The sequence below is a fragment of the Cryobacterium tepidiphilum genome, assembly GCF_003716325.1.
Lineage (GTDB): Bacteria > Actinomycetota > Actinomycetes > Actinomycetales > Microbacteriaceae > Cryobacterium > Cryobacterium tepidiphilum.
In genome coordinates, this window is the sequence record NZ_RDSR01000004.1 from 1 (window position 1) to 54,634 (window position 54,634).

At 69.5% G+C, this 54,634-nt stretch carries 54 protein-coding genes and 1 pseudogene (1 of these 55 cut by a window edge); 24 read left to right on the forward strand and 31 right to left on the reverse strand.

Annotated elements, in window-relative coordinates; all coding sequences use genetic code 11:
* The 3 genes from EEJ31_RS13825 to EEJ31_RS03325 all read right to left on the reverse strand — a co-directional run.
* On the reverse strand, positions 1–1,290 hold a 1,290-nt coding region (locus EEJ31_RS13825), incomplete at its 3' end, for an IniB N-terminal domain-containing protein (protein ID WP_158603890.1).
* Between the two features lie 168 nt (positions 1,291–1,458).
* Positions 1,459–3,549: a helix-turn-helix domain-containing protein gene (locus tag EEJ31_RS03320; RefSeq protein WP_233563709.1), complete on the reverse strand. Its 2,091-nt coding sequence runs from the start codon at positions 3,547–3,549 to the stop codon at positions 1,459–1,461.
* A gap of 4 nt (positions 3,550–3,553) precedes the next feature.
* A complete protein-coding gene (locus EEJ31_RS03325) occupies positions 3,554–5,530 on the reverse strand; it encodes an Hsp70 family protein (protein ID WP_123044883.1) in 1,977 nt (658 codons plus the stop codon).
* Between the two features lie 214 nt (positions 5,531–5,744).
* Between EEJ31_RS03325 and EEJ31_RS03330 the strand changes: the two genes are divergently transcribed.
* Positions 5,745–6,530 (forward strand): alpha/beta fold hydrolase, encoded by a 786-nt coding sequence (locus tag EEJ31_RS03330; RefSeq protein WP_123044884.1) that lies wholly within the window; start codon positions 5,745–5,747, stop codon positions 6,528–6,530.
* 3 nt (positions 6,531–6,533) lie between these two features.
* Here EEJ31_RS03330 and EEJ31_RS03335 read toward each other — a convergent pair whose 3' ends face one another.
* The 5 genes from EEJ31_RS03335 to EEJ31_RS03355 all read right to left on the reverse strand — a co-directional run bounded on the left by EEJ31_RS03335 (position 6,534) and on the right by EEJ31_RS03355 (position 12,378).
* Positions 6,534–7,376, reverse strand: coding sequence for a hypothetical protein (locus tag EEJ31_RS03335; protein ID WP_123044885.1), 843 nt, complete (start codon positions 7,374–7,376; stop codon positions 6,534–6,536).
* Between the two features lie 124 nt (positions 7,377–7,500).
* Positions 7,501–8,625 carry a CapA family protein gene (locus tag EEJ31_RS03340; protein WP_123044886.1) on the reverse strand — a complete coding sequence of 375 codons (1,125 nt, stop codon included), beginning with the start codon at positions 8,623–8,625 and terminating at the stop codon, positions 7,501–7,503.
* On the reverse strand, positions 8,622–9,404 hold the full coding sequence (locus EEJ31_RS03345) for an alpha/beta fold hydrolase (protein ID WP_123044887.1): 783 nt from the start codon (positions 9,402–9,404) through the stop codon (positions 8,622–8,624). The genes EEJ31_RS03340 and EEJ31_RS03345 overlap by 4 nt, the downstream gene beginning before the upstream one ends.
* 29 nt (positions 9,405–9,433) lie before the next feature.
* Entirely contained in the window at positions 9,434–11,155 is a 1,722-nt protein-coding gene (locus EEJ31_RS03350; protein WP_123044888.1) for an ABC transporter ATP-binding protein, read from the reverse strand.
* On the reverse strand, positions 11,155–12,378 hold the full coding sequence (locus tag EEJ31_RS03355; protein ID WP_199727259.1) for a P-loop NTPase family protein: 1,224 nt from the start codon (positions 12,376–12,378) through the stop codon (positions 11,155–11,157). Before EEJ31_RS03355 ends, EEJ31_RS03350 begins: the two co-directional genes overlap by 1 nt.
* 221 nt (positions 12,379–12,599) lie before the next feature.
* Here EEJ31_RS03355 and EEJ31_RS03360 point away from each other — a divergent pair.
* From EEJ31_RS03360 to EEJ31_RS03370, 3 genes and pseudogenes are all read left to right on the forward strand, one after another.
* Positions 12,600–12,800 (forward strand): annotated as a pseudogene (locus tag EEJ31_RS03360) (VOC family protein); the annotation flags it as partial.
* Between the two features lie 17 nt (positions 12,801–12,817).
* Positions 12,818–13,429 (forward strand): hypothetical protein, encoded by a 612-nt coding sequence (locus tag EEJ31_RS03365; protein ID WP_123044889.1) that lies wholly within the window; start codon positions 12,818–12,820, stop codon positions 13,427–13,429.
* Between the two features lie 73 nt (positions 13,430–13,502).
* On the forward strand, positions 13,503–14,969 hold the full coding sequence (locus EEJ31_RS03370) for a sugar porter family MFS transporter (RefSeq protein WP_407643193.1): 1,467 nt from the start codon (positions 13,503–13,505) through the stop codon (positions 14,967–14,969).
* A gap of 70 nt (positions 14,970–15,039) precedes the next feature.
* On the opposite strand, the gene EEJ31_RS03375 is transcribed toward EEJ31_RS03370, so the two are convergent.
* The gene (locus EEJ31_RS03375; protein WP_123045044.1) at positions 15,040–15,405 is read right to left on the reverse strand and encodes a hypothetical protein; all 366 of its coding nucleotides are present in this window, start codon (positions 15,403–15,405) and stop codon (positions 15,040–15,042) included.
* 101 nt (positions 15,406–15,506) lie between these two features.
* Here EEJ31_RS03375 and EEJ31_RS03380 point away from each other — a divergent pair, with 101 nt between their 5' ends.
* Positions 15,507–16,379 (forward strand): hypothetical protein, encoded by an 873-nt coding sequence (locus tag EEJ31_RS03380; RefSeq protein ID WP_123044890.1) that lies wholly within the window; start codon positions 15,507–15,509, stop codon positions 16,377–16,379.
* Positions 16,380–16,384: 5 nt separating this feature from the next.
* Here the strand turns inward: EEJ31_RS03380 and EEJ31_RS03385 are convergent, their stop codons facing one another.
* A complete protein-coding gene (locus tag EEJ31_RS03385; protein WP_123044891.1) occupies positions 16,385–17,350 on the reverse strand; it encodes a J domain-containing protein in 966 nt (321 codons plus the stop codon).
* Between the two features lie 132 nt (positions 17,351–17,482).
* Here EEJ31_RS03385 and EEJ31_RS03390 point away from each other — a divergent pair, with 132 nt between their 5' ends.
* Positions 17,483–18,295: an alpha/beta fold hydrolase gene (locus tag EEJ31_RS03390; RefSeq protein WP_158603892.1), complete on the forward strand. Its 813-nt coding sequence runs from the start codon at positions 17,483–17,485 to the stop codon at positions 18,293–18,295.
* Positions 18,292–18,960 carry an esterase/lipase family protein gene (locus EEJ31_RS03395; RefSeq protein WP_123044892.1) on the forward strand — a complete coding sequence of 223 codons (669 nt, stop codon included), beginning with the start codon at positions 18,292–18,294 and terminating at the stop codon, positions 18,958–18,960. The genes EEJ31_RS03390 and EEJ31_RS03395 overlap by 4 nt, the downstream gene beginning before the upstream one ends.
* 27 nt (positions 18,961–18,987) lie before the next feature.
* Here EEJ31_RS03395 and EEJ31_RS03400 read toward each other — a convergent pair whose 3' ends face one another.
* From EEJ31_RS03400 to EEJ31_RS03420, 6 genes are all read right to left on the reverse strand, one after another.
* On the reverse strand, positions 18,988–19,959 hold the full coding sequence (locus EEJ31_RS03400) for a DNA topoisomerase IB (RefSeq protein WP_123044893.1): 972 nt from the start codon (positions 19,957–19,959) through the stop codon (positions 18,988–18,990).
* 12 nt (positions 19,960–19,971) lie between these two features.
* A complete protein-coding gene (locus EEJ31_RS03405; RefSeq protein WP_123044894.1) occupies positions 19,972–20,820 on the reverse strand; it encodes an SMP-30/gluconolactonase/LRE family protein in 849 nt (282 codons plus the stop codon).
* Between the two features lie 36 nt (positions 20,821–20,856).
* Entirely contained in the window at positions 20,857–21,531 is a 675-nt protein-coding gene (locus EEJ31_RS03410) for a DUF6766 family protein (protein WP_123044895.1), read from the reverse strand.
* Between the two features lie 100 nt (positions 21,532–21,631).
* Positions 21,632–22,072, reverse strand: a complete 441-nt coding sequence (locus EEJ31_RS03415) for a hypothetical protein (RefSeq protein WP_148040122.1) — start codon at positions 22,070–22,072, stop codon at positions 21,632–21,634.
* 92 nt (positions 22,073–22,164) lie between these two features.
* Positions 22,165–22,329, reverse strand: a complete 165-nt coding sequence (locus EEJ31_RS13830; RefSeq protein ID WP_158603893.1) for a hypothetical protein — start codon at positions 22,327–22,329, stop codon at positions 22,165–22,167.
* Between the two features lie 57 nt (positions 22,330–22,386).
* Complete coding sequence (locus tag EEJ31_RS03420; protein WP_123044897.1) at positions 22,387–22,893, reverse strand: DUF6328 family protein; 507 nt, start codon at positions 22,891–22,893, stop codon at positions 22,387–22,389.
* Positions 22,894–23,050: 157 nt separating this feature from the next.
* Between EEJ31_RS03420 and EEJ31_RS03425 the strand changes: the two genes are divergently transcribed.
* The 5 genes from EEJ31_RS03425 (at position 23,051) to EEJ31_RS03445 (ending at position 30,266) form a co-directional block, all read left to right on the forward strand.
* Positions 23,051–23,761, forward strand: coding sequence for a hypothetical protein (locus EEJ31_RS03425; RefSeq protein WP_123045046.1), 711 nt, complete (start codon positions 23,051–23,053; stop codon positions 23,759–23,761).
* A gap of 1 nt (position 23,762) precedes the next feature.
* Entirely contained in the window at positions 23,763–25,322 is a 1,560-nt protein-coding gene (locus EEJ31_RS03430) for a DNA polymerase Y family protein (RefSeq protein WP_123044898.1), read from the forward strand.
* Positions 25,323–25,336: 14 nt separating this feature from the next.
* Positions 25,337–28,717: an error-prone DNA polymerase gene (locus tag EEJ31_RS03435; RefSeq protein WP_123044899.1), complete on the forward strand. Its 3,381-nt coding sequence runs from the start codon at positions 25,337–25,339 to the stop codon at positions 28,715–28,717.
* A gap of 139 nt (positions 28,718–28,856) precedes the next feature.
* The gene (locus EEJ31_RS03440) at positions 28,857–29,699 is read left to right on the forward strand and encodes a DUF3097 domain-containing protein (protein ID WP_123044900.1); all 843 of its coding nucleotides are present in this window, start codon (positions 28,857–28,859) and stop codon (positions 29,697–29,699) included.
* A gap of 363 nt (positions 29,700–30,062) precedes the next feature.
* Positions 30,063–30,266, forward strand: coding sequence for a cold-shock protein (locus tag EEJ31_RS03445; RefSeq protein ID WP_123044901.1), 204 nt, complete (start codon positions 30,063–30,065; stop codon positions 30,264–30,266).
* Positions 30,267–30,346: 80 nt separating this feature from the next.
* On the opposite strand, the gene EEJ31_RS03450 is transcribed toward EEJ31_RS03445, so the two are convergent.
* Complete coding sequence (locus EEJ31_RS03450; protein WP_199727260.1) at positions 30,347–31,207, reverse strand: DUF72 domain-containing protein; 861 nt, start codon at positions 31,205–31,207, stop codon at positions 30,347–30,349.
* Between the two features lie 36 nt (positions 31,208–31,243).
* On the opposite strand from EEJ31_RS03450, the gene EEJ31_RS03455 reads away from it, so the two are divergent.
* Entirely contained in the window at positions 31,244–31,681 is a 438-nt protein-coding gene (locus tag EEJ31_RS03455) for a VOC family protein (protein WP_123044902.1), read from the forward strand.
* 135 nt (positions 31,682–31,816) lie between these two features.
* Here EEJ31_RS03455 and EEJ31_RS03460 read toward each other — a convergent pair whose 3' ends face one another.
* Both EEJ31_RS03460 and EEJ31_RS03465 read right to left on the reverse strand, forming a co-directional pair.
* Complete coding sequence (locus EEJ31_RS03460) at positions 31,817–32,296, reverse strand: Lrp/AsnC family transcriptional regulator (protein ID WP_123044903.1); 480 nt, start codon at positions 32,294–32,296, stop codon at positions 31,817–31,819.
* Positions 32,297–32,332: 36 nt separating this feature from the next.
* On the reverse strand, positions 32,333–34,141 hold the full coding sequence (locus tag EEJ31_RS03465) for a DEAD/DEAH box helicase (protein WP_123044904.1): 1,809 nt from the start codon (positions 34,139–34,141) through the stop codon (positions 32,333–32,335).
* A gap of 62 nt (positions 34,142–34,203) precedes the next feature.
* On the opposite strand from EEJ31_RS03465, the gene EEJ31_RS03470 reads away from it, so the two are divergent.
* Positions 34,204–34,980, forward strand: a complete 777-nt coding sequence (locus tag EEJ31_RS03470) for an SGNH/GDSL hydrolase family protein (protein WP_123044905.1) — start codon at positions 34,204–34,206, stop codon at positions 34,978–34,980.
* A gap of 27 nt (positions 34,981–35,007) precedes the next feature.
* Here the strand turns inward: EEJ31_RS03470 and EEJ31_RS03475 are convergent, their stop codons facing one another.
* The 3 genes from EEJ31_RS03475 to EEJ31_RS03485 are packed head-to-tail and all read right to left on the reverse strand — an operon-like array spanning position 35,008 to position 38,212.
* On the reverse strand, positions 35,008–36,117 hold the full coding sequence (locus EEJ31_RS03475) for a glutathione S-transferase family protein (RefSeq protein ID WP_123044906.1): 1,110 nt from the start codon (positions 36,115–36,117) through the stop codon (positions 35,008–35,010).
* Between the two features lie 18 nt (positions 36,118–36,135).
* On the reverse strand, positions 36,136–37,356 hold the full coding sequence (locus tag EEJ31_RS03480) for a D-alanyl-D-alanine carboxypeptidase family protein (RefSeq protein ID WP_123044907.1): 1,221 nt from the start codon (positions 37,354–37,356) through the stop codon (positions 36,136–36,138).
* 52 nt (positions 37,357–37,408) lie between these two features.
* Positions 37,409–38,212 (reverse strand): TrmH family RNA methyltransferase, encoded by an 804-nt coding sequence (locus EEJ31_RS03485; protein ID WP_123044908.1) that lies wholly within the window; start codon positions 38,210–38,212, stop codon positions 37,409–37,411.
* A 107-nt stretch (positions 38,213–38,319) separates the two neighbouring features.
* Between EEJ31_RS03485 and EEJ31_RS03490 the strand changes: the two genes are divergently transcribed.
* Positions 38,320–39,177 carry an NAD-dependent protein deacetylase gene (locus EEJ31_RS03490; RefSeq protein WP_123044909.1) on the forward strand — a complete coding sequence of 286 codons (858 nt, stop codon included), beginning with the start codon at positions 38,320–38,322 and terminating at the stop codon, positions 39,175–39,177.
* Positions 39,174–39,767, forward strand: coding sequence for a histidine phosphatase family protein (locus tag EEJ31_RS03495; RefSeq protein WP_123044910.1), 594 nt, complete (start codon positions 39,174–39,176; stop codon positions 39,765–39,767). The genes EEJ31_RS03490 and EEJ31_RS03495 overlap by 4 nt, the downstream gene beginning before the upstream one ends.
* A 12-nt stretch (positions 39,768–39,779) precedes the next feature.
* On the opposite strand, the gene EEJ31_RS03500 is transcribed toward EEJ31_RS03495, so the two are convergent.
* The 3 genes from EEJ31_RS03500 to EEJ31_RS03510 are packed head-to-tail and all read right to left on the reverse strand — an operon-like array spanning position 39,780 to position 42,477.
* Positions 39,780–40,757, reverse strand: coding sequence for a diacylglycerol/lipid kinase family protein (locus EEJ31_RS03500; RefSeq protein ID WP_123044911.1), 978 nt, complete (start codon positions 40,755–40,757; stop codon positions 39,780–39,782).
* A 32-nt stretch (positions 40,758–40,789) separates the two neighbouring features.
* On the reverse strand, positions 40,790–41,533 hold the full coding sequence (locus EEJ31_RS03505) for a dienelactone hydrolase family protein (RefSeq protein WP_123044912.1): 744 nt from the start codon (positions 41,531–41,533) through the stop codon (positions 40,790–40,792).
* A 32-nt stretch (positions 41,534–41,565) separates the two neighbouring features.
* Positions 41,566–42,477 carry an alkaline phosphatase family protein gene (locus tag EEJ31_RS03510; protein ID WP_123044913.1) on the reverse strand — a complete coding sequence of 304 codons (912 nt, stop codon included), beginning with the start codon at positions 42,475–42,477 and terminating at the stop codon, positions 41,566–41,568.
* Between the two features lie 56 nt (positions 42,478–42,533).
* Here EEJ31_RS03510 and EEJ31_RS03515 point away from each other — a divergent pair, with 56 nt between their 5' ends.
* The 3 genes from EEJ31_RS03515 (at position 42,534) to EEJ31_RS03525 (ending at position 44,395) form a co-directional block, all read left to right on the forward strand.
* Positions 42,534–43,277, forward strand: coding sequence for a MarR family winged helix-turn-helix transcriptional regulator (locus EEJ31_RS03515; protein WP_233563710.1), 744 nt, complete (start codon positions 42,534–42,536; stop codon positions 43,275–43,277).
* A gap of 95 nt (positions 43,278–43,372) precedes the next feature.
* Positions 43,373–44,128 (forward strand): DUF4232 domain-containing protein, encoded by a 756-nt coding sequence (locus EEJ31_RS03520; RefSeq protein WP_123044914.1) that lies wholly within the window; start codon positions 43,373–43,375, stop codon positions 44,126–44,128.
* Positions 44,129–44,194: 66 nt separating this feature from the next.
* Positions 44,195–44,395 carry a DUF2188 domain-containing protein gene (locus EEJ31_RS03525; RefSeq protein WP_123044915.1) on the forward strand — a complete coding sequence of 67 codons (201 nt, stop codon included), beginning with the start codon at positions 44,195–44,197 and terminating at the stop codon, positions 44,393–44,395.
* On the opposite strand, the gene EEJ31_RS03530 is transcribed toward EEJ31_RS03525, so the two are convergent.
* Both EEJ31_RS03530 and EEJ31_RS03535 read right to left on the reverse strand, forming a co-directional pair.
* Positions 44,376–45,458, reverse strand: coding sequence for a glycosyltransferase family 4 protein (locus EEJ31_RS03530; RefSeq protein WP_123044916.1), 1,083 nt, complete (start codon positions 45,456–45,458; stop codon positions 44,376–44,378). The genes EEJ31_RS03525 and EEJ31_RS03530 overlap by 20 nt on opposite strands.
* A complete protein-coding gene (locus EEJ31_RS03535; RefSeq protein ID WP_123044917.1) occupies positions 45,455–46,351 on the reverse strand; it encodes an alpha/beta fold hydrolase in 897 nt (298 codons plus the stop codon). The genes EEJ31_RS03530 and EEJ31_RS03535 overlap by 4 nt, the downstream gene beginning before the upstream one ends.
* A gap of 120 nt (positions 46,352–46,471) precedes the next feature.
* Between EEJ31_RS03535 and treS the strand changes: the two genes are divergently transcribed.
* Together treS and EEJ31_RS03545 are read left to right on the forward strand one after the other, a co-directional pair.
* Positions 46,472–48,178, forward strand: a complete 1,707-nt coding sequence (gene treS / locus EEJ31_RS03540; protein ID WP_123044918.1) for a maltose alpha-D-glucosyltransferase — start codon at positions 46,472–46,474, stop codon at positions 48,176–48,178.
* A 65-nt stretch (positions 48,179–48,243) separates the two neighbouring features.
* Complete coding sequence (locus tag EEJ31_RS03545) at positions 48,244–48,930, forward strand: 3'-5' exonuclease (protein ID WP_123044919.1); 687 nt, start codon at positions 48,244–48,246, stop codon at positions 48,928–48,930.
* Positions 48,931–49,276: 346 nt separating this feature from the next.
* Here EEJ31_RS03545 and EEJ31_RS03550 read toward each other — a convergent pair whose 3' ends face one another.
* From EEJ31_RS03550 to glgA, 3 genes are all read right to left on the reverse strand, one after another.
* Positions 49,277–49,528, reverse strand: a complete 252-nt coding sequence (locus EEJ31_RS03550) for a type B 50S ribosomal protein L31 (RefSeq protein WP_123044920.1) — start codon at positions 49,526–49,528, stop codon at positions 49,277–49,279.
* Positions 49,529–49,657: 129 nt separating this feature from the next.
* Complete coding sequence (locus EEJ31_RS03555; protein ID WP_123044921.1) at positions 49,658–50,440, reverse strand: ABC transporter ATP-binding protein; 783 nt, start codon at positions 50,438–50,440, stop codon at positions 49,658–49,660.
* 13 nt (positions 50,441–50,453) lie between these two features.
* Entirely contained in the window at positions 50,454–51,662 is a 1,209-nt protein-coding gene (gene glgA / locus EEJ31_RS03560; protein WP_123044922.1) for a glycogen synthase, read from the reverse strand.
* Positions 51,663–51,762: 100 nt separating this feature from the next.
* Between glgA and EEJ31_RS14070 the strand changes: the two genes are divergently transcribed.
* Both EEJ31_RS14070 and serB read left to right on the forward strand, forming a co-directional pair.
* On the forward strand, positions 51,763–53,004 hold the full coding sequence (locus EEJ31_RS14070; RefSeq protein WP_123044923.1) for a glucose-1-phosphate adenylyltransferase: 1,242 nt from the start codon (positions 51,763–51,765) through the stop codon (positions 53,002–53,004).
* The gene (serB, locus tag EEJ31_RS14075) at positions 53,001–53,648 is read left to right on the forward strand and encodes a phosphoserine phosphatase SerB (RefSeq protein WP_233563711.1); all 648 of its coding nucleotides are present in this window, start codon (positions 53,001–53,003) and stop codon (positions 53,646–53,648) included. The genes EEJ31_RS14070 and serB overlap by 4 nt, the downstream gene beginning before the upstream one ends.
* Positions 53,649–53,656: 8 nt before the next feature.
* Here the strand turns inward: serB and EEJ31_RS03575 are convergent, their stop codons facing one another.
* Positions 53,657–54,367 carry a beta-ketoacyl-ACP reductase gene (locus EEJ31_RS03575; RefSeq protein ID WP_123044925.1) on the reverse strand — a complete coding sequence of 237 codons (711 nt, stop codon included), beginning with the start codon at positions 54,365–54,367 and terminating at the stop codon, positions 53,657–53,659.
* A gap of 89 nt (positions 54,368–54,456) precedes the next feature.
* Between EEJ31_RS03575 and EEJ31_RS03580 the strand changes: the two genes are divergently transcribed.
* Positions 54,457–54,634, forward strand: partial view of a DUF3099 domain-containing protein gene (locus tag EEJ31_RS03580; protein ID WP_123044926.1) — the 5' portion only. Its footprint extends 167 nt past the window's final position; the window shows 178 of its 345 coding nt (coding positions 1–178); the start codon lies at positions 54,457–54,459; its stop codon lies off the right edge, out of view.

Sequence of the window (54,634 nt, forward strand, 5' to 3'; positions counted from 1 at the left end):
GACTTCGTTGTCTTCGATGTTGGTGTTCGTCGAGTCGTCGTGGTTGAAGGAGTCCTCGTTGAAGGAGTCGTCCAGGGCCACGTCGACATCGGAGTCCACGTCCGTCGAGTTGTCGGAGTTGTCCGAGTTGTCGGAGTTGTCCGAGTTGTCGGAGTTGTCCGAGCTGTCGTTGAGCGAGTCGTCGACGTCCACATCCACCGAGTTGTCGGAGTTGTCGGAGTTGTCCGAGTTGTCCGAGCTGTCGTTGAAGGAGTCCTCCACGTCCGCGTCCAGCGAGTTGTCGACCGAGTTGTCCGAGTTGTCCGAGTTGTCGGAGTTGTCCGAGTTGTCGGAGTTGTCGTTCAAGGAGTCGTCAAGCTCGACGTTGGTCGAGTTGTCCGAGTTGTCCGAGTTGTCGGAGTTGTCCGAGTTGTCGGAGTTGTCGGAGTTGTCCGAGTTGTCGTTCAGCGAGTCTTCCAGTTCGACGTTCGTCGAGTTGTCGGAGTTGTCGTTCAGCGAGTCGTCCAGATCGATGTTCGTCGAGTTGTCGGAGTTGTCGTTGTTCGAGTCGTTCGTCGAGTTGTCGGAACTGTCGTTGAACGAGTCGGCCAGGTCGATGTTCACGTCGCTCACCGTGCCGCCGACCGCGATGTTCGCGTCGTCGCCGGCGCTGACATTGGTCGAGTTGTCGGTCGAGTTGTCGACATCCGCGTCGTCGCCGGCTGCCACGGCGTGGTCACCGCTCGCAATCACCGCTTCGTTGTCGAACAGCTGCGACACGTCTCCGTCGGCCCAGATGTTCTGGTTGACGGACTGGTCGGTGATCGTGTCGCGGTCGTCGACCGTCGACGTGTAGGAGTAGTTGTTGACGATGTGCATCAACTGCTGCACCGCGTGGCCGTGGTCACTGTCGGATCCGCCGCCGGAGCCGCCGCCGTCCGAGCCGGAGTCATCGCTGCCGGAGTCCGAGCCGCCGCCGGAGCCGCCGGAACCCCAGTCGCCACCGGAGTCACCGCCGGAGTCGCCACCGGAGTCACCGCCGCCGGAGTCGCCACCCATCATTCCGAGCGAAGCGTTGTTGCCACCGGTGTGGTACTCGCGGTCGAAGGAGGAGTCGATGTCGGCGTCGACGTCGACGGGGGCGTAGTCGAGGACCACAGGCATGACGGCGTCGATGTCGTCGGCACTGATGTCGCCGAGGCCGGCGTGGTCGAGAGCCTTGGCCGGGTCTTCGCGGAACGCGTCAGCGGCTTCCGGATCCCTGAGCAGATTCATGATGAAGTCGAGGAGCATGGAGGTGAGTGTGGGCATGATCGGGTTCCCTCAATCTGTGTTGACATCCACCGGGCGACCTGCCCGGCTTGCGATAAACGTACGGCCGGTGTGCAGCGTGCGGCATCCGGGATTGTCCCCCTAATGGCGGACCCCCAATGGGGGGGTTCCGTCCAGCGGGATTGGGGAGATGGGACGGTGGACCGATCAGTCCTGATTGTCGCCGTCCAGCACGACGCGCAGCCGGGTCATGAGGTCGGATCGGGTCGTGGCACCCACGCGGCGACGAATGCGCGCGATGTGGTGCTCCGCGGTGCGGGGGGAGATGAAGATCGTCTCCCCGATCTCGCGGTAGGTCTTGCCCTCGAGCACAAGGCGCGCCACTTCCCGCTCACGCGGGCTGAGACCGGTGGCATCCGCTGGTCGGGGCGCCGGCGGCGCGCTCGACGTGGTCGGTGCGTCGTGCGGCCCGTCCATCCGTACCAGCGCCGTCGCGGGGTGCAGGTCCCGGGCACAGGACAGGAGTCGGGCCATGTCGCGGCGGTCTTCGGCATGGGCGGCCGCGTGCCCCGCGAGGCGGGAGCCGTCCCAGGTCAGACCGACCGACGCCAATTCCCGCGCCGCGGACTCGACGGCCGCGGCATCGACGGTGCCGGCGAGCACCGACATCCAGCACCGCCCGGCGGCGGAGAAGGCCGAGGCCATGCGACTGCCGGCAGCGGCATGGACGAGAGCGGTCGCGTGCGGTGCGATCTCACGCGGGCGATCGGTGAGGATGGCCGCCTGGACCGCACACCACCGGAGGGGAACCGACCACAGGGGCGGCTCCCCGAGTCGCGTGAGCAGCGACCAGGCCTCGGCAAGGTGGGGTGCCAGACGGCTCGACTCCCTCAGCCTCGCAGAGGTCACCAGTAGCTCTCCGAGCGGAAGGAGGCAGTACAGGTCGACCGAGACGTGCAGCAGCCGCTCCCGGGCTTGTTTCCACGCGCGCACCAAGGCCGGACGGTCGTCGGTTCGCCGCGCCAGCCCGGCGTCGAGGGCGTGCAGCAGCAGTTCATCGCGCGGGGCAAGGGGCACTCCGGCTTCGAGTGCGTGGCTGCGAGCGTCACGTGCGGGCTCGGGTTGGTCCAACTGCATCAGGGTCCACCCGCGTAGCAGGGAGAGTCGCGGGAGCGCCGCCGGACCGCCCTGGTTCGCCGCGATCGCCGCGTCGAGCACGGAGAGGCTGACGTCGAGCTCCCCGCTGTGCAGGGCGACGAGCGCCGCAAGGGCAGCCGGCGTGTCGGGCAGCGGGGCGGTGGTGACACCAGATGCCGTGAGAGCGTCGGACGCGCGGATGAGAGCAGGCAGCGCGTGAAATGGCCGCGCCTCAAGGGAGTGCGTGATCCCCTGCCCCATCAGGTCGGCGGCGGCGGCGAGGAGCGATGGGCAATCGCCGGTGGTCGCCGAGGCGGACATCTCCGCGGCACCTGCGCGGTCACCGATACCGATCATGGCGACGGTGGCGAGAGGGGCCGACAAGCCCGCGGCGCCGGAACCCGGCCACCGGTAGGCCTCGACGCCCCGGTGGAGCATGCCGCGCCTGGCCCAGACGGATGCTGCCACGTTCGTGGCCCGCCGGAGGTCGGGTGCGTTCTCCTGCGCGAAGAGGTCGTCCAGGATGCGGGCGGCGGCGTCGAGATCGCCCGTCGCGGCGGCTGCCTGCGCGCGGCGGGCCGCCAGATTCCACTCGTCGGCGCCCGCGCCCTGCGCCTCGTCATACAGCGCGCGTGCGAGCGCAGGACGGTCGGCCAGTGCCTTGTCGCCGGCGCGCTCGAGCGCATGCGCCACCCGGGCATCCCTGAATCCGCTCCGGGCCAGTTGACGGGCAACCGCATCCAGCGGATGGCCGCCCTCCTGCAATCCGTCGACGAGCTTGCGCTGAAGAGCACGGATGCGGTGCGCGGGCGTTGCCGCCAGGAGCGACTGGGCCACCGAGGCGGGGATGTTGCCGTCTGCGTCCAAGTAGCCGCCCTCCTCGGCTTCGCTGATGAGGTCGTCGATGTCCCACCCGGGCGGGAGTGGCGGCGAAAGCGGACCCGCGAAGTCGAAGCCCACGGCGTAAGCGAGGAGGAACGCCCGCAGCTCCTGACCGATCTGGCCGAGCTGCCGGTCGGGCGATCCGTCGCGGGCACCCGGGTGCAGGTCGGGAGTGGCGGCGAGGAACCGGGCGTCGGGAGCCGCGGTGATGTCGGTCACCCGGCCGCGGAGCCCGGCGCCAGGACGCGGCGCATCTTCGCTCCGTATCGGCTCGCGCACCGGACTACCCTTCCGCTGCCGGTTGCATTGCCGCTGCCGGTTGCATTGCCGGGTCCGCCGGGTCGGCGGCACCGGGTTCGGCAGGTTCGGCGGGAGGGTCGGTTTCGGCCGGGCCGGGGTCGACCGGGTCGGCCGTCGGGGTCGGCGTCGGAGTCGGCGTCTCAGTCTCTGTCGGCGTCGGAGTTGGGGTGGGTGTCGGCGTCTCAGTCGGCGTCTCAGTCGGCGTCGGTGTCGGCGTCGGAGTGGGGGTTGGCGTCGGGGTTGGTGTTGGTGTCGGTGTTGGTGTCGAAGTGGGAGTCGGGGGCGGTGTGTGGGTCGGGGTTGGCGTGGGCGTAGCACTCGGACGCGTTGTCGGCTCGGGCGTTTCCGGCGGACGGGAGGTCGGACGAGGCGATCCGGTACTAGGCCGGGGCTGGGCGTCGGATCCGCTGCGTGGGCTGACGTCTGACACGTTCTCGACCGACAGCGGCGGACTCACGTACTCGTCGTCCTGGGTACCGGGTGCGGCATACAGGTCCGGGCTCGGCGACGGCACCGGTTCCTCGGGTGCCGGGGCGGGAGCCGGCTTCGGCTTGGCGGTCGATGTGCCGGGAGCCGCGGCGAGGGCGGCACCCGGGTCCGACACGCTGTGGTCGGGTGACGGGCCGGCGGGGGCATCCGTTGTCTGCGGCGAACTCTGTTTCGTGCCCGCGCTCGCGTCGGCACTCAGCAGGGTGATGCCGGCGAAATGGGAGGCGGTGCCGGTGGCCACCATCAACGACGCAACGACGGCGGCGACTGTCGCGACCCGCACCGCCGTGCGGTGGCCGGGTCGCACGACCCTGGCCGGCTTCAGCGCCGACTCCCCGGCTGCCGGGACGCCGGCGAGCGCCGCCGGCTCGGGCACGGGATGCTGTTCCGCGAAAGCCGCAGCAGCGGCGAAGGCGGCTCCGAGACAGATCGAGGCTTTGGGGTCGGTGTCGATCGCGATGGGCCGGGCCAACTCGCCGGAGAGCATCTGGGCGATCAGAGGTACGCGGGACGACCCGCCCACCAGGAGGATGGCGTCCAGGTCGTCGATGTCGCAGCCTGCCGTGTGCACCGAGTGCCGGAGCGCGGTGATGGTCTCGCCGACGGGCCCCTCGATCATGCCCTCGAACTCGGAGCGCACCAGGCGCACCTGGGATTGCGCGCCGGGCAGGAGCACGGGAATGGAGGCTTCGGAGTCGTAGGAGAGTGCTTCTTTCGCCTCCACGCACTCCCGGCGCACTCGTGCGAGGGCGGCGAGAACGTCGGGATCGGTGAGGTCGAGGTTGCGGAGGGGCTCGCCGACGCTGGCCACGACATGTTCGAACACCGCCTGGTCGAAGTCGGCGCCGCCCAGCCGCTCGATGCCCTCTGGCTCCCCGAGCACGGTGAAGCTCTCTGACGACTGCTTACGGACGATCGCGACATCGAATGTTCCGCCGCCGAAGTCGTAGACGGCGATCGTGCTGCCGACCTCAAGCCGTTCCTGCGAGGCGTACTGAAGGGCCGCCGCCTCGGGTTCGCTGAGGAGTGTGGCGTCGGCGAGCCCCTCCTGGCCGAGCGCCTCGCGAACGAGCCTGATCTTGTATTCGCCCCAGCTCGCCGGCCGGGTGAGAATGACGGCATCGGGCTCCGCGCCCTCCCGTTCGGCCGCACGATCCGCCACCCATCGGGCCATGCGCGCGTACAGCGTCTCAGGCGCGAGGGCGCGGTCCCCCACGATTATCGGCACGCTGTCGCCGATGCGGCGCTTGAACTCACGCACCACGAGATCGGGTCGATCGAGCCCGCGCCTCTCCGCCGCCTCGCCGACCAGCACCTGTCCGTCCTCGCCGAAGTAGAGGACGGAGGGCACAGCGGCGTTCCGCGACCCGAGGGTCAGTGCCTGCGACCTGGACTGCCCGGGGTCGCCGACGTGGCCCACGGCCGCTGCCGTGAAACTCGTTCCGATGTCAATGCCAAGGACGTACGCCATTGTTTCCTTCAAATGAGCAATCATCAGGATTGCCCACTCAGGCTAACACCGGAGTGCCCGCATGTGCCACCTCTTCGGGGGCCGTGATGACCAGAATTGCAGATCGTGCGCTCCACGTCGACCCATCGCCCGTCGCCCGCAGCCGCAACCCGTCAACTAACGTCTTCTGTGGGGCTATGACACCAGCGAGCAGAGTCCCAGGAAAGGCTGGCGGATGCTGCTCTCCCCCGCACCCGACCCCCGCGTCATCCACGCCGCAGACGGTGTCGACCTCGCCACCTACGAGTTCGGTAACGCCGGCGCCCCGCCCGTGCTCGCCGTTCACGGATTCGCGTCAAGCGCATCCGCCAATTGGCTCGACACCGGATGGGTCCGGGATGTGACACGTGCGGGCTTCCGCGTGATCGGCTACGACCAGCGCGGGCACGGCGCCAGCGGCAAGCCGCATTCACCCTCGGCATACTCCGTCGAGATCCTCGCAGCGGATGTCGACGCGGTGCTGCACGCGTATTGTGTGGACCGCGTCGCCTACCTCGGTTACTCGCTCGGCGCCCGCGTGGGCTGGCAGGCGGCGCACATCTGGCCGCGGCGCATCACTCGGGCGGTTCTCGGTGGCATCCCCAGTGGCGACCCACTTCGCCGGTTCCGGCTCGACTCGGCCCGCGACTTCATCGCCCACGGCGCCGTGGTCTCCGACCGGCTCACGTCGACATATCTCGACATGGCAGGGCGGATCCCCGGGAACGACCTCGAAGCGCTCGTCGCCCTGGTCGAGGGCATGCGCGGCGGCACGGAGCCGAGCGCACTGAACGCACCGGCACAGCCGGTGCTCTTCGCCACCGGCAGCGAGGATCGGATCTTGCCGGCCTCTCAGGAACTCGCAGGGATCGCACCGCGCGGCAGGTTCTTCGAGATTCCCGGGCGCAACCATTTCAACGCGCCGACGGCCCGCCCGTTCCGCTCTGCGGCGATCGCATTCTTGGCTGAGCAGAACGCGTAGTCGCTACTCCGGGAGGAGTATCGGCAGGGCCGCTCGCGCCATGTCGCCATGCGAGTGGGCGATGCCTGGAACGACGATGAGCCTCCAGTTGAAGGTGGCCGATTCTCCCGCGTACTCGCGCGCCGTGCGGTAGAAGTTGAGGCCGCGCGCGAGGCGATCCGTTCCCTGCTGGTCGGTGTGCCGATCACGTTGCAGCGAGGAATCGTGGGGATCGATGTCGTCGGCACCGAGCAGGATCACGAGCTGTCGTTTGAACGCCTCCTTCATGTCGTCCGCCCGCACCGGTGCCCCCTTCATCCCATAGGGAAACCGGACCGACTCGTCGAGGACGGTGTACCAGCCGGCGTTGGCGGCGACCGCGATCGTCGCCTTGGTTTCAGGCATGAACTCCATGAACCGGTGCACGAACTGCGCGCCGGCGGAGTGCCCGAAGAGCTCGTAACCGGTGGCACTGCTGTGGGTTTCGGCCACAACGGAGGCGAACAACGACTCGATCATGTTGAAGCTCCACTCCGCCTGCGGCTGCAGATGGCCGTCCTCGTCGATGATGCTTCCGAGGTTGTAGGAGGAGACACCCGGGTAGTCGTCCTCGGAGAACTCCGGAACGAGAAGCAGTGTGTTCCGGTTCTTGAGCAGCGGCACCCAATCGGCGCGATAGTCCTCGCCGTCGCGCTGGGTTCCCGTCATCACGATCAGAATGCGCGCGTTCGCCAGGTCGGCCGGGGCGTTGTACCAAACGTGAAGAGGACGCCCGGCCAGCTTCCCCGCGCCTTCAAACGTGAAGTCGCCGTTCCCGGTCCGCGTGATCGACTTCTGCGCGATGTGTGTCGGTGGTGATGCGGACATGGCGGGACTTCTTCCGTTGTCAGTGCCTGCAGAACGTGGTGGGGAGCCGACGGTGCACCCCGAGAGGGCGAGGGCCGCTGCAGTGATCGCGATGGTCGCGGGGACGAGGAGCCGCCTGCGCACGTCAACCGTCGCGTTTCGTGAAACAGTCGCACGGCATCCGCGCCTTGTCGCCCTGGACGAAGAACCCTTGGTTGATGGTCGGCGCGACCACGCGGAGTTTGTCGGGGCTGCAGGGCACGGGGACATAGTTGGTGATCAGATTGTCGGTGAGAATGCACTGGAGGGTGAGTTGCGTCGGCCCCCGCCGATGGAGCTCCACGCTGAATACCAGCCCGATTCCCTCCCGGCCGAAGCCCTTGAACCGCCCCGGAGCGCCGAAGACGAAGTTGCCGAGGCTGTAGACCACGGGGACGCCATCGATGACGTCCATCGGTCCGTCGATGTGCGGCCCGGTGCCGATGATGAGGTCGTAGCCGGCGTCGACCAGCAGCCTTGCCCAGTAGCGCTGTTGCAGGTTCGTGTCCGTGTAGTTGTCGCCCCAGTGCACGTAGGCCACGACCCAGTCGGCGCCGGCCGCGCGTGCCAGGTCGTATCCGCGTTGCACGGATTCGGGGCTGAAGACCACGGTGCCGGCATGGTCGTCCGCTGCCCTGCTGAGCTGTCCGAAGTTCTCGCCGAGCGCCACGATTCCCACCGTGCCGAGGTCGGAGTGAAGGATCAGCGGCCTCTCGGCTTCGGCCAGGGTCGCACCCGCGCCGAAGGTGACGACGCCGTTCGCTCGGGCGAATCGCTCGGTGTCCCGCAGGCCGGCCACGCCCATGTCCATGGCGTGGTTGTTCCCCAGCCCGAAGGCGTCCACTCCCGCCTTCTTCAGCGCGGCGGCTGCGACGGGCTTGGAATTGTACGAGTACGACTTGCCGGGATCGGCGGGGATAGTCTGCTCGCCGATGGGCGCTTCCGCGTTGGCGACGGTGAAGTCGCCGTCGAGCATGGGAGCCACCTTCGACAGCGTCCAGCCGTATCCGTACGCGTTCAGTAACGGCTGTGCACCGTCACCGAGCATGGTGTCGCCGACGAACTGGATACTCCAGGTGTCGTTGGCCCCGATGTCGACGGCGTGGTCGATGGATTCGACGGCCAAGGTGCTGTGTGCACTGAAATCGATGACCATGGTGGCGACGATCGCCGCCGCCGCGAGTGTGCAGATCGCGATCAGGATGCGGTCGCGAAGGCGTGCCCTTTTCATGAGTGCATCCTGTTCTGACTGATGGCGGCACCGGACAGCGCCTGGGATCGATGAACGAAATCGACCACCCGTGACACCAGGTCGCCTCGGTGGACGGCGCTCGTGAACGAATGGGCGGTACCGGGCAGCAGGTCGAATGACACCCTGGACGGCCGGTGCCGGACGGATGCGACGGACTCCAGATGATCGACCCAGCGGAGCGCGCGCGCGAGACGGTTATCGCCTTGCGCTTGGTCCAATCCGCCTCCGGTGGCGAGGGTGCCCGTGCGTTCCACGTCCAGTTCCCCGACGAGCACGTGAATGGGCAACCGCAAGAACGCCTCAACATCCGGGCGCTCGCCGGCGCTGAGGATGCTGGGGCGAATGCCGTAGGGGAATGGACGGTTGTCGTCGAGGTACGTGTAGTAGCCCGCGGAGGCGGCGACGACGCGACGAACCCGCCCGGGCGCATACAGCGCGAAGCGGTGGGCGAACTGGGCGCCCCCGGAGAATCCGCAGAGGGCCACGCGATCGGTGCTGAGTCCCAGCACGTTGTCGGCGTCGGCCAGCGTGCTCTCGAGTGCGCGCAGTGCGGACAGCGGACCGGCCGCGCCCGCCAGCCGCTGGTAGCCGGGAAAGGCGTCGACGGGAAAGGTGGGAACGATCAGGGGCATGCCCAGGGTGGTGGCATGTGGAAGGAAAGCGCGGAACATCCGGCCCGTGTTCCGCCGGCTGCCGTGGATCAGCACCAGGGGGGACACCAGGCGCCGGGAGCGTGGGACGAACGCCCAGTAGGTCAACGGTGGCTCTCCGGATGATTCGTGAACGGTTAGGAAACCAGCGCCGGTTTCCATGGTGCTCCCTTCCGCTCCGCCAGCCACAACTGATCGCGGTACTCATCACCGCTGAGCACCTGCGTGACGCGGCCTCCTGCCATCACCACCACCGCGTCGGCGAGTGCGATCTCCTGCGGATCATGCGTCGCCAGGACGGCGGTGCCCGCATGCCGGCGGAGGAGTGCGATGAAGGCATCCTTCCCCGATCGGTCCAGACCATCTGTGGGTTCGTCCAGGACCAGAATCGGCGGATTGCCCATGAGCGCGCGCGCCAGTGCGATACGTTGCCGTTGGCTCACGGACAGGTTGCGGCCGCCCTCCGTCACCCAGGTGTTGATACCGTCGGGAAGTTCGGCCAGGACGTCATCGAGTCCGCTGGCGCGTACGACGCGCTCCACTTCATCGTCGTCGGCGTCGGGCAGCGCGTAGGTGATGTTCCGGCGCACCGTGCCGCGCATGAGGGGAAGGTCCGGCCCGACCACGCCCACTCGCCGCGCCACGGAGTCGGGGATGGTCTGGGCCAGGGGCTGGCCGTCCACGATGACGCTTCCCTCGGTCGGTTCCACCATACGGGCCAGGAGCCCGAGCAGCGTCGACTTACCGGCACCCCCGGGGCCCGTCACGGCGACGAGCTGCCCCGGCTCAACGTGCAGGACGATGTCGTGCAGTGCGCCGGACACGGTCACGGAATCGAAACGGATGTCGCCCTTGCGCACGCGCATCCGTTCCAAGCTCAACCGATCGATGGGGCGGCTGGAGCTACGCAGGTATTCGGCGATCTTCTGCTCAGAGACCTGCGCACGGTGCCAGTAGTCGTGTGCGAGCCCCAGGCGGTGAACCGGGCCCGACAGCTGGCGCGCAACGACCACGAAGGCGACGACCAGGCCGACCGATGCCGTTCCCCTGCGGATCTCGAACATGCCCACCGTGAGCACGACGCCGACGACGATCAACGAGAACGCCGTCGAGATACCGCGCAGGTATCCGCGCAAGCGGGCCACCCGGATCAGGGCGCGGGTGAGGGCGTCGTTCTGACGGGAGAGCCTGGCGAACTCACCCGCGGAGCGGCCGAACACCTGCACGACCGCGTGGGCATTGAGCTGCTCGTCGATATTGCTCATCACGAGCGAACGCCGGCGGCGCATGGCGCGGGTCGCCCGCCGCATGGCGCGCCCGGCCGCGAGGGACAGGGCCGCCCCGGTGCAGAGCGCGGCGAGGATCGCCAGCGTCATCCAACTGCTGAGGAACATCAACACGCCGAGCGTGCCGACGAGGACGACGGCTGCCATGATGCCGCCGAGGATGCCGTGGCTGATCCACATGCGCGTCATTGAGAGGTCGCCCAGAAACCGGAGCAGCAGTCCTCCGCGCGCGCGTCCCTGCAGTTGACGAGGGGTCATTCCCTGCAGGTGCCGGTACATCTTCATGCGCAGGTCCCGGACGATCCGGTACCCGACCGCCTCGGTCACCGAGAACTCCCGGGATCGCAGCCACCCGTGGACCAGGGCGACCACGCCGAGGAGGGCCACTTCCCCCAGCGCCACCCGGAAGGCCGCCTCGGCGGCCTCCCCGACCACTGCGGGTACGAGTGCGTTGACCACGGACCGGAGCAGGAGGACAAAGGACACCAGCGTGATGACCTGTCCGATTCCGAGGACGACGACGATGACGATGGAGCGCCTGGGGATGCGGAACAGCCCTTTCGCCGCTCCCATCAGGCACCCCTCTGGCGCATGACGTGGGCATTGAGCGCGAGGACGCGCTTCGGGGCGAGCCGGCTGCCAAGCGGTGTGACCTCGTCGCTGGGCATGCGGACGGCCTTCTTGGCCGCTGTGCTGGTGAGTATCGTGTCCTCGATGCGTGCGGCCCCGGGTCGGAGCAGCCCCGACAGCCCGAGGAGGTCTGCGGAGAGGGCGGGCGTGCTGAGTTCCTGCAGACCGAGCACGGGCAGGCCTGTCGCATCCGCTGTCTCGCGGATCGCGAGCGGCGATCGCGTGACCAGACCGGATACGGCAACGACGTTATGGCCCAGCGACCGAAGGTGTGAGACTCCGGCGGCGGCCCCCATCGCGTCGGGCGCGGCGAAGATGACCACGTCGATCTTCGCGTGGAATACGGGGCAATCGAGCAGGCGTGACGTTTCCGACTGGTAGATCCCGTCGGCGACCTCGACGAAGTTCACCATGGAACCGGAGTCGGTGAGGTGGTCCAGCAGTTCGCCGAACTTGCGCTCAAGGAGATCCATCGGCTGTAGGTAGGTCGACGACATCCCGACATCGGTGAAGTCGAGCATGCGGTGGGCGCCCGCGTCGAGCATGCACCAGTAGTCGTTTCCGGAACCGGTGCCGGTCACCTTGGTCGCACCGACACGGATGCCGGCCCTGCTGAGTCCGTGCACCAGGTAGTGGATGGTGGTGGTCTTGCCGGAATTCATTGCCGTACCGATGACCGCGATGGTGCGGGGCGGGGTCCGATCCACGAGGACAGGATCCAGCGCGAAGTCCATGACATTGAGTGGACGACCCCGGTCATCCCCGACCAGCCCGACAGGAACGATCTCGGTCGCCGTGCGGACGGCTTGGCTTCGGGTGATGACCTGAGAGGCGATACCGCCGGAGGCGACCAGTTGGGTGCGCTTCAGGGTGCTCGGCACCCGGGACTCGAACTGGTCCGTGGCATACCGATCGCCATACGTGACGATGATCTCGTCGCCGAGGTGAAGCACGGCCCGTCGCCCGTTCGGCTCCTCGATATGCCGGTGATGGCCGAGCCGGGCGATGCGCGCCAGCACCAGGTCTCCGGTGCGGGGGCGAATGGCCCCGCCGATGATCGTTCGCATGGCATCGTGCGGCACGCGCCGCGTGGTGAAGGCCGGCTTGGCGGCCTCGCGCTGCGTCTCGTCGAGGGTTTGGACCCAGATGCGTCGTCGGGTAGACATGGGGCTCCTTTTCGCGTGGTCGCTTCCTTGTGCCACGCGTCGTCACTCCGCCGGGCCGCGGAACAACGGATTACCCCCCGTTCGGGTGGTAGGCGACATATTCTCAAAATTGTTATGCGCAGCACAAGCATTTGGTCCGCATCCGTTCGTTCATTGCGGCCGATCACCTCTCGGCTTTACCGTGGTGCCATGTCATTGCGCTTCGAAGAGGTCGTTGTGGACTGTTCCTGAATGTCCCCGAGCCGAAGACGGTGAAGAACCGGCTGCACCTCGATTTCGTGCCGGATGATCAAGCCGCCGAGGTCGAACGGCTCGTGGCCCTGGGCGCCCGGCACGTCGACATCGGCCAGGGCGAACAGACCTGGGTGGTGCTGGCCGACCCGGAGGGCAACGAGTTCTGCGTGCTGAGCGCGCGCTCCTGATCCGGCTGGATGAGAAAGTGGAGGACGAGGGCGGCCGATGGATCACCTTCGGAGTGCTGCCACTTCGCCAGCGCCTGTCTCTGTACCTCTGGGTCGCTGTCCCCGGCGTGTCCCTGTTGGTGATCCTCTGCGTGGAGTTCGTGCTTCAGGTCTCGTTCCGCCTCTTCGGCTCTTTCGGATACCTGATCCTCATTCTTGTCGCTATCCCGCTCTCGGGAATCATCCTCGTTGTGTACCTGGCGTCCAAGCGCGCTCCGCAGGTCGATTTCGAGGAGGGGAAGCTCCGCGTAGGACATCGGACGCTCGCCCTCGGTGACATCGATACAGCCTCGCTCGTCGTCTTCGACAAGCGCGGTCGGCGCTTGATGGCGCTCAGTCTCGGCACGATGAAGGGGCCGAGCGCCCTCGTCTACCTCCTGGGAGCGGATGGCCCGGTGCTGTCAGCGCGGGACCAGGCAATCCTCGTGCGCCTCCTGGAGCAGACGTCCATCGCGATGCCCACCAGCCCTGACGACCCGACAGGCCGGTTCGCGCGCTACACCTTTCCCGGGCACCTCGACCGGGAGGCCGCGATCGAGGTCGTGAGGAAACCACCGGCGGTCGGCGATCAGCTTCCCGTCTCGTACTGATCTCGCCACCGGCGGAATTCGGGCGCGAATGCCATCGCAGGCGTAGCCTCGGAGCCGACCGAGGAACGGAGTGATGATGACGACATCGACGAAGAAGAGCGTGAGCAACGCGCGCGTGATCCTGCTGGCGCTGGCCGGAGCCCTCGGCGGCTTCCTCTTCGGCTTCGACTCGTCGGTCATCAACGGTGCAGTGGATGCCATCCAGGGATCCTTCGAGCTCTCCCCCGCGGTCACCGGGTTCGCCGTTGCCGTCGCCCTGCTCGGCTGCGCGGTCGGCGCCTACCTGGGCGGCGGATTCGCCGACCGGTGGGGCCGCATCCGCGTCATGATCCTGGGCGCGGCGTTGTTCCTGGTGTCGTCGATCGGTTCGGGGCTGGCCTTCGGCGTGTTCGATCTCATCATCTGGCGACTCATCGGAGGCCTTGGCATCGGCATCGCCTCGGTCATCGCCCCGGCGTACATCGCCGAGATCTCGCCGCGCCAGATCCGAGGACGGCTCGCGTCGCTGCAGCAGCTGGCGATCACGCTCGGCATCTTCGCCGCACTGCTTTCCGACGCGCTCTTCGCCGCCTCGGCAGGAGGCGCCGAAGGCCAGCTGTGGTTCGGCCTTGAGGCGTGGCGCTGGATGTTCATGGCCTGCGCCGTGCCGGCCGTCGTCTACGGCATCGTCGCTTTCACGCTGCCCGAGTCGCCCCGCTACCTCGTGCTGAAAGACCGCGAGGAGGAAGCCCGGGGCATTATCGCGCGCATCTGGCCGGGCGGCGAGGAAGACCGCGCCATCCGCGACATCCACGACGCCATCGCGAACGACCGACGGGCCGAGCGGAGCGGTTCGCTGCGCGGCAAGGCCTTCGGGCTGAAGCCGATCGTCTGGACGGGGATCATCCTCTCGGTGTTCCAGCAGTTCGTCGGCATCAACGTGATCTTCTACTACTCGACGACGCTGTGGCAGGCCGTGGGCTTCAAGGAGTCGCAGTCGTTCGTGATCAGCGTGATCACGTCGATCACCAACGTGGCGGTCACGTTCGTCGCCATCCTGCTCGTCGACCGCATCGGGCGCCGCCCCATCCTGCTCGCCGGATCGGTCGGCATGACCCTGTCACTCGGCGCGCTGGCGCTTGCTTTCTCCCAGGCATCCGTCGTCAACGGCCAACCGGACCTGCCCGGCGCCTGGGGGCCGATCGCCCTCGTCGGTGCCAACGTCTTCGTTGTGTGCTTCGGGGCGTCGTGGGGCCCGCTGGTGTGGGTGCTGCTCGGCGAGATCTTCCCGAACGACATCCGGGCGAAGGCCCTCGGAATCGGCGCGGCAGCGCAGTGGATCGCCAACTTCATCGTGACGGTGACGTTCCCGCCGCTCGCTGCCGCATCGCTGCCGTTGACCTACGGCCTGTACACGTTGTTCGCGGCGTTGTCGTTCGTATTCGTGCTCACGAAGATCCCCGAGACCAACGGGATGTCGCTGGAAGAGGCCAACGCCATCCTTCCGCCGAAGAACTCCGCGAAGCGGAAGGACCCGGCCGTCTCACGCTCTCATCCGTGAGTTACGCACTTTGCACCTTCGTCCGGCGCAGAAAGGTGCGAACTCCGCACGTCAACGGATGCGGGCCCGCTCAGGCGCGTGGCTCGTCGACGATCCCGACAAACCGGCTGCCGATGCCGTCGACCTCGCTGCGACTGAACCCGGAGGCGGGCTCGGGAAGTTCGTCGTAGCCGTGGTGCGCGCAGGTGAGGTAGCTGAACGCCGGCCACCACTTCTTAGGTCGGGCCGCCTCCGAGAAGCCGCACACGTCACAGGTCAGCTGCACCCACACGGGCTTCCTGCCGGTGCGGTTCGCGCGCGACTGCAGCAACCATGCCGGCGGATTCTCTTCCAGGTCGGCGAAGGCGGCCTCTGACATGCGCACGGGGATGCCGTGCCGGCTCGCCATCTCCAGCGGGATGTCCAGGCGCAGCGCTGCTTCTCGTCTCGTGATCATCACCCTCAACGATACGGCTGCCGGCAGCACGGCCACTCCTCCTCGTCGCTGACCGTGCGGAGAACGGCTGACTGCCGCTGCCGGCGTGGAAGAATGAGCCCATGCCGGACTCCTCCCCCCTCGGACTGCTCCTCGACGTCGACGGGCCCATCGCGAGCCCGGTCAGCCGCACGATCGCGACGCCGACCATCATCGATGACCTGATCACCCTCGCGGCGGCCGACGTTCCCATCGCCTTCATCACCGGGCGGAGCGCCGATTTCATCCGCCACCAGGTCGTGGCGCCGCTCCTCGCCGCCGGGCTGCCCGAACGCATCCGCATGTACGGTGTGTGCGAAAAGGGGGCAGTTTGGTTCCCCATCACCAGCGCCGGCATGGGCGAGGTCGTGGTCGACCACAGCGTCGCGCTTCCCGCCGCGGTCGTCTCCGAGGTGCGCGCCCTCGTGACGGCGACCTACGCCGACACCATGTTCTTCGACGAGACCAAGCGCGCCATGGTGTCGGTCGAACAGCGAACGGATGCCTCGCCCGAGGCGTACCTGCCGGCCCAGGAGGCGTTCAACGACGAGGCCTTCGCGCTCCTCGTCGCGCAGGGTCTCGGTGTGCGCTACCGGGATCGCACGTCGCCTGACGCGAACGGCGAGGTCCCCTTCCGCCTGGACCCCACGATCATCTCCACCGACATCGAATCGGTGACGCTCGACAAGGACCGCGGCGCCGAGCGGGCCCTGGCGTTCTTCGCGGAGTCCGGGGAGCTGCCGACCGTCTGGCGTTCCGTCGGCGACTCCCGCAGCGACTACCTGATGGCCGACCACCTGCACGCGGCAGGATACGACGTGGCCCACGTCGACGTGCGACCGGCCGACGGCGTGCTGGAGCGCCCGTACCCCGTGATCGTGATCGGCGAGGAGATCCACGACGAGGCCGGGGCGAGCTTCCTCGACTACTGGGTCAACAAGCTGGGACTCCGCTAGCCGCGTCAGTCGACGAAGCGCACGCCGTTCTGCAGGCGGCTGCGCAGCTCGAACACCTTCTCGAAACTGCCCCGCTCCATGCCGGGCAGGCCGTTGCGCAGCAGGTCGGCGAGCCGGGCGCGCGGGAGGACGACCACAGCGGGGTGCCGGCCGCGCCCGGGCAGGGTGAACGCGTCGTACAGCGCGTCGTCGGGAACGACGACCACGAGCGCGGTGAACCGCACCTTGAGTGCCTTGCTGAGCGCCCGGGCGTTGGCGTCGAGCTGCTGCAACGGATGCTCGTCGTCGGGTATCGCGTCGCCCACCAGTTCGCCGCGCTTCAGCTGCACCTGCCCGCCCCAGTCCTCCGAGAGCACGGCGAACAGCCCGGCCGGGCCGAGCACCACGTGGTCGAGCTTGGACAGGTAGCGTGACCACACGTCGCCGGGGTGGCGTTCGGTGTCGACGTCGTGCCACGCGGTGTAGCCGATGCCGAGCCGGGAGACGGTGCGGGCGGTCTCCTCCTCGGCCAGGGCCTTGGCCAGCGCATGCCGGATCTCCTGCGGCGCGGAGCGGATGAGCTCGGGCGCGTATGGGTCGTCGACGCTGGTGCCCCGCCCGGTCCACTCGCGCATGAGCGACAGGTAGCGCTGGCGTGCGGCGCCGCCCGGGTGCCCGTGCATGCGCGTGCGCGGGCGGGACTGGGGGCGACCGGCTGACCCGCCGGCTGATGCCGGGCGTGCCTGTGTGCCGTTGTCGCCGGCATCCGTTGCCTGCGTGTAGCGCTGCCCGTCGTACGCGGCACGGTCCGCGGGCGTGCCGATGCGCTCCCAGGCCAGCTGCACGGCATGGAAGCGCTCGGCGCTGCCGCCGACGTCGGGATGCGTCTGCCGCAGCAGGCGGCGATACGCGCGGCGGATCTCGTCATCGGACGCCGACGCGGGTATCCCGAGCACTTCGTACGGCGTGGCCGCGGCGGGGCTCTCCGGCATCCTGTGCTGTCCCTTTCACGCTCCGGCGGTCGTCGTTCAGTACCTCAATGTACCGGTCCCGCCTGTGCGGGCCGCCCGAACCCGTCGGGCGCGCACGCGCGGCGGGTTCTCCCGAGGGCTAGGCTCGGCGGCGTGAGAGACACCATTAGGTATGAGCGCGACGGGCTGACCCTGGTCGTGCACCGTCACCGGGCGATGAGAGCGGATGCGTCGCCCCCGGTCTTCCTGCTGGTGCACGGCATCGGCGTCTCCTCGAAGTATTACCGCCGGCTGATCCCCGAGCTCGTGCCCCACGGCACCGTGTACGCCGTCGACATGCCCGGCTTCGGTACCGCGCCGAAACCGCACCCCGTCCGGCGGCTGTCCGTGGAGGACCTGGCCGACCTGCTGACGGCGTTCCTCGCCGACGCGGGCATCGCCCCAGCGGTGCTGGTCGGGCAGTCCATGGGCACCCAGGTCGTCACCGAGATGGCCGCGCGGCATCCGGAACAGGCGAGCCACGTCGTACTCATCGGTCCGGTCGTGGACCCGGCTGCGCCCACGGCCCTCGCGCAGGGTCTCCGGCTCGGCCATGACACGTGCATCGAACCGCCGAGCGCCAATCGGGTGGTGCTGACCGAGTACATCCGTTGTGGGCCGCGCTGGTACCTCACCGAGTTGCCCAGCATGCTCGACTACCCCATGCTGGAACGGCTCGCATCCGTGCAGGCGCCCACCCTCGTGATGCGCGGCGCCCACGACCCGATCGCCCCCGGGGAGTGGACGCAGCAGGTCACCGACGCGCTCCCGCGCGCCACCCGCTTCGACGTGCCGAAGGCCGCCCACCTGGCCCAGTTCCGCTCACCGCGCGTGGTCGCCGATGCGATCCTTGCGCACGTGGGCACCCTGACCGGCGACAGCGAGTCGCCGGAGCAGGCCGACTCTCCCGGCGGCCTGCCGCGATGACCCTCCGCGCCAAGGCCTGGGCCTGGCTGCTCGACTACCTGTATGCCGCATTCTGGCAGGTGCACGCCTTCCTCCGCCCCGGCACCCCCGATCGCTACCGCAACGGCGGAAAGCGGCCGGTGCTGCTGCTTCCCGGCATCTACGAGACCTGGCAGTTCATGCGTCCCCTCGCCGAAGAGCTGCACGCCGCCGGCCACCCGGTGCACGTCGCCACCGGCCTCGGCCGCAACCGCGCCACGATCCCCGACGCCGCCCGCGTCGTCACCAAGGTGCTCGACGCCCGCGACCTGCGCGATGTCATCGTCGTCGCCCACAGCAAAGGCGGGCTGATCGGCAAATACCTGATGATGCAGACGGATGCCGCCGACCGCATCGACAGCATGGCCGCCGTCGTCGCACCCTTCTCCGGCTCCTCGCTGGCGCGCTACACGGTGCTGCCGAGCCTGCGCGCCTTCGCCCCGACCGACGCCATGATCCGCCTGCTCGGCGAGGAGCGCGCCGTGAACGCCCGCATCACCTCCGTCTACGGGGTGTTCGACCCGCACATCCCCGGCGGCAGCATGCTCCCCGGCGCCACGAACGTGCAGCTCGAGGTGGCCGGCCACTTCCGCATCCTGGGCGACCCGGCCGTGCGGCACGCCGTGATGACGGCCTGCGGCGATTGAGCCTCAGCCTCAGCCTCAGCCTCAGCCTCAGTCCGATCCCAGCAGCGCGACGAGTTCCGACTCGGCCGATCCCACCCGGGCCGGGTTGATCGTCGTTCCCGCCTGGTAATGGTCGACCACCCGGGGGTCGACGTAGCTGGCCCGCGCGATCGCAGGCGTGTTCCCCAGAACGGATGCCGCATCGCGCATGGCATCCGCAACGGCACCTGCCCGGCCCCGCTGCGTGCGCTCCGGCCCATGCTGGGCGAGGCTCACGGCCGCCGCGATGGTGCCGTGCAGGGTGCGGAAGTCCTTGGCGGTGAACTCTCCCCCGGTGCGCAGCCGAACGAACTCGTTGATGTCGGCCGCCGACACCTCGCGCCACTCCTCACCGTTGCGCCAGGTGAGAAGCCGTCCGTCGGGTCCCCAGCTCATGCGGTCCCGCACGTAGGCCGCGAGGTCGGCGTCCTCCAGCTCGCTGTGCCACTCCTGGCCGCTCTTGGCGGGGAAGGTCAGCTCGAGCACATCCTCGTGCAGCAGCACGTGTGAGCACAGCAGCGTGGAGAGGCCGTGGCTGCCGTACTCGGCTTCGTACTGCTCGCTGCCCACGCGGAGCGAACCGACGTCGAGGAGCCGGAACGCCGCCGCGAGGGCACGGTCGCTGTCGTCGCCGCCGGCCCGGAGGGCACGGGTCACCTGCCCCCGGGCCCGCGGCAGCGAGGCGGCGAGTTCCAGCGCCCGGTCGAACTTGATCCGGTTGCGCTGCTCCCGCCACTGCGGATGGTAGATGTACTGGCGGCGGCCGGCGCCGTCGATGCCCGTCGCCTGGATGTGGCCGTTGGGATACGGGCAGATCCACACGTTGGTCCAGGCCGGCGGGATGGCCAGGCTGTTGAAGCGGCGGCGGAGCTCCGGATCGGTCACGGTGGCGCCGGTGAAGTCCCGGTAACTGGGTGCGCGACCGGAACGCGCGCGGGTGTACCCGGGGCGTGACGTGTTGCTGCGGCGAAGCCTGGGCATGAACGCGCCCGCTCAGCCGGCGAACGGGCGCACGGGCATCCCGGTCACGCCGACCTTCGCCCGGAACAGGGCGCCGGCCTGCGGCTGCTCGTCGGGCGCGAGCTCTTCCCGTGACGTCGTGATGAACAGTTCGTCGAGGCCCGCCCCACCGAAGGTGCAGGCCGTCACCTGCTTCGGCCCGACCTCGATGACCTCGTCCAGCTTTCCCTCGGGCGAGTACCGGTGCACGGTGCCGCTACCGTAGAGCGCGGTCCACACGCCGCCGTCGGCGTCCACGGTCAGCCCGTCGGGATGCCCGTGGCCGTCCGGGATCTCCACGAACGTGCGCCGACCGGTCAGCCCGGCGTCCCGGTCGTAATCGAACACGGCGATGCGACCGGTCGGCGTGTCGTTGTAGTAGGCGAGAGCCCCGTCGGGGCTCCACTCCAGCCCGTTCGAGATGGTGACGTCCTCGAGCACGATCCGCGTCGACAGGTCGGGGTCGAGCCGGTAGACCTTCCCCGCCCCCTGGCGCTTGTCGTATGCCATCGAGCCGCAGTAGAACCGGCCGTCGGGGTCGCATCCGCCCTCGTTCATGCGGATGTCCGGCGCACTCCAGAGCTCGGCCAGCGCCTGCACGCTGCCGTCGGGCGCCTGCAGGCCGAACCCGCGCTCCAGCCCGATCACCGCCCCTCCCCCGCGGCGCGGACGCACCACGGCCGCCACGGCTCCGACGTGCTCCCGCGTGACGGAGCCCGTGTCGGCGAGCGTGAGGATGTCGCCGGCCAGCATGTCGACGAAGCGCAGCCCGCCCCAGCTTTCCGACCAGACCGGCCCTTCGCCGTGGTACGTGATGGACGGGGTGATCTGCTCGGCTCGCATATCCCGAATCTAGCCCCGTGTGCGTCAACGCCCCAGTCAGCCGCTGACGCCCGTGGCGGCGTGGGCGGCGCCGACCGGCTTCGATTCGGAGGACCCGCGTTGGCGCAGGAAGATCGACAGGGTGACCATGCTCCCGACCGCCAGGAACTCGGACTGCCAGTTCTGCAGCGTGCGGTTCCAGAACTCGGGAGACGACACGTACCCCAGCCACGACACCGGGTCTTCGAGGTTCCTCAACTGCTCCTCGTTGAACTGCACCAGCCCCGCGACCGACTGCGCGCTCCAGGAGAGGAGGAAGATCAGCCCCATCACGATCAGGAGCGAATTCGAGAAGACGGCCAGACGCCATCCGCCGGCCTTCGCCCAGGTCGGGGAATCCGGCTTGATGTAGGCACCGACCATCTGTTCCTCGTCGGATTCGAACCCCTGCGTGCCGATTGCGCTGGATTCCGGTGAGCCTTTCTGCACCAGCCAGATCGTTGCGCCGATGAGCAGGAAGAACTGCAGGTACTCCGACTGCCAGTTCTCCGCCACGTCGACGACGAAGTCGGATGACGTGATGTACTGCAGGAACGACACCGGGCTCAGGCCGCTGCCGAGCTGTTGCTGGTTGTACAGCGCCACCCCGCTCACGGCCTGGCCGACGAGCGTGAGCAGGAAGATCACGCTGAAGAAGATGCTGAGTCCGTGCGGACCGAGTTTTGGTTTCATGATGTGCCCCTTACCGCTGCATCGCCGCGATGACGAACATGTACAGGAGGCCGGCGCCGATGAAGACGAGGTATCCGGTGAATGCGGTGCGCATGGTCACTCACTTCCCTTCCAGGTCACACAGGTACGGGCGGTCGACCCGGGCCGTGCATCCGGCGGCAGTCACGCGCCATCCGCTCGGCTCGAGGGCAAGGAACAGCACGTCGTTCTGGAGCATGACCTGGGCGGCGCGGGCGTAGGCGCGGCTGCTGTCGATCGCTCCCCCGGCGTCGAGGCCCAGTGCGGTGATGGCGCTGGCGCAGGGTGCTCCCTGATCGTCCTCGAGGGTGATGCGGGTGTTGTCGGTGAGGAGCCGGCAGGCGGCCGCTCCGTCGCCCGACGACAGGGCTGATTCGAAGTCGTCGGCAACGGATGCCGCTGCCGCGTCATTGCCGGCCGGGCCGGCGCATCCGCTGAGGGCGGCCACGACCGCGGCTGCCGCGGTGAGAGCGGCGAGGCGCGGCATCCGCGTGCGGAGTGGCGCATATTCCCGAGATGTCATATTCGCAATGTAGTCCGAATAGACAACGGCAGCAGGCCGGTGTTCGGGAAAAAAGCTGTCCAACCGTTATTTCCGCCGCTTGGCGGTGGGGGCTAGCGGCGCAGGATGTTCGCCGGGAGGGCGAGGGCGAGACAGACGCAGACGATGCCGGCGAAGAAGATGGGGAGCTGGAACGTGGTGACGGCGAAGGCCAGCCCGAACAGCCAGAAGCCGAGGATGAAGACGGCCAGCGCGACGATGAAGGCGATGACGTTCATGGGAGGAGGCTTCCTTTCACTGCGGGGACCGGGGTGCCGGTATATCGAGCGTACCGGTCATTCGCGCGATGGCTTCACCAGGCGCGGCAGGACGAGCCAGACCAGCAGCGTGAGCAGGCACACCACCCCGCCGGCGATGAACCCGGCTGTCCGGCCGAGGACCACGTCGAAGATCAGCAGAACGGTGCCGATGAGGATCGCGGCGACGCCGACGAGGGTGGAACGCACCAGGATGTTGCCGACCGCGACGATCTGTTCCATCGCGCGCCGGCGGAACAGCAGCCGGTGCAGGCTCACCGGGCCGAGCCCGAGGGCGGTGGTCAGGGCGGCCGTGCACACGAGGATCAGGTACACGGTGACCTGGTAACGGTCGAGGTCGGTGAACCGGGACTGGAACGCGACCGAGAGCAGGAAACCGGCGATGATCTGCGAGCCGGTCTGCGTGACGCGCAGCTCCTGGAGGAGGGCGTCCCAGTTGCGGTCCAGGCGTTCGGTCTCGGTCTCGTCGCGGCCGTCGTTCGGGAGCGCGTCGCGTTTCGAGTCCGATGTGTCACGGCGGGGCATGCTGCAGATGATAACCCGCATCCGTTGCCGCGAAACCGGGGTCGGTATTCCCGAGTTTTAGCGGCCACAACTCCGGTTTCGCGGAAGGAGACGGGGAGGCGCGCGCGGGGTGAATTCGGCAATTGACTTCTTCGAAGAGGTGTTCGAACATTGGAGTATGTCGTTGCCCCTGCCGAGCTCCCCTCCCGCCACCGCGCGGGAGCAGGTCGCCGTGCTGCAGCAGCGTATCTCCAGCATGCAGGCCACCAAGCTGGAGACCAAAACCCTCCCCACATCACCGGCGCTCGCCGCGGTGCTGCCCGGCGGCGCGCTCCGGCAGGGCGCCGCCTATTCCGTCGAAGGTTCGACCACCCTGGTGATGGCGCTTCTGGCCGGCCCGTCGCAAAGCGGATCCTGGTGCGGCGTCGTCGGCCTGCCGGGTTTCGGCGTCGAAGCGGCCGCCCGGTTCGGCATCGAGCTGTCGCGCCTCGTGCTCGTTCCCACTCCGGGCGAGCAATGGCTCACCGTCACCGCCGCGCTCGTCGACGTGCTGGGCGTGGTGGTCACCCGCCCGCCGGCCGGCACCAGCGACGCGGAGGCCGCCCGGCTCGCCGCCCGACTGCGCCAGCGCGGCTGCACCCTCATCGTGGTGGGCGGCTGGCCGCAGAGCGAGGCCGTGCTCCGCATCGATTCCAGCCGGTGGACCGGCCTCGGACGCGGGCACGGCTACCTGTCGGGGCGCGAGGTGACCGTCGCCTCCGCCGGCCGCACCGGCTTCGACCGGCCGCGGCGCGCCGGGTTATGGCTGCCGGATGCGGAACAGCGTTTCCACGCATCGGCTCGGCCCCGTCCGGCCATCGTCCCCGATCTCCGGGAAGCGACCGGGTGACATGTCCGGCCGGCTGACCCGCACCATCGTGTTCTGGTGCCCGGACTGGCCCGTCGTCGCGGCCGGCCAGGCGGCCGGGCACGCGACGGAGGTGCCCCTCGCCCTCATCGACCGGGGCCTCGTCTTCGCCTGCTCCGCCGCCGCGCGGCGCGACGGGGTGCGCCGGGGCCTCCGCGTGCGGGAGGCGCAGTACCGCTGCACCGGGCTCGTCGTGGCGCCGTACGACCCGGTGCAGGACAGCCGCGCCTTCGAACCGGTGATCAGCAGGATCGAGGAGATCACCCCCGGGGTGCAGGTGGTGCGCCCGGGCACCTGTGCCATCCGTTCCCGGGGGCCGAGCCGGTACTACGGGGGCGAGGAGCAGGCCGCGGAAGCCGTCATCCGTTGCCTGCTGGAACTCGGTATCGAAGGCGCCCGCATCGGCATCGCCGACGGGCCGTTCGCCGCCGAGCAGGCCGCCCGCGCCACCGTGCCGGGCGCGCCGGTGCACGTCGTGCCGCCGGGCGGGTCGCCGGCGTTCCTCGCGCCGCTGCCGATCGGGATCCTCGCGGGCGACCGCCTCGCCACCCTGCTGCGGCGCCTCGGCGTGCACACGCTCGGGGAGTTCGCCGCCCTCGACGCGGGCGACGTGCGCCGCCGCTTCGGCGCCGACGGGGCCTTCGCCCACGAGAAGGCCGGCGGACGCGACAGCCGGAGCGTCGTGCCGCGGGTGCCTCCGAAGCTGTTCGACGCGGACGTCGTATTCGAACCGGCCCTCGACCGCACCGACCAGGTGACCTTCGGCATCCGCGCCACCGCCGACCGGTTCATCGAGACGCTCACGGCCGCGCGCCTGGTGTGCACGGCCGTGCGGGTGGCCGTGTACACGGAGTCCGGCGAGGTATCGGAACGCGTCTGGCTGCACCCTCGCTGGTTCAGCCCCGGTGATGTGGTCGACCGGGTGCGCTGGCAACTGCAGGGCGGCCAGGCGATCGACACCGGGCTGCGCTCCGGGGTCGCCCGGGTGCACATCAGCCCCGAGCGGATGGACTCCACGGCCCACCACGAGCAGGGACTCTGGGGATCCGGCCCCGACGAACGCATCCACCACGGCCTCACCCGGGTGCAGAGCATGCTCGGCCATGAGGGCGTGCTCACCGCGGTCATCGGCGGAGGCCGCCTGTTCGCCGACCGCCAGGTGCTGGTGCCGTGGGGCGACCGGCCCGCCGGCGACGGCCGGGCAGAGGCCGAGCCGTGGCCGGGGAGCCTGCCGGGGGTGGCGCCGGCCACGGTGTTCCCGGCCCGGCAGCCGGTGGCGCTGCTGCAAGCGGATGGCGCGCCCGTCGACGTCGACGACCGCGGGCTGGTCACCGGGGAACCCGCCCACTTCTCCCCCACCGGCAGCGCCCGTGACTACCGCGACGTGGAGGCCTGGGCGGGCCCGTGGCCGGTGACCGAACGCTGGTGGGACGCGGAACACGGTCGCGCCCTGCACCGGTTCCAGCTCGTCGACACCGACGGGAACGCCTGGCTGCTCACGCTGGAGGACCACCGCTGGTGGGCGGAGGGCTGCTATGACTAGGGAAGGGACGAGCGATGGGTTGGACTAACCCGCCGGTCTCCTGGTCGGAACTGGAGCGCAAGCTCTCCGACCCGCGCCCCGGCGCGCCCGCGAAGCCGGCGCAGCCGTCGGCGCGCGCCTCCGTGGCGCCGGCCGACCCGCTGCCGGTGGGTTCGGGCGCCCCGGCCGTGCCGTACGCCGAGTTGCACGCGCACTCCAACTTCAGCTTCCTCGACGGCGCCAGCTCGCCCGAACAGCTCCTGACGGAGGCGTCCCGGCTCGGCCTGTCCGCCCTCGCCCTGACCGACCACGACGGCCTCTACGGGGCGGTGCGCCTGGCCGAGACCGCGGAGGGCTTTCCGGGCGTAGCGACGGTGTTCGGCGCCGAGCTCTCGCTGGGCCTCGGCGCCCCGCAGAACGGCGTCGCTGACCCCGAGGGCACCCACCTTCTGGTGCTCGCGCGCGGGCAGGAGGGCTATCACAGGCTGGCGTCCGCGCTCACCCACGGGCAGCTGGGCGGAGGCGAGAAGGGCCGCCCCGTCTACGACCTCGACGAGCTGGCCGAGCAGGCCGGTGAGCGCTGGGTGATCCTCAGCGGATGCCGCAAGGGCACCGTGCGCCAGGCCCTCGCCTCGGGCGGCCCCGACGCCGCTGCCCGGGAGCTCATGCGCCTCGCCGAGCGCTTCGGTGCCGACAACGTGCACGTGGAGCTGTTCGACCACGGGCATCCGCTCGACAGCAGCACCAACGACATTCTGGCCGGCCTCGCCGGCGAGCTCGGCCTGCCCCTGGTCGCCACCACCAACGCCCACTACGCCCGGCCGGAGGAGCACCGGCTGGCGAACGCCGTGGCGGCGGTGCGCGCCAGGCGGAGCCTCGACGAGATGAACGGCTGGCTGCCCGCGGCGCCGTCGGCGCACCTGCGGAGCGGCGCCGAGATGGCCGCGCGGTTCGCCCGGTTCCCCGGCGCCGTGGCCGCGACCGTTCCCCTCGCGAAGGAGCTGGCCTTCCCGCTGCGGCGGGCCCGGCCGAAGCTCCCGCGGCAGGAGGTGCCGGAGGGACACACCCCGATGAGCTGGCTGCGCACGCTCACCTGGCAGGGCGCGGAGCGGAAGTACCCCGGGTACAACGACAACGTGCGCCGGCGCATCGAGAACGAGCTGGCCGTCATCGAGGCGAAGGACTTCCCCGGCTACTTCCTCATCGTCTACGACATCGTGCAGTACGCCCGCAGCCGCGGCATCCTCTGCCAGGGCCGGGGCTCGGCCGCGAACTCGGCCGTGTGCTACCTGCTCGACATCACCGCCGTGGACTCGATCTTCTACCGGCTGCCGTTCGAGCGGTTCCTTTCCAGCCTGCGCGAGGAGGAACCCGACATCGACGTGGACTTCGACTCCGACCGCCGGGAGGAGGTGATCCAGTACGTGTACGCGAAGTACGGGCGGCTGAACGCGGCGCAGGTGGCGAACGTCATCAGTTACCGGCCGAAGTTCGCGGTGCGCGACATGGCCAAGGCCCTCGGCTACAGCCCGGGGCAGCAGGATGCCTGGTCGAAGCAGATCGAACGCTGGGGCGGGCAGGTGGCGCCGACCGACCACGACATCCCGCAGCCGGTCATCGACCTCGCCGACAAGGTGCTGAAATTCCCGCGGCACCTCGGCATCCACTCCGGCGGCATGGTGCTCACCGACCGCCCGGTGGGCGAGGTGTGCCCCATCGAGCATGCCCGCAAGGAGAACCGCACGGTGCTGCAGTGGGACAAGGACGACTGCGCCTGGATGGGCCTGGTGAAGTTCGACCTGCTGGGCCTCGGCATGCTCGCCGCCCTGCAGTACACCTTCGACCTCGTCGGCGAGCACCTCGGCGAGCACTGGGCGCTCGACACGATCCCCAAGGAGGAGGCCGGCGTCTACGACATGCTGTGCCGCGCCGACTCGATCGGCGTGTTCCAGGTGGAGAGCCGCGCGCAGATGGGAACGCTCCCCCGGCTGCAGCCGCGCCGGTTCTACGACCTCGTGGTGGAGATCGCACTGATCCGGCCGGGCCCCATCCAGGGTGGGGCGGTGCATCCGTATATTCGCCGCCGCACCGGCGCGGAGAAGGTGACCTACCTGCATCCGAAACTCGAACCGGTGCTGGAGCGCACGCTCGGGGTGCCGCTCTTTCAGGAGCAGCTCATGCAGATGGCGATGGCCATCGGCGGCTGCACCGGGGAGGACGCCGACCTGCTGCGCCGGGCGATGGGCTCCAAGCGCGGGGTGGAGAAGATCGAGGTGCTGAAGAATCGGCTGTACGAGGGCATGGCGGGCAATGGCATCACCGGCCAGGTCGCCGACAGCATCTACGAGAAGATCGAGGCGTTCGCCAACTTCGGGTTCGCCGAGAGCCACTCGATCAGCTTCGCCCTGCTCGTCTACGCGAGCTCGTGGCTGAAGCTGCACTACCCGGGGGCGTTTCTGGCCGCGCTGCTGCGGGCGCAGCCGATGGGGTTCTACTCCCCGCAGTCGTTGGTGGCGGATGCGAGGCGGCACGGCGTCGAGGTGCGCCGGCCCGACATCCTGCTCTCGGGTTCCGAGGCCGGGCTGGAGCCGCTGGCGGGGAGCACGGCCGCGACCGGGCGGGCGGACTGCCTCGACCCGGAGCAGCCGGCCGTGCCGCCGTTCGACCGTTCGGTGCCGCCGAACACACAGGCGCACCGCCGCGACGGCGCCTTCGCCGTGCGGCTCGGACTTGCCGAGGTCAGCGGCATCGGCGAGGCGCTGGCGGAGCGCATCGTCGCCGAGCGCACCGCGGACGGCCCCTACCGGTCCATGGCGGATGTCGCGCGCCGGGTGGGGCTCACCACCGAGCAGCTCGAGGCGCTCGCGGCCGCCGGCGCCTTCGCCGGCCTCGGCCTGGAGCGCCGGGAGGCGCTGTGGAGCGCCGGCGAGGCGAGCCAGGAGCGGGCCGACTACCTGAAGGGCTCGGTGGTGGTCGTGCAGCCGCCGCTGCTGCCGATGCTGAGCCCCGCCGAGCAGGTGGTGTACGACCTCTGGGCCACCGGCATCTCCCCCGACGACCACCCGATCCGGCACGCCCGCGACGCCCTCCGCGCCCGCGGGGCGCTCCCCATCGAGACGCTGGCCGGCCACGAGACCGGGCGCCGCATCCACGTGGGCGGCGTGGTCACCCACCGGCAGCGCCCGTCGACGGCCGGCGGCGTCACCTTCTTGAACCTCGAGGACGAGACCGGCACGCTCAACGTGATCGCGGGCGTCGGGGTGTGGAACCGGTACCGGCGCATCGCCCGGGAGGCGCCCGCCCTGGTGGTGCGCGGCATCCTGGAGCGCTCGCCGGAGGGCGTCACCAACCTCGTCGCCGACGCATTCGAGCCGCTCCCGATCAGCGCGCCGCACGCCTCCCGCGACTTCCGCTGACCTCCCGCGCTCAGCCCCGCGACACCGGACTTGTGGTCGCTATATAACGACCACAACTCCCGTTTCGCGTCACGTGTTTCGGCGCACAGCGGAGGGTCACACGGGCGCGACCCATGGGCTCGGTTACCCTCGAACGGTGATGGATGACCGCTACGGGCAGGACGTGCTCGCCCCCGGCTGGCAGAAGGCCGGCCGTATCGCCATTCCCCGCCAGGAGGCCACCCGCGATCTCGTGGTCGAGGACGTGGCGACCGGGTTCTGCGGGGCGGTGGTCCGCGTGGAGAAGAACATCGTCACCCTCGAGGACCGGCGTGGCAAGCTGCGCCTGTTCCCGCTGGGCGGCGGGTTCCTCATCGATGGGCAGCCCGTCGTGCTCGTGAACCCCACCATGGCCGCGACGAAGACCCGGGCACGCACGGCATCCGGCTCGTTCGCGGTGACGGATGCGCCGGCCCGCGTCGCCCGCGCCAGCCGCATCTTCGTCGAGGGCCGGCACGACGCCGAGCTGGTGGAGAAGGTGTGGGGCGCCGACCTCCGCGTCGAGGGCGTCGTCGTCGAGTACATCGAGGGTGTCGACAACCTCGCGGAGCTTCTCGCCGAGTTCCAGCCCGGCCCCACCCGCAAGGTCGGCGTGCTCGTCGACCACCTCGTCACCGGGTCGAAGGAGAGCCGGATCGCCGACGCCGTGGCGCGCGGCCCGCACGGGCGCAATGTGCTCGTGGTTGGGCATCCGTTCGTCGACATCTGGCAGGCGGTGAAGCCCGCACGGGTGGGCCTCACCGCGTGGCCGAAGGTGCCGCGGGCGATCGAGTGGAAGCACGGCATCTGCCAGGCGCTCGGCTGGCCCCATGACGACCAGGCCGACATCGCGCGGGCGTGGCAGCGCATCCTCGGCCAGGTGCGCACCTATGCCGACCTGGAACCCGACCTGCTTGGCCGGGTGGAGCAGCTGATCGACTTCGTCACCGTCGACCGCCACTAGCACTGCCCGCCTGCTCCCTGCTCGCCTGCCTGCCCGCCCCGAGCCGTTTGCAGGAGCGGAGGTGTGTCGCAGGCCCGCCTGCCCACAGACGCACGCCGACACGCCGGCGGCATCCTGCCAGCAACGGATGCCGATGGCACCGGCAGGTGACGGCAAAGTAACAGTTTGAAACTTTTCTCAAATGAGGGCGGCGGATACACAGGCAAGTGAGCTAGTGTCTGTAAGGAAGTTGTAGTGATTGCACGTCTTAACGCATTGACCCCGGTCTGTGCGCCATATTCCTTTTGGAAGCGGACGACGAATACCGCGACGAACGGCCCCGACAGTCGGGGTCGATCTAACACTCCTGGAGGAGTTTCAACAATGGCAACAGGTACCGTGAAATGGTTCAACGCTGAAAAGGGCTTCGGCTTCATCGCTCCCGACGACGGAAGCGCCGACGTGTTCGCGCACTACTCCGCGATCGCTTCGAGCGGCTACCGCTCGCTCGACGAGAACCAGAAGGTCGAGTTCGAGGTGACGCAGGGCCCCAAGGGTCCGCAGGCCGAGAACATCCGCGGCCTCTAATCTCAGAGCCCCGCAGCTTCTAGACACGTTCTAGAGGAAACGCCCCCGCTTCGGCGGGGGCGTTTCTGTGTTCGCGGCGTTCAGGAAGCGGTGGCGGCGTCGACCAGGGCACGCAGGGCGATTGCGTCGAACGGCGCGTGCACCTTCGCGTCGTTGTCGAAGTACACGTACACGTCGCGGCCGAGACCGTCGGGGCACGTTTCGCCGCTGGTCCAGCCGGCGATCCGCTCGGCCCACTGCGCCAGCAGCTCCTCGGAATACCCCGACACGTACAGCTCCTCCGCCCCGTGCAGGCGCACGTACACGAAATCCGACGTGACCTCGGTGAGCAGCGGCCAGCGGTTCGCGGTGTCCGCCACGACCAGCCCGATGTCGTGCCGGCGCAGCACGTCGTAGAACCGGTCGTCGACGAAGCTGGCCGAGCGCACCTCGAGTGCATGGCGCAACGGATGCTCCGCCCGGGCCACCAGATGCGTGCGCCCGTCGACCTTCGCGTCGTGTTCGGTCGCCAGGTCGGCGGCCGCGGTGGTGCTGCGTGGCAGCAGCGCGAAGAACCGTTCCAGCTGCTCCTCGTCGAAGGCGTGCCGCTCGGGCAGCTGCCACAGGATCGGCCCGAGCTTGTCCCCGAGCGCCAGCACCCCGGATGCGAAGAAGTTCGCCAGCGCGGTGCGCGAATCGCGCAGTCGCAGCATGTGCGTGATGTACCGGGGACCCTTGACCGTGAACACGAAGTCGTCGGGCGTCTCATCGTGCCAGCGCTGGTAGCTCTCCGGGCGCTGCAGCGAATAGAAGGAGCCGTTCAGCTCCACCGAGTCGAACTTCCGCGAAGCGAACTCGAGCTCGCGCCGCTGCGGGAGACCCGCCGGGTAGAAGACCTTGCGCCACGGGGCATACCGCCACCCCGAAATGCCGATCCGCACCCGAGGTGCCGCAGAGCCCACGTTCCCCACGCTACCCGGCTCGGTAGCATGACACCCATGTCCATCAAACTTGAGAATGTCGGCATCGCCGTTCGTGACCTCGAAGCGACGATCTCCTTCTTCACCGATCTCGGCCTGAGGGTCGTCGGCCGTGACACGGTCAGCGGTGACTGGACCGACACCGCTGTCGGCCTTGACGGCAACCACGCGAACATCGCGATGCTGCAGACGCCGGACGGTCACGGGCGCCTCGAGCTCTTCGAGTACATCCACCCCGACGCGATCGACACGGAGCCGACCCGCCCCAACGAGATCGGCATGCACCGCGTCGCCTTCTCCGTCGACGACATCGACACAGCCCTCGAGATCGCCGCGCGGCACGGCTGCTACCCGCTGCGTGGCGTGGCGACCTATGAGGACATCTACAAGCTCACGTACCTCCGCGGTCCCAGCGGCATCCTCGTGATGCTCGCCGAGGAGCTGAAGAAGAACTGAGGGCCGACCGGCCGTCAATAGCGGTCGCGGCATCCGTTGCCCTGACTGCTGCGGCATGGGTCTGGGAAGGGGGCAGGCGCCAGAACACGCGCCCGCTTCGCAAACCCACGCTGGGCGGTCTCTTCGCGACGCGGACTACCCGACCAGGTCCTGCCAGCCGTCGCCGTCGACGTACTCGAAGATGAGGTTCGTCTCGGTGTGTGCGACCGCCGGATGCTCGGTGAGGTGCTCGAGAACGAAGTCGCGGAGATCGGAAGCGTCGACGGCGGCCACGTGGATGAGGTAGTCGTCGGCCCCGGCGACATGGAACATGCCGATCACGCCGGGCCAGTGCGGCGCCGAGTTGCGGAAGTCGTCGATCTGCTCGCGCGCGTGCCTCACCAGCCGCACGGCGATGAGGGCCTGCAGCGACGCGCCCAGGGCGGCGAGGTCGATGTTGGCCCGGTATCCACGGATGTGCCCGAGCTGCTGCAGCCGACGCAGCCGCAGCGACACGGTGGACTCGGCGACACCGATCTCCGACGCCAGTGCGGCACCGGATGCCCGCGCGTTCACGGAGAGGGCGCGGAGCAGGGCCCGGTCGACGCGGTCGAGGTCCGACTTGTGTGAGTCCATGATTCTCCTGTCCTCGTGCAGTTTACGCGGGGCGCATCAGCTGCGACCGAGCCGGCGGCGCAGCAGGTCGATGCGCTTCTGCAGCTGGGTGACGCTCGCCTGCGCGACCGCGGGGCCGCCGCAGAGCCGGCGCAGCTCGGCGTGCACCATGCCGTGCGGCTCCTGCGACAGCTTGGACCACATGCCGACGAGGCTGTTGAGCAGCGCGCGTTGCTCCTTGAGCGTGCGGTACAGCGCCACGGGTTCCTCCGGGGCGTCAGCGGATGCCGGCTGGCTCTTGCGGCGGTCCGACGCACGCTTGGCCTGCCGGGCCTGCCGCTGCCGCAGCAGCTCCGACACCTGCTCGGGCTCGAGCAGCCCCGGGATGCCGATGAAGTCGAATTCCTCGTCGGTGCCCGGCTCGGCGAGCTGCCCGAACTCGGTGCCGTCGAAGACGACCTTGTCGAACGTCGCCTGCGAGTCGAGGGCCTCCCAGGTGAACTCCTGGGTGAGGTCCTCCGAGGCCTTGTCCTCGCGGTTCGCCTCGGCCACCATGGCGTCTTCCGGGTTCTCCGTCTCGTCGTCACCGTGGTTGCGGCGGTCGAGGGCATGGTCGCGCTCGAGCTCGAGGGCGTTCGCGAGGGCCATCAGCCCGGGCACGTTCGGCAGGAAGATCGACGCCGTCTCGCCGCGGCGCCTGGCGCGCACGAAGCGCCCGATCGCCTGCGCGAAGAACAGCGGGGTGGATGCGCTGGTCGCGTACACCCCGACGGCGAGGCGCGGCACGTCGACGCCTTCCGACACCATGCGCACGGCCACCATCCACCGGCTGGTGCCCTGCGAGTACTCCTCGATCCGGTCGCTGGCCTCCTTCTCGTCGGAGAGCACGACCGTGACCGGTTGGCCCGAGATCTCCCGGAGGATGTCGGCGTACGCGCGCGCGGTCGTCTGGTCGGTCGCGATCACGAGGCCCCCGGCATCCGGGATCGCCGAGCGCACCTCGCTCAGGCGTTGGTTCGCCGCCCGCAACACGGCCGGGATCCACTCCCCCGTCGGCTCCAGCGCCGTGCGCCACGCCTGGGAGGTGATGTCCTTGGTGTTTCCCTCGCCGAGCTTGGCCTCCATCTCGTCGCCGGCCCGGGTGCGCCAGCGCATCTGCCCGGCGTAGACCATGAACATGACCGGCCGCACGACGCCGTCTTCGAGCGCGCGCCCATAGCCGTAGTTGTAGTCGGTCTGCGAGACGCGGATGCCCTCCCGGTCGGGCAGGTAACTCACGAACGGGATGGGCGCCGTGTCGGAGCGGAACGGGGTTCCGGTGAGCGAGAGGCGCTTCGTCGCCGGCTCGAACGCCTCACGGATGGCGTCGCCCCAGCTGAGCGCATCGCCACCGTGGTGCACCTCATCGAGGATCACGAGGGTGCGCGCCGATTGGGTGAGCTCGCGGTGCAGCGCGGCCCGCGCGGCGACCTGCGCGTAGGTGACCGCGATGCCCTGGAAGTGGCTGCCGTAGCGGCCATGACTGTTTCTGAACGACGGGTCCAAACGGATGCCGGCGCGCGCGGCAGCATCCGCCCACTGCTTCTTGAGGTGTTCGGTCGGTGCCACCACGGTGACCCGGTCGATGATGCGGCGCGCGCGCAGCTCAGCGGCCAACCGCAGGGCGAACGTCGTCTTGCCGGCGCCCGGCGTGGCGGCGGCGAGGAAGTCGCGCGGCTCGTGCACGAAGTAGGCCTCGAGGGCCTCGGCCTGCCAGGCGCGCAGCTTCTGAGCGGTGCCCCAGGCGGCGCGCTCCGGGAACCCGGGGGGAAGGTGCTCGGCTGCGCTGGTGCCCGGATGGGGACCGGAGGCAGGCGAGGTAGTCACGTGGCCCCAGTCTACCAAGCGCTCGCTCCTGCTCACTCGCGGCAGAGGTGCAGAATGAAACAATGACGAACCAGCAGCATCCGTGGTCGAGGTATGTGGCGCTCGGTGACTCCTTCACCGAGGGGATCGGGGATCCCGAGCCGGACAGTCCGGGCGGCCACCGGGGTTGGGCCGACCGGGTCGCGGAGGTTCTGAGCCAGGGCAGCGACGACTTCGCCTACGCCAACCTCGCCGTGCGCGGCAAGCTCATCGCCCAGATCGTCGACCAGCAGGTGGACGCCGCGATCGAGCTGCACCCCGACCTCATCACCATCTCGGCCGGCGGCAACGATGTCATCCGGCCCGGCACCGACCCGGATGCGATCGGCGCGCTGTTCGAGTCGGCCATCGAGCGCCTCGGCAGCACGGGCGCCACGATCGTGATCTTCACCGGCGTCGACGTGGCCTTCACGCCCGTCTTCCGCGGCATCCGTGGCAAGGTGGCGATCTACAACGAGAACCTGCGCGCCATCGCCGAGAAGTACGACTGCATCGTCGCCGACCTCTGGGCGCTGCGGGAGGTGCAGACGACCCTGATGTGGTCGGCGGACCGGCTGCACCTCAACCCGCTCGGCCACCATACGGTGGCGCGCATGGTCCTCGACGCGCTGAACGTGCCGAACGACCTCGAGCCGCGGCGCCCCGAGCCGATGCCCGGGGTCACGTGGCGCAAGGCCAGAAGCGAGGACCTCGTCTGGGCGCGGGAGTACCTGGTGCCGTGGGTGCTGCGGCGCATCCGCCACCAGTCCTCCGGCGACCACGTGTCGCCGAAGCGGCCGCACGCCGCGCCGTACCGCTGAGGCGGGCCCGCGCCTCGCTGACGCCGCTCAGCCGGTGTGGCCGACCGCCGAGCCCGGCCAGGGCACCTCTTCACCGGGGCGTGGCGGCGCCGGCGGGGTGCCGTCCCCGAACGGGCGGCCGCCGAGCTCCTCGCGGTGGTGCGGCAGCAGCCATCCGCTCTCATCGGGCCCCTTCGGCACGATGCCGGTCGGATTGATGTCGCTCTGCACGATGTAGTAATGCTTCTTGATCTGCGCGAAGTCGATCGTGTCGCCGAAGCCGGGCGTCTGGAACAGGTCACGCGCGTATGCCCAGAGCACCGGCATCTCGGTGAGCTTGTTGCGGTTGCACTTGAAGTGGCCGTTGTAGACGGCGTCGAAGCGGGCGAGGGTCGTGAACAAGCGGATGTCCGCCTCGCTGATGCTCTCCCCCACCAGGTAGCGCTGGGTCGCCAGGCGTTCCTCGAGCCAATCGAGCCGGGCGAAGAGGCGGTCGTACGCGCGGTCGTACGCGCCCTGCGTCCCCGCGAACCCCGCGCGGTAGACGCCGTTGTTGACGTCGCGGAAGACGACCGCGTTCACCTCGTCGATCTCATCGCGGAGCCGCTCCGGGTAGAGGTCGGGGGCGCCGTCGCGGTGGAACGCGGTCCACTCGGTCATGAAATCGAGGGTGATCTGCGGGAAGTTGTTCGTGACGACCTGCCCGCTCGGCACGTCGACGATCGCGGGCACCGTGATGCCGCGCGGGTAGTCGGGGTAGCGGGCGAAGAACGCCTGCTGCAGGCGGTCGATCCCGAGCACCGGGTCCACTCCCCCGGGGTCGAGGTCGAAGGTCCAGCTGCGGGCGTCGTGGGTGGGGCCGGGCAGGCCCAGCGAGATGGCGTCCTCGAGGCCGAGCAGGCGCCGGGAGATCACCGTGCGGTTCGCCCACGGGCAGGCGCGTGCGGCAACGAGGCGGTAGCGGCCCGCCTCGACCGGCCACAGCAGGCGTCCATCCGCATCGCGGGCGCGTTCGCTGTCGGGCAGCACCCGTCCGTCGGCGTCGTGGTCGCCCTGCGCGTCGGCGGTGATGCGGTCGTCGATGTAGTTCGTGTCCCGGGTGTATTCCTGGCCGCCGGTCACATAGCGGCCCGGTTGCGTGGTGTCGGTCTGGCTCATCCCTCCACGCTAACCCCGTCAGCGCCCGGGGTGTGTGAGCCGCCAGCCGAGGCTGGGGCCGGCCACGTCGTCCGCGAGCACCAGCGGAACGCTCACCGCCTTCGCCCCTCCGGTGAACTCCACGGAGCCCACCTCATCCCCCGCGTCGCCCTCGGTCACGGGGCGGGCGGTGACCGCAGAGGTCACCGGCGTGTCCGACCAGACCAGCACCGAGGCATCCGTCGCCGCGACCAGGGTCGCCGACTCGCCCCATTCGGTCGTGTATCGGCCGAAGGACTCCCCCTTCGTGGCGAGGCCCAACTGCTGGAACCCCGGTTGCACGCTGTCGATGAGGGCGCCGATGTCGTCGTCGAGCTCGGGATGCGTGTCGCCGCCGAGGAGCACGCCGACGAGCGTGACGGTGGTGTCGCCGACGGGCACCTGGGCCGCGAAGAGCAGGCACGCGCCTGCTTCATCGGTGGTGCCGGTCTTGATGCCGGTGACCCCGTGCGTGCCCAGCAGGTGGTTGGTGTTGGTGAGCGCGCCGACCGTTGGCAGGGTCGCGGTGGGCAGGGCGACAATGGATGCGAGGACCGGATTGGCCATCACGAGCTTGGCCAGGTCGACGAGGTCGGCGGGCGTGCTCCGGCTGGACGGGGACAGCCCGCTCGTGTCCGCGACCGTCGTGCCGTCGAGGCCATGCGCCTTCAGCCAGTCCTTGGCGATGGGGAGGTAGGCGTCCACCGATCCGTAGGCCCAGTTGACCAGGGTCACGGCGTAGTTGTTCGCGGAGGGAAGCAGCATGCCGGTGAGGGCCTGGCGTTCGGTCAGCACCATGCCGGGCACGACGGGGGCGACCGAACCGTTCTCGGCGAGCTCGTCGTAGTAGATGTCGACGTCCGCATCGGTGAAGGTGATGTCCGGCCCCTGCTCGTCACCCGAGAGCGGCTTCGCCTGCAGGATCAGCAGGGCCGTGACCATCTTGGTGATGCTCGCGATCGGAACCGGTGACTGGTCACCGTGGGTCTCCAGCACGCCGGGGAAACCGACCGCGCCGATCGCGCCCGCGCCGTAGTCCGGCCAGTCCGGCTGCACGGCGGGGGCTGCGAGGGTGGCGGGCTTCGCCAGTGTTGCGGCGACGGCGGAGACCGGCGCTGTCGCGGCGGTGACCGTGTAGATGAGGGCGGCCAGGACCAGGGCGAGCGCCCCGAAGACGGTCAGGCGGCGTCGACGGTAGACCTGGCGACGGGACAACGGCATTGGTCGATTCTATCGGCGGCCCCCTGTGCTGATGCCGGGAGGGCGGGCGCGGTCAGGTGCGGAGCGCGTACAGCGCGACGGCGCTGGCCGAGGCGACGTTCAGCGAATCCACCCCGTGCCGCATCGGGATCGTGACAACCGTGTCGGCGTGGCCGAGGGCGGCCCGACTGAGCCCGTCCCCCTCCGCGCCGAGCACCAGGGCGACGCGCTCGGGCGCATCGGCCGCGAACGCGTCGAGCGACACCGCGTGGTCGGCGAGTGCCAGCGCGGCGATGTGAAAGCCGGCAGCGTGCAGCATCGGCGCCGCCTCGCCCCACTCGGGAAGGCGTGTCCACGGCACCTGCAGCACGGTGCCCATGCTGACCCGCACGCTGCGGCGGTAGAGCGGGTCGGCGCAGCGCGGCGTGACCAGCACGGCGTCGGCGCCGAGGCCCGCGACCGAGCGGAAGATCGCGCCGACGTTGGTGTGGTCGACGATGTCCTCGAGGATCACGATGCGCCGGGCGTCGCCGATGAGCTCCGGCACCGGTGCGAGCGCCGGGCGGTGCATGGCGGCCAGGGCCCCGCGGTGCAGGTTGAACCCGGTGAGCTGCTCGAGAAGCGCCGGCTCGGCGACGTACACGGGGAGATCGGGGTAGTCCTCGAGTGCCGGTGCCAGGTCGGCGAGCCATTGCTCCTGCAACAGCACCGACCGCGGACGGTGGCCGGCGGCGAGGGCCCGCCGGATCACCTTGGGCGACTCGGCGATGTACAGGCCCCCCTCGGGCTCGAGCACCCGCCGCAGGGCCACGTCGGTCAGCTTCGCGAAGTCGGCCAGCCCCGGCAGGCCGAGGTCGGAAACGGGGATGATCTGCACGGGGTCGCCTTTCCTTAGGACGCGTGTCCCAGCGTGCCATTTTACGGAAACAAAGCGGCCCGCCTGCGCGTTGCAGGTGGTGGCGTAGGGTCACGGGAGAGGTGTGAATGAGAACGAGCACAACGGATGCGGCGGTGGACCGCCTCGCGCAGCTGCTGCGGGGCAAGACGGTGGCGGTGCTCACCGGGGCCGGGGTGAGCACGGACTCGGGAATCCCCGACTATCGCGGCGAGGGCGCGCCGCGGCGCACCCCGATGACGTTCCAGACGTTCCTGGCCGACGAGCGGGCGCGGAAGCGGTACTGGGCCGGCAGCCACCTCGGGTGGCGGCGGTTCCGGTCGGCGCAGCCGAACGCCGGCCACCGGGCGCTCGCCGAGCTGGAGGCATCCGGCGTCATCAACGGCGTCATCACCCAGAACGTCGACGGGCTGCACACGCGTGCCGGCTCCCGTCGGGTCGTGGAACTGCACGGTTCGATGGACAAGGTGGTGTGCCTCCGCTGCGGACAGGCCTACGCCCGGGAGAGCGTTGCCGCCCGGCTGGAACAAGAGAACCCCGGCCTGGCCGAGGCGGTGACGATCGCGCCCGACGGCGACGCGGAGGTGTCCGACGTCGGCGCGTTCACCATCCCGGTCTGCACAGTCTGCGGGGGCATGCTGAAGCCCGACGTGGTCTTCTTCGGGGAGCTCGTGCCGGTGCGGCGCTTCGCCGCCGCCGCTTCCCTCGTGGCGGGTGCTGACGCGCTCCTGGTGGCGGGCTCCTCCCTCGCGGTCAATTCCGGCATCCGCCTGGTGGAACTGGCCAGGCGCGGCGGTGCGCCGATCGCCGTCGTGAATCGCGGCCTCACCAAGGGCGACGCGCGGGCTCTGGTTAAACTGGACGCCGGAACGTCGGAGACGCTGGCTGCGCTCGCCGCCAGGCTCTCCGGTTCGAGGACCGACAGCAAAGAAATGGCAGGCGGATGACTCGTTTTTCGATTGTGCGGCACGGCCAGACCGACTGGAACCGGGAACAGCGGATCCAGGGCAGCACGGACATCCCCCTGAATTCGACCGGACGCGCCGAGGCGGCCGAGACCGGCGCGCGGCTGCGGGACCGGGTGTGGCACGGGGTAGTGGCGAGCCCGCTCGCTCGCGCGGAGGAGACGGCCCGCATCATCGCCGGGGAGCTCGGGCTGCCGGCGCCCCGGGTGCTCGAGGGCTTCACGGAGCGGCGCCACGGTGCGATCGAGGGTCTGACGTTCGCCGAGCGCCAGGCGCGCTTTCCCGACGGCGTGCCGGTTCCGGGTCTCGAAACCCGCCGCGAGGTGCTCGACCGGGTGCTGCCGGCCCTCGGGGAGCTCGCGAGCGAGAACGACGGCCGTTCCCTGCTGGTCGTGACGCACGGGGGCGTGATCGGCACGCTCATCCGGCACAGCACCAACGGCGAACGGCCCCGTCACGATGAGCTCATCGCCAACGGCTCGGTGCACGACTTCGAGTGGCAGGGCGGCCGCCTCGTCCTGACGAAGTTCGAGTCCACGTTCCGGAACGTCGACGAGATGGTCAAGCGCTGACGCGCACGCCGGTCAGGGCACGCGCACGGTGAGAGCGCCGGGCACGACCCAGGTCGTGAGCGCGACGCAGTCGCCGAAGCCGTCGCCGTCGAGTTCGACGGCCTCCTCGCGGCGGAGCGACACCGTCAGCGACCGGCCGCGCGAGTAGTTCAGCGCGCGCACCTCGCCCATCATCATCTTCCGGCCCAGCCGGGAGCGGCGCAGTACGCCGTTCTCCCAGACGATCTTGATCACGATCTGCACCCAGCCGACGAACCCTTCCGGACGCAGCACGATAATGTCGAGCAGCCCGTCGTCGACGGCCGCGTCGGGCAGCAGCAGCACGTTCGCCTGCAGGGAGCCGCAGTTGCCGACGATGATGGTGTGCGCCCACACGGACCGCACGCGTCCGTCGTCGAGTTTCATCCGCATCCGCAGCCGGTTCTTGTCGCGCAGCGCTTTCACGATGGCGCCCACGTAGGCGATCCAGCCGAACTTCTTCTTGAGCTCCTCGTCGGTGTTGGCGAGCATCTTGGCGTCGAGGCCCAGCCCGGCCATCACGAGGTAGGCGTGCCGGCTCTTCGTGCCGTCGCCGTGGCGGAGGTCGATCATGCCCAGGTCGATCGCGCGGTCCTGGCCGGAGAACGCCGTGTGGATGGAGTGCCCGAGGTCGTCGAGGGTGAGGTCCATGTTGCGGGCGAGGAGGTTCCCCGTTCCCGACGGGACGAGGGCCAGCGGCAGGCCGCTGCCCTGGAGCTGCTCGGCCACCGCGCGCACCGTGCCGTCGCCGCCGGCGACGATGACCATGCTCGCCCCGGCATCGACGGCCTGGGTGGTCGCGCCCTGCCCGGGGTCCTCGGCGGTGGTCTCGTACCACTGCGTCTCGCCCCAGCCGGCCTCGGCCTGCTCCGTGGCCACGACCGGCTCGAGGGTCTCGCGGTCGACCTTGGTGGGGTTGTAGACGACGGCCGCGAACCGGGTTGCGGGAGCTGGTTTGCGGGGCTCGGTCATGACCTCAACCTAGCGCGGTGTGCTCGCTCGCGTCAGGCGTCGGCGAGCGACCACTCGAGGAACGCGAGCAGCCGCGCCCACGCGTCCGCCGCCGCCGCCGGGTCGTACGTCTGGGGGTTGGTGTCGTTGAAGAACGCATGCCCGGCACCCGGGTACACCTGCGCCGTGAGGTCGACGCCGGCGTCCGTCATGGCCGCCGTCACCTCGGGCAGGCTCCGCATGAGCCTCTCGTCGGTCCCCCCGTAGAAGGCGTAGACGGATGCCGTGATGTCGCCCACCGCGTCAAGCGCCGGCGGGCTGCCGTAGAACGGTGCGGCCGCGACGATGCGCGGGTCTGCCGCCGCGAGGGCGAAACTGTAGCTGCCGCCGAAGCAGAAGCCGGTGACGGCGATGCGCTCCGCCACCTCCGGCCGCGCGGCGAGGTGGTCGACGCAGGCGTGCAGCGCGTCGAGGGCGAAGCGCGCGAAGTCGGGGGCATGGATCGGGGCCATGCGCTCTCGCAGCAGGGGCTGGCCGGCGCTCCGCACGGCGGGGTCGGGGTTGAACATGATCGACTGGAGCTCGGTGCCGAGCTCCGCCGGGATGCCGACCGGGCCGAGGAGGTCGGGGGCGATCGTGATGTAGCCCTCCGCAGCCAGCCGGTCCGCGACATCCGTGATGTGGTCGACGAGTCCCCAGATCTCGTGGATGAGGACCACCCCGCCCCGGGCCGGCCCGGTTGGCTCGCAGAGGTACGCGGAGACGGCGCCGCCTGGCAGGTCGATCATCTGGCCCATGGCGTCAGGCTAACACCGGGGCACCACGGCGTTCAGGGGGTCGGCGTGGGACTCTCGGTCATGCTCTTCTTCAGCATCTCGTCCATCACAGGCGCCTTCTTGTCGTTCGTCGTCAGCGGCGGGATGCCCCAGTCGCTCTCGATGGTGTGCAGCAGCGAATAGTGGGTGAACGCGGTGTCGGTGGAGTATGAGGCCTTGGCGGCGGGCCCGGCGAAGATCGTCGTGACCCGGTTGTCGCGCTTCTCACCCTCGTCCCAGGTGACGACCAGCAGCGAGTTCTGGGTGGTGAACGCGGGCGACGCGAGGATCCGTGGAACCTCAGCGGCCAGCCAGTCGTCGCCGGTCGTGATCGGGCAGTCGTGCATGTCGTTGCAGAGGTCGGGGGTGATGAACGCGTAGTCGGGAAACGTCGACTCCTGCTTCAGGTCGTGCGCCAGGCGGCTGAACGGAACGTCGTGGGCCCTGCAGTACTTTTCGCTGTCGGTCACCTCGGGGTAGTACAGGAACGGGTTGTGCCGCACCGCGTACGGGTCGGCGTCATGGTCGGTGCACGGCGCCGGCATGCCCTCGGCGTACAGCTTCCAGGTGCGTCCCGCCTGTTCGATCCGCCGTGCGATCGACGGCACCTTCGCGGCGCATTTCGACGACACGCAGTCCGTGGTGATGCCGGCGGTGGTGCCGCTGGTGAGGGCGATGTAGTTCGGGAGGCTCGGGTTGGTGATGGCCGAGTAGTTCGTTGCCAGCGCCCCCTCGTCGGCGAGCTTGTTGATGAACGGGGCGTCCGCGTTGCCCAGGATGCGGGTGGCCGGCTTGTTCTCCTCGACGATGATGACGACGTGGTCGATGCTGCCCTGCTTCTGCGGGCCCGCGGGCGTGCAGCCCGCGAGGGCGAGGCCGATGCATACGAGGCCGATGGTGCCGAGAAGTCGGCGGCTGCTGCTCATCTGCTGATGCTAATGGCGGTCTGCGTCGACGGGCCACTCACCACGCTCGTATGTTGATGGCGACGATCAATTCTTCTCCGGCTCAGCTCCGGGCCCTTCGGCGCGGGCTGCTCCTCGTCGTCGCGGCGGCGCCCGTCATGTCGGTGACCGTCATGTCGGCGCCCGTCGTGGCGGCGCCCGTCGTATCGGTGACCGAGTCGTGGCACGAAGCACCCGCATACGGGAGAATTGTCCTCGACCAAACGGATGATGGACGAAAGTCGGGTGTGATGGGGCAACAGCTCTCAGCTGCGGATGAGGACGACCGGTCGGCTGTCGCCACACGACTGGCCGTCGCGATCGGACGCATCAATCGCCGCATCCGGCCGAGCAACCCGGAACTGAGTTACGGGCAGCTCTCGGCGCTTTCGAGCATCGTGCGGCTCGGGCCGCTTCGCCCGGGCGACCTGGCTCGTCTCGAATCGGTCAGCGCCCCGAGCGTGACCCGGCTGATCGCCAATCTCGAGGCGAAGGGATTCGTGGAACGCACACCCGACCCCGTCGACGGTCGTGCGTTCTACATCAGTGCGTCCGAGGCGGGCGCGGACGCGGTGCTGCGGGCCCGCCAGGAGCGCGCGGCCCTGCTGCGGGAGCTGCTGGCCGACTGCAGCCAGGACGACCTCGACCGGCTGACCGCGGCACTTCCCGCCCTGGAGAACGCCGGCCACGTCGACGAGGCGCCCGCCGACGTGGCTGCCGCCGCGGGCGACCGCTCCTCAGCCCCGCTCGTCCCGGCCGCCGAAACGAATCACGCGGGTTGAACGCCGCTGCGCGGGTTGCACACCACCCGCGGAGCGGCGTTCAACCCGCGCAGATCGGTCGCACCGCCCGCCGCCGGGGACGCTAACCTTGCCGCATGGGAACGCGAGGGAGCTTCACCAGGAGGCCGCTGATCGTGAGTGGGAGCGCGATGGTGCTCCTCGCCGGGATGCTGGCCGGCTGTGCGCCGGCCGGCACCGGCGTGTCCGGCACGGGCCCACCGGCACCCGAGCCCTCGGGCTCCTCCCCCGCGGTGACGGCCGAGCCAACGCCGTCCCTGCCGGCCACCCCGGCGCCCGGGCCCTCCGCATCCGCGGATTCGGGCGAGCGCCCCACGCCGTCGAACGGCAGCGGCGACGGAGGTCGCGCGGTGTCCGGGGCCGACGGATACGTGTGGCCGCAGCCCGGGTACCCTGCGTCGGGCGATCTCGGCGCCGGAGCGCCCTGCCGCTTCGACGTGCTCGACGTCTCGCTGCTGCACCGCCCGCACGACAGCGGCGCCGGGAGCTTCTTCGCCGACATCGTGTTCCTGAACTACTCCGACGTGGAGTGCACGCTCCGCGGCTACCCTGCCGTCGCGTTCGTCGACGATGCGGGCGGGACGATCGGGCCGCCGGCCACGCGGTCCGGCGCCTCGTCCCCGGCGCTCGTGCTGTCTCCCGGCGGAACGGCCACCGCACGCCTGCACTTCACGCAGGCCGGCGCATACGGCTGCGAGATGGCGACGGCGACCGGACTGCGCGTGCGCGCGCCGGGCCTGCAGGACGCGACCTTCCTGCCGTACCGTGTGGACACCTGCGCGGACGACACCAGCACGGTCACGGTCTCCCCCGTCATAGCGCCCACCTCCTGACGCCATTGCCGCAGCCGGCGCGGCGTCCTAGGGTGGCCAGAGATCCACAAGGAAAGGGGCCACGCCATGGCAGACGGCGATGTCGAGACGATGGACAAGGACGGCCAGTGGGTGAACCGGGTGATCGGGGAACCCGAGCGGTCCCGAAGCTACTCCAGTCGCGCGGAGGCGATCGAGGCGGGCAGCGCCCTCGCCGCTGAGCTCGGCACCACGCACACCGTGATCGAGGCGACACCGACCGGGGACATCACCGACCCGGGCGTATGACCCCGAGCAGCACGTCGAGCAGGGCGCGGGCCGAGCGGTCCCAGCGGAACCGTTCCGACACGGCTCGGGCGCGCTGTGAGCGCCGCTCCCACTCCCCCGGCTCCTCCAGCCGGCGCACGGCGTCGGCGACACGGTCGGGGCGGCGCGGGTCCACGTAGAGCGCGGCGTCCGCGCCGATCTCCCGGAAGATGGGGATGTCGCTCACGATCACCGGTACGCCCAGGCTCATCGCCTCCACGAGCGGAATGCCGAACCCCTCGTCGAACGAGGCGCTTACGAGCGCCACCGCCGACCGCAGGGTCGCCACGTACTCCGCGTCGCTCGCGCCGTTGTGGAAGACCAGGTGCGCCTGCGGAGCGAGCCTCGTGAGACGCTCGCGCTCGGCGTCGTCCACACGGCTCATCAGGTGCAATTCGTGGTCGGGCAGCTCCGCGGTCGCCCGCACCAGCGTGTCGACGTTCTTGTACGCCATGAACGAGCCCATGTACACCAGTCGCTTCGGCGCCCCGGTCCGAGGACCGGCGGGCAACGGCTGCTCCCGCAACGCCTCATCCGCCGCGTTGTAGACCACGGTGACGGGCGCCACCGTGAGCTCGTGCTCGGCGATGAGCGCCTTGGTGGTCTCGGAGACCGCCACGACGGCGTCGGCGCGGTTCAGCAGCATCCGCTGTGGCAACCATGACAGGTGGTACAGCCGCCAGAGCAGGCGGATACCGGCGGGCAGGTTGCCAGGCGGCGTGCGGTGACGGTAGTAGATGAGATCGTGCACGGTGAGCACGAGCCTGTACCGGCGGCCGAAGGACCCCATGGTCTGCATGGGGCTGTACACCACGTCGGGGCGCAGTTTGTTCACCCGCAGGGCGACGAACGGTTCACGGATGCTGGTGGGCGCGTTGACGAGTTCCCACGGCAGGTCGGGCAGCAGGGCCAGCTGGCGGTGGTCGCTGATCAACATGATGACCGGGTGCAGCTTCGCCAGCTCGGTCACGAGGCTCGACGTGTAGCGGCTGATGCCGTCGTGCCGGTCGAAGCGCGTGTATCGGCAGTCGAAGACGATCCTCATGCGTTCTCGGCCTCCAGGAACTCCTGTACGAACTGCGCGGCGGCGGCGGGCGCCTCGTAGTGGATGAGATGACCGACGTCCGGGATCACCCGAAGGGCGGCATTCGGGAACAGCGTCGCCAGCCGCTCCTGCGCGGGAAGCGGCGTGATGTCGTCACGGTCCGATGCGACGAGCAGGGTGGGCTGCGGGATACGGGCGGCGAACTCGCTCACGTCGCTCCCGACCGAGGCGCGGAACGCCTCCAGCACCACGCGGCGGTCGGCGAACGCGGAGAAGTACCGGTCGTGCTGATCGTGGATGAACCGGCGGAGGTCCGGGTCGCGGGTCTTGGCCATGGCGATGCTCATGATCCGCACGACGGCCCGGTTGCGCAGCAAGCCGAACCCGGCACGCTCCGGCAGGCGGGCGCCGGCCCAGTAGTAGAAGACGGCGAGACGGGTGAGGATGCCGCGTGGCCCGGACAGGGCGGGGGCGGCGATCGGGTTGACCAGCACCACGTCGTCGGCCCCGAGACCGTGCGCCAGCGCCGCTGACACGACGATGGAGCCGAAGGAGTGGCCCAGGATGACGAAGCGGCCCGCGCCGCGCACAGCCGCGCTGAACTCGGCGAGCCAGGCGGCGTATCCGTCGATGTCGTGCGGACGGCCGGACAGCGGCTCGGATTCGCCGAAACCGGGGAGGTCGGGGGAAACGATGCGCACACCGCCCAGGTGCGCCACGATTGGCTCGAGGCCGTGGTGGTCGCCGCGGAAGCCGTGGACCATGATCACCGTGACCCGGGCGTCGGCGACGCCGTACTCCCAGTAGCGCGTGCTGCCCGTGGCAAGCTGCACGCTGCGGGCACGCCCCGTGACGCGGGCGAGCCGCTCATTGCCGGGCAGGGGAAGGGACATCGCAACCAGTTTAGGGGCCCCGGCAGCCGAGAAGTCTCCGGCGCTGCCCTACCCGCGGGCGGCGACTCGTCGTAGTGTTCAGACAGAAGAGACGCCCTGGTCGGGCTCGGAAGGAACGCCGTGAGCTTTACTGCACCCATTCAGCTTCCCGGTCTCACCCTGGACCCGCGGTGGTATCGCCGCGCCGTCTTCTATGAGGTGATGGTCCGCTCGTTCGTCGACAGCAATGCCGACGGGTCCGGAGACCTCTCCGGGCTGATCTCGAAGCTCGACTACCTGCAATGGCTGGGCGTCGATGCGCTGTGGATCCCGCCGTTCTACAAGTCGCCGCTCCGCGACGGCGGATACGACGTGTCCGACTTCCGGTCGATCCTCCCCGAGTTCGGCACCCTCGACGAGTTCCGCGAGCTGGTGACGAAGGCGCACGAGCGCAACATGCGCATCGTCGTCGACCTGCCGGTGAACCACACCTCCGACCAGCACGAATGGTTCCAGCAGTCCAGGGAGGACCCGGAGGGCCCGTACGGCGACTTCTACGTGTGGAGCGACACCGACGAGAAGTACCAGAACATGCGCATCATCTTCGTCGACACGGAGGAGTCGAACTGGGCGTTCGACCCGGTGCGCCGGCAGTTCTTCTGGCACCGGTTCTTCTCGCACCAGCCCGACCTCAACTTCGAGAACCCGGCCGTGCACGAGGCCATGTTCGACATCGTGCGGTTCTGGCTCGACCTCGGCGTCGACGGGTTCCGCCTCGACGCCATCCCCTACCTCTACGAGTCGGAGGAGGGCAACGGCGAGGGCGAACCCCCCACCCACGAGTTCATCAAGAAGCTGCGCACCATGGTCGACCGCGACTATCCGGGCCGGGTGATGATCGCCGAGGCCAACCAGTGGCCCCGTGAGGTCGCGGCGTTCTTCGGCACCGAGGAGGAACCCGAGTGCCACATGGCGTTCGACTTCCCCGTGATGCCCCGCATCTTCTACTCGCTGCGGTCCCAGCAGTCCGACGAGCTGAAACGCATCCTCTCGGAGACCACCGACATCCCGGAGGGCGCCGGCTGGGGCGTGTTCCTGCGCAACCACGACGAGCTGACCCTGGAGATGGTGAGCGAGGAGTACCGGCAGGCCATGTACGGCTGGTACGCGTACGACCCGCGGATGCGCGCGAACATCGGCATCCGCCGGCGCCTGGCGCCGCTGCTCGACAACTCACGTGCCGAGCTCGAGCTCGCCCACGCCCTGCTGTTCGCCCTGGCCGGTTCGCCGTTCCTGTACTACGGCGACGAGATCGGCATGGGCGACAACATCTGGCTCCCCGACCGGGACAGCTCCCGCACGCCCATGCAGTGGACCCCCGACCGGAACGCCGGGTTCTCCACCGCCGACCCCGGCAAGCTGTACCTGCCGGTGGTGCAGTCTCTCGTCTACAACTATGCGCAGACGAACGTGGAGTCGCAGCTCGCGCAGTCCGGGTCGCTCCTGCACTGGGTGCGCAACGTCATCCACGTGCGCAAGGCGCACCCGACGTTCGGCCTCGGGTCGATGCGGGTGCTGTCGACGAACCACGAGTCGGTGCTCGCGTTCGTGCGCGAGTACGCCGGCGGCAGCACCGGGTCGCAGTTCGGCGCCGACCAGCCCGAGACGATCCTGTGCGTGTTCAGCTTCTCGCACAACCCGGTGGCGTTCACGATCGACGACGAGGAGCTCGCGGGCACGCGGCTGTACGACCTCTTCGGCGGCGCGCAGTTCCCGAGCTTCGACGACCAGGGCAAGCTCACGCTCTCGCTCGGGGCGCAGAGCTTCTACTGGCTGCACTGCGCCTGATCGCTTCGACCGCTCCACGCGCGTGGCAGTCCGACACTGTCGGTGGCCGCCCCTAGGCTCGGGCTATGAGCAGCTGGAGTGACACCCTCGCGGTTTTCGACCTTGAAACGACCGGCATCGACGTGGAGGCGTGCCGCATCGTCACGGCCACCGTCGCCGTGCTCGACGCCGACGGCACGGTCCTGGAGCGCCTGGACTGGCTGGTCAATCCCGGCATCGAGATCCCCGTGGAGGCGACCCGGGTGCACGGCATCAGCACCGATCACGCCACCGCCAACGGATGCGCGCCGCTCGAGGGTGTAGCCGAGATCGTGGCGGCGGTCCGGGGCCACCTCGGCCGCGGCATCCCCCTGGTCGCGTACAACGCGCCGTACGACCTCACGCTGCTCAACCGGGAGTCGATGCGGCACGGCATTCCCCCGCTGGCCGGCCCCTCACCCGTGATCGACCCGCTCGTCATCGACAAAGCCGTCGACCGGTACCGCAAGGGCAAGCGCACCCTGGAGGCGGCGTGCGCCGAGTACGGCGTCACGCTCGACGGGGCGCATGACTCCGGCGCCGACGCGATCGCGGCCGGCCGGGTCGCGCAGGCCATCGCGCGCCGGCACGCGGGCGTGCTGCCCACCGCGGTCGACCAGCTGCACGCCCTGCAGGTGGAGTGGTGCCGGCAGCAGGCGGAGAGCTTCCAGGAGTACATGCGCCGGGTGCGCGACCCCGAGTTCGTCGCGCACGGTGGCTGGCCCGAGCGCTGACGCCCGGGTGTCGTCCCTGACGCCGCCCTGCCACGACCCTGACGCGGCCTTGCCACGTCCCTGCCACCACCCTGCCACGACCCTGACGGCGCCCACCCTCGTCCCGAAGCCGCCGGCCCCGGCATCCGCTCTGTCGTGTCCTCGGCCGCTGCAGGCGCGTCTCCCGTCGCGAGAACAGGACGAATTGGCTTCCCGTGAGCGAAAACAGGAGCGATCGGGTCTCTGCGGTCGCGCGCTCCTGTTTTCGCGACCGGCTCTGCTGGGGGCTGCGCCCAGGCCGTGCAGGCCGGCGGACGCGAGAAAGGGCGACCCGCCGAAGCGGATCGCCCTTTCTCGATGAGGCGTGTTATTTGCCGAAGCCCTTGTAACGCGAGTTGAACTTCTCGACGCGGCCGGCGGAGTCCATGATGCGCTGCTTGCCCGTGTAGAACGGGTGCGACTCCGACGAGATCTCGACGTCGATGACCGGGTAGGTCGCGCCGTCTTCCCACTCGATGGTCTTCGAGCTGGAGACCGTCGAACGGGTCAGGAACGTTGCACCCGACGCGAGGTCGCGGAAGACCACGGGAGCGTACTCGGGGTGAATGCCAGACTTCATGAAGACTTCCTTGTTACGTTTCGAAATGGGTTCGATTCCGCCGCCGCGGGCGAAAAAGCGAAAGTGGCCGTGGGGCCAGCTAACGAGTTTACCAGAAAGCCGACCCTGCCACGGACATCCGCCGTGTCGTCAGACGGCGCGGGCGGTGTAGCGGCCGTCGCGTTCGGCAAGCTCGATGTCGAGGCCGAACGTGGTGCTGAGCGTCTCGGAGCTGAGCGCCTCGGCGAGCGGGCCGGCAGCGACGATCCCACCGTCTTTCAGCAGCAGCACGTGGGTGAATCCGCGCGGGATCTCCTCCACGTGGTGCGTGACCATGATGATGGCGGGCGAGTCGGCGGCGCTCGCGTATCCGCTCAGCAGTTGCAGGAGTTCTTCGCGCGCGCCGAGGTCGAGGCTCGACGCCGGCTCGTCGAGCAGCAGCAGCTCCGGATCGGTCATGACGGCTCGCGCGATCTGCACGCGCTTCTGCTCGCCGTCGCTCAGCGTGCCGAAGGTGCGGTCGGCGAGGTGGGCGAGCTTCCACTCCCCCAGCACACGCTGCGCGCGACGTTCGTCGAGCTCGTCGTACTCCTCGTTCCACCGGCCGGTCACCGAATAGGCGGCCGTCATGACCACGTCGACGACCTTCTCGTTGCGGGGAACCCGGCGGGCCATCGCGGAGGAGGCGAAGCCGATGCGGGGCCGCAGCTCGAACAGGTCGGTGCCGCCGAGGGGCTCTTCGAGCACCTCGGCCGTGCCGCTGGTGGGGTGGAGCAGCGCGGCGGCGATCTGCAGGGTCGTGGTCTTCCCGGCTCCGTTGGGGCCGAGGATCACCCACCGCTGGTCGTCGTCGACACTCCAGGTGGCGGAGCCGAGGATGGCGGTGCCACCTCGGACGACGGACACGTCGGAGAGCTGCAGAACATTGACCATGCAGCAATGCTATCTATCCGGCTGCGGCGCTCCCCGACGCGGCGGCCAGCGCGGCGTAGATCTCCCGCGTGCGCGTGGCGATCTGGTCCCAGCTGAACTCCGCCTCCGCACGCCGTCGGCCGGCCTCGCCCATCTGCCGGGCGCGATCCGGGTCGGAGAGCACCTCCGAGAGCGCCGCCGCGAGGTCTGCGACGAACACGTCGGGATCGGTGGGCGTGCCGGTGCCGTCGTCGACCTGGTCGATCGGCACGAGGCGGCCGGTCTCACCGTCGACGACGACCTCGGGGATGCCGCCGGTGGCGGTGCCGACGACCGGCAGCCCGCAGGCCATGGCCTCGAGGTTCACGATCCCGAGCGGCTCATACACCGACGGGCAGACGAAGACGGTGCCGGCGGTGAGCACGGCGGAGAGCTCATGGTGCGGCAGCAGTCGCTCGATCCAGACGACGCCGTCCCGCTCGCGCTGCAGCTGCTGCACCCCCGCGGTCACCTCGGCAAGGATGCCGGGGGTGTCCGGGGCGCCGGCGCAGAGCACCACCTGCACCTCGGGCGGCAGCAGGGCGGCCGCCCGGATCAGGTACGGCAGGCCCTTCTGGCGGGTGATGCGACCGACGAAGACCACCGAGGGCCGGTCGGGGTCGATGCCGAGGGACCGCACGAGCTCCGCGTCCTGGACGGGCTTCCAGCGCTCCAGGTCGATGCCGTTGTACACGACGTGCACCCGCTCGGGGTCGAGCGCCGGGTAGCTGCGGAGGATGTCGCGGCGCATGCCGTCGCTCACGGCGATCACGGCATCCGCCGCCTCGAAGGCGGTCTTCTCGATCCAGCCGGACACCCGGTAGCCGCCGCCGAGCTGCTCGGCCTTCCACGGGCGCAGCGGCTCGAGGCTGTGGGCGGTGACGACGTGCGGGATGCCGTGGAGCAGCTTCGCGAGGTGACCGGCACCGTTCGCGTACCAGGTGTGCGAGTGCACGATGTCGGCGCCGGCGCAGTCCTGGGCGATCTGGAGGTCGACCCCGAGGGTCGCGAGCGCGCCGTTGGCGTCGGCGAGTTCGGCGGGCACGCGGTAGGCCGTCGTGTCGGGCTCGTCGCGCGCGGTGCCGAAGCAGCGCACCTGCACCTCGATGTCGGCGCGGAGGGCCTTCACCAGCTCGGCCGCGTGCACACCCGCGCCGCCGTAGATCTCCGGCGGGTACTCCTTGGTCAACAGATCCACTCGCATGCAGCCAAGCTAGCGCAGGAGCACCCCCTGCACAGCGGATCCGGCGTCTTTCGCCGCCGCAAAGCTGGCCGCCGCCCCGGGGTGGCCCTACTGTAAAGACATGAAGTCCACGAAGATCTTCGGCATCGTTCTGGCCGGCGGCGAGGGGAAACGGCTGATGCCGCTGACCGAGGACCGTGCGAAGCCGGCGGTGCCGTTCGGCGGCCACTACCGCCTGATCGATTTCGCCCTCTCCAACCTCACCAACTCCGGCCTCGGGCAGATCGTCGTGTTGACGCAGTACAAGTCGCACAGCCTCGACCGCCACGTGTCGCAGACGTGGCACGTCTCCGGGCTGCTGAACGCCTATATCGCCTCCGTGCCGGCGCAGCAGCGTCTCGGCAAGCGCTGGTTCTCGGGGTCGGCCGACGCCATCCTGCAGAGCCTCAACCTCATCCACGACGAGAAGCCCGACATCGTCGTCGTCGTCGGTGCCGACCACGTGTACCGCATGGACTTCAGCCAGATGATCGACGCGCACGTCGCATCCGGTGCGCCCGCCACCGTCGCGGCGATCCGGCAGCCGATCGGCCTCGCCGACCAGTTCGGCGTGATCGAGGTCGACCCGAAGGCGCCCGACCGCATCAGCCGGTTTCTTGATCAGCCCAAGCACACCACCGGCCTCGCCGACTCCCCCGACGAGATCCTCGCCTCCATGGGAAATTACGTGTTCGACGCCGACGCGCTCATCGAGGCGGTCCGCGCCGACGGGGAACGCACCGACTCCAACCACGACATGGGCGGCGACATCATCCCTTATTTCGTGAACCGGGGCGAGGCGGGCGTGTACGACCTCAAGCGCAACGAGGTACCCGGCTCCACCGACCGCGACCGCTACTACTGGCGCGACGTGGGGACCATCGACTCCTTCTTCGAGGCGCACCAGGACCTGATCTCGGCGCTGCCGGTCTTCAACCTGTACAACCAGGAATGGCCCATCTTCAGCCGGCAGCTCAACTCGCCGCCGGCGAAGTTCGTGCGCGACGCGAAGGGGCGCCTCGGCACCATGATCGACTCGATCGTGTCGCTCGGCTGCGTCATCTCCGGCGGGCACATCGAACGCAGCGTCCTCGGCCCGTGGGCGTCCATCGAGTCCGGTTCGACGGTCGTCGACTCCATCATCTTCGACCGGGTGCACCTGAAGCCCGGCGCGGTGGTGCAGCGGACGATCCTCGACAAGGACGTCGTCGTCGAGGCCGGCGCCGCGGTGGGCGTCGACAGGGAGCGCGACCTCGCGCGTGGATTCAGCGTGACCGATTCCGGCATCACCGTGGTGGCCAAAGGAGTGACCGTTCGCCCGTGAACCCGGCCACTCGCTTCCTCGTCGTCCTCGACGCCGACTCAACGCTCATCCAGGACGAAGTCATCGAGCTTCTCGCCGACGTCGCAGGTTCCGGTCCCGAGGTGGCCGAGGTCACCGAGCGCGCCATGCGCGGGGAACTCGACTTCGCCGAGAGCCTCCGGGCGCGGGTGAAGACCTTGGCGGGGCTCCCCGACACGGTCTTTGCCGACGTGGGGCGCCGCATCCGCCCCACCGACGGTGTGCGCGAGCTCATCGCGGGCCTGCACGCTCACGGAAGCCGGGTGGGCGTCGTGTCCGGCGGCTTCCACGAGTTGCTCGATCCGCTGGCGGCCGACCTCGGCCTCGACCACTGGCGCGCCAACCGGCTCGAGGTCGAGGACGGCGTGCTCACCGGCGGGCTGCTCGGGCCCGTCATCGACGCCGCTGCGAAGGCGGCGGCCCTTCAGGAGTGGGCCGCTGCGCTCGGCGTGGACGCCGCGCAGACGATCGCCGTCGGCGACGGTGCGAACGACCTGCAGATGATGGGCGTCGCCGGGCTCGCTGTCGCGTTCAACGCCAAGCCGCGGGTGCGCGAGGAGGCCGACGTGATCGTCGACGTCGCCGATCTCAGCCAGCTGCTCCCGGTGCTCGGCCTCCGCGGCTGACCTGCCGCCTAGTGGCCCATTCCCAGGCCGCCGTCGACGGGAATGACGGCGCCGGAGATGTAGCCCGCGTCATCACCGGAGAGCCACGCCACGGCCTTCGCCACCTCGGCGGGGCTGGCGAACCGGCCGGCGGGGATGTTCTTCTTGTACTCCGCCTGCTGCGCTTCCGGGAGCTCGGCCGTCATGTCCGTCTCGATGAAACCGGGGGCGACGACGTTGGCGGTGATCCCGCGGGCGCCGAGTTCACGCGTCACGGAGCGGGCGAGGCCCACGAGGCCGCTCTTGGAGGCCGAGTAGTTGACCTGGCCGGCCGAGCCGTAGAGGCCGACGACGCTCGAGATCAGAACGATGCGGCCGAAACGGGCCTTGAGCATCCCCTTGGACGCGCGCTTGACGACACGGAACGCGCCGGTGAGGTTGGTGTCGATGACCGACGTGAAGTCGTCCTCCGACATGCGCATCATGAGGGTGTCGCGGGTGATGCCCGCGTTGGCGACGACGACCTCGACCGGGCCGAGGGCCGCTTCGACCTCGGCGAACGCGGCGTCGACGGATGCCGCGTCCGTCACGTCGGCCTTCACCGTGAGCGTTCCCTCGGGGCCGTTGCCCGAGCGCGCCGTGACGGCCACGCGGTGGCCCTGCGCCACGAACTCCTCCGCGATGGCGAAACCGATTCCGCGGTTGCCGCCGGTGACAAGGACCGTCCTGGGTGTGCTCATCCTCCCAGCTTAGGGCGTGCTCATCGCCGCCCCCGGGGACGTAGGCTTGGATGAGGACCGAACCCGGTCCCGCCGAGCGTTAGCCGAAGATGAAGCAACAGTCCATCACTTCCCTCCCCCTCTCCCCCGAGGAGGAGCGACGCCGTCGCATGATCAAGTACTCGATCGCGATGGGCGTGCGTGTGCTGTGCATCGTGGCGATGCTCTTCGTGCACGGCTGGTGGCTTGTCGTGTGCGCCGCAGGCGCGATCCTGCTGCCCTACTTCG

Bases quoted from the DNA above. Each gene is read 5' to 3' on its own strand.
- EEJ31_RS03325 (WP_123044883.1), bottom strand. From the start codon at position 5,530: ATGGCGTACGTCCTTGGCATTGACATCGGAACGAGTTTCACGGCAGCG.
- EEJ31_RS03330 (WP_123044884.1), top strand. From the start codon at position 5,745: ATGCTGCTCTCCCCCGCACCCGACCCCCGCGTCATCCACGCCGCAGAC.
- EEJ31_RS03335 (WP_123044885.1), bottom strand. From the start codon at position 7,376: ATGTCCGCATCACCACCGACACACATCGCGCAGAAGTCGATCACGCGG.
- EEJ31_RS03340 (WP_123044886.1), bottom strand. From the start codon at position 8,625: ATGAAAAGGGCACGCCTTCGCGACCGCATCCTGATCGCGATCTGCACA.
- EEJ31_RS03350 (WP_123044888.1), bottom strand. From the start codon at position 11,155: ATGGGAGCGGCGAAAGGGCTGTTCCGCATCCCCAGGCGCTCCATCGTC.
- EEJ31_RS03355 (WP_199727259.1), bottom strand. From the start codon at position 12,378: ATGTCTACCCGACGACGCATCTGGGTCCAAACCCTCGACGAGACGCAG.
- EEJ31_RS03370 (WP_407643193.1), top strand. From the start codon at position 13,503: ATGATGACGACATCGACGAAGAAGAGCGTGAGCAACGCGCGCGTGATC.
- EEJ31_RS03375 (WP_123045044.1), bottom strand. From the start codon at position 15,405: ATGATCACGAGACGAGAAGCAGCGCTGCGCCTGGACATCCCGCTGGAG.
- EEJ31_RS03380 (WP_123044890.1), top strand. From the start codon at position 15,507: ATGCCGGACTCCTCCCCCCTCGGACTGCTCCTCGACGTCGACGGGCCC.
- EEJ31_RS03385 (WP_123044891.1), bottom strand. From the start codon at position 17,350: ATGCCGGAGAGCCCCGCCGCGGCCACGCCGTACGAAGTGCTCGGGATA.
- EEJ31_RS03395 (WP_123044892.1), top strand. From the start codon at position 18,292: ATGACCCTCCGCGCCAAGGCCTGGGCCTGGCTGCTCGACTACCTGTAT.
- EEJ31_RS03400 (WP_123044893.1), bottom strand. From the start codon at position 19,959: ATGCCCAGGCTTCGCCGCAGCAACACGTCACGCCCCGGGTACACCCGC.
- EEJ31_RS03405 (WP_123044894.1), bottom strand. From the start codon at position 20,820: ATGCGAGCCGAGCAGATCACCCCGTCCATCACGTACCACGGCGAAGGG.
- EEJ31_RS03410 (WP_123044895.1), bottom strand. From the start codon at position 21,531: ATGAAACCAAAACTCGGTCCGCACGGACTCAGCATCTTCTTCAGCGTG.
- EEJ31_RS03415 (WP_148040122.1), bottom strand. From the start codon at position 22,072: ATGACATCTCGGGAATATGCGCCACTCCGCACGCGGATGCCGCGCCTC.
- EEJ31_RS13830 (WP_158603893.1), bottom strand. From the start codon at position 22,329: ATGAACGTCATCGCCTTCATCGTCGCGCTGGCCGTCTTCATCCTCGGC.
- EEJ31_RS03420 (WP_123044897.1), bottom strand. From the start codon at position 22,893: ATGCCCCGCCGTGACACATCGGACTCGAAACGCGACGCGCTCCCGAAC.
- EEJ31_RS03425 (WP_123045046.1), top strand. From the start codon at position 23,051: ATGTCGTTGCCCCTGCCGAGCTCCCCTCCCGCCACCGCGCGGGAGCAG.
- EEJ31_RS03430 (WP_123044898.1), top strand. From the start codon at position 23,763: ATGTCCGGCCGGCTGACCCGCACCATCGTGTTCTGGTGCCCGGACTGG.
- EEJ31_RS03435 (WP_123044899.1), top strand. From the start codon at position 25,337: ATGGGTTGGACTAACCCGCCGGTCTCCTGGTCGGAACTGGAGCGCAAG.
- EEJ31_RS03440 (WP_123044900.1), top strand. From the start codon at position 28,857: ATGGATGACCGCTACGGGCAGGACGTGCTCGCCCCCGGCTGGCAGAAG.
- EEJ31_RS03445 (WP_123044901.1), top strand. From the start codon at position 30,063: ATGGCAACAGGTACCGTGAAATGGTTCAACGCTGAAAAGGGCTTCGGC.
- EEJ31_RS03455 (WP_123044902.1), top strand. From the start codon at position 31,244: ATGTCCATCAAACTTGAGAATGTCGGCATCGCCGTTCGTGACCTCGAA.
- EEJ31_RS03460 (WP_123044903.1), bottom strand. From the start codon at position 32,296: ATGGACTCACACAAGTCGGACCTCGACCGCGTCGACCGGGCCCTGCTC.
- EEJ31_RS03470 (WP_123044905.1), top strand. From the start codon at position 34,204: ATGACGAACCAGCAGCATCCGTGGTCGAGGTATGTGGCGCTCGGTGAC.
- EEJ31_RS03475 (WP_123044906.1), bottom strand. From the start codon at position 36,117: ATGAGCCAGACCGACACCACGCAACCGGGCCGCTATGTGACCGGCGGC.
- EEJ31_RS03480 (WP_123044907.1), bottom strand. From the start codon at position 37,356: ATGCCGTTGTCCCGTCGCCAGGTCTACCGTCGACGCCGCCTGACCGTC.
- EEJ31_RS03490 (WP_123044909.1), top strand. From the start codon at position 38,320: ATGAGAACGAGCACAACGGATGCGGCGGTGGACCGCCTCGCGCAGCTG.
- EEJ31_RS03495 (WP_123044910.1), top strand. From the start codon at position 39,174: ATGACTCGTTTTTCGATTGTGCGGCACGGCCAGACCGACTGGAACCGG.
- EEJ31_RS03500 (WP_123044911.1), bottom strand. From the start codon at position 40,757: ATGACCGAGCCCCGCAAACCAGCTCCCGCAACCCGGTTCGCGGCCGTC.
- EEJ31_RS03505 (WP_123044912.1), bottom strand. From the start codon at position 41,533: ATGGGCCAGATGATCGACCTGCCAGGCGGCGCCGTCTCCGCGTACCTC.
- EEJ31_RS03510 (WP_123044913.1), bottom strand. From the start codon at position 42,477: ATGAGCAGCAGCCGCCGACTTCTCGGCACCATCGGCCTCGTATGCATC.
- EEJ31_RS03515 (WP_233563710.1), top strand. From the start codon at position 42,534: ATGGCGACGATCAATTCTTCTCCGGCTCAGCTCCGGGCCCTTCGGCGC.
- EEJ31_RS03520 (WP_123044914.1), top strand. From the start codon at position 43,373: ATGGGAACGCGAGGGAGCTTCACCAGGAGGCCGCTGATCGTGAGTGGG.
- EEJ31_RS03525 (WP_123044915.1), top strand. From the start codon at position 44,195: ATGGCAGACGGCGATGTCGAGACGATGGACAAGGACGGCCAGTGGGTG.
- EEJ31_RS03530 (WP_123044916.1), bottom strand. From the start codon at position 45,458: ATGAGGATCGTCTTCGACTGCCGATACACGCGCTTCGACCGGCACGAC.
- EEJ31_RS03535 (WP_123044917.1), bottom strand. From the start codon at position 46,351: ATGTCCCTTCCCCTGCCCGGCAATGAGCGGCTCGCCCGCGTCACGGGG.
- EEJ31_RS03545 (WP_123044919.1), top strand. From the start codon at position 48,244: ATGAGCAGCTGGAGTGACACCCTCGCGGTTTTCGACCTTGAAACGACC.
- EEJ31_RS03550 (WP_123044920.1), bottom strand. From the start codon at position 49,528: ATGAAGTCTGGCATTCACCCCGAGTACGCTCCCGTGGTCTTCCGCGAC.
- EEJ31_RS03555 (WP_123044921.1), bottom strand. From the start codon at position 50,440: ATGGTCAATGTTCTGCAGCTCTCCGACGTGTCCGTCGTCCGAGGTGGC.
- glgA (WP_123044922.1), bottom strand. From the start codon at position 51,662: ATGCGAGTGGATCTGTTGACCAAGGAGTACCCGCCGGAGATCTACGGC.
- EEJ31_RS14070 (WP_123044923.1), top strand. From the start codon at position 51,763: ATGAAGTCCACGAAGATCTTCGGCATCGTTCTGGCCGGCGGCGAGGGG.
- EEJ31_RS03575 (WP_123044925.1), bottom strand. From the start codon at position 54,367: ATGAGCACACCCAGGACGGTCCTTGTCACCGGCGGCAACCGCGGAATC.